Origin of the sequence: Agathobacter ruminis, assembly GCF_002735305.1 — a bacterium.
GTDB classification, from domain to species: Bacteria; Bacillota; Clostridia; order Lachnospirales; family Lachnospiraceae; genus Roseburia; species Roseburia ruminis.
On sequence record NZ_PDYG01000010.1, the window covers coordinates 1 to 44,955 of the forward strand.

At 41.7% G+C, this 44,955-nt stretch carries 41 protein-coding genes; 38 read left to right on the plus strand and 3 right to left on the minus strand.

From position 1 onward, the window contains the following. Positions 1-466 (minus strand): hypothetical protein (locus CSX02_RS03040; RefSeq protein ID WP_189281308.1); only part of this gene is annotated, 466 nt, incomplete at its 3' end. Between the two features lie 345 nt (positions 467-811). On the opposite strand from CSX02_RS03040, the gene CSX02_RS03045 reads away from it, so the two are divergent. From CSX02_RS03045 to CSX02_RS03085, 8 genes are all read left to right on the plus strand, one after another. Beyond that, positions 812-1,906: a ribonuclease III domain-containing protein gene (locus CSX02_RS03045; RefSeq protein WP_189281310.1), complete on the plus strand. Its 1,095-nt coding sequence runs from the start codon at positions 812-814 to the stop codon at positions 1,904-1,906. Positions 1,907-2,288: 382 nt separating this feature from the next. After that, a complete protein-coding gene (locus CSX02_RS03050; protein ID WP_099385584.1) occupies positions 2,289-3,209 on the plus strand; it encodes a Fic family protein in 921 nt (306 codons plus the stop codon). A gap of 94 nt (positions 3,210-3,303) precedes the next feature. Next, positions 3,304-3,609, plus strand: coding sequence for a type II toxin-antitoxin system RelB/DinJ family antitoxin (locus CSX02_RS03055; RefSeq protein WP_099385585.1), 306 nt, complete (start codon positions 3,304-3,306; stop codon positions 3,607-3,609). Continuing rightward, on the plus strand, positions 3,606-3,845 hold the full coding sequence (locus CSX02_RS03060) for a type II toxin-antitoxin system RelE/ParE family toxin (RefSeq protein WP_189281312.1): 240 nt from the start codon (positions 3,606-3,608) through the stop codon (positions 3,843-3,845). The genes CSX02_RS03055 and CSX02_RS03060 overlap by 4 nt, the downstream gene beginning before the upstream one ends. A gap of 208 nt (positions 3,846-4,053) precedes the next feature. Then, positions 4,054-4,293, plus strand: a complete 240-nt coding sequence (locus CSX02_RS03065) for a type II toxin-antitoxin system Phd/YefM family antitoxin (RefSeq protein ID WP_099385586.1) — start codon at positions 4,054-4,056, stop codon at positions 4,291-4,293. 548 nt (positions 4,294-4,841) lie between these two features. Then, the gene (locus CSX02_RS03075) at positions 4,842-5,150 is read left to right on the plus strand and encodes a helix-turn-helix domain-containing protein (protein WP_099385587.1); all 309 of its coding nucleotides are present in this window, start codon (positions 4,842-4,844) and stop codon (positions 5,148-5,150) included. A 67-nt stretch (positions 5,151-5,217) separates the two neighbouring features. Continuing rightward, positions 5,218-6,228: an Abi family protein gene (locus CSX02_RS03080; protein ID WP_099385588.1), complete on the plus strand. Its 1,011-nt coding sequence runs from the start codon at positions 5,218-5,220 to the stop codon at positions 6,226-6,228. Positions 6,229-6,567: 339 nt separating this feature from the next. Then, the gene (locus tag CSX02_RS03085; RefSeq protein WP_099385589.1) at positions 6,568-8,148 is read left to right on the plus strand and encodes a carboxylesterase/lipase family protein; all 1,581 of its coding nucleotides are present in this window, start codon (positions 6,568-6,570) and stop codon (positions 8,146-8,148) included. A 1-nt stretch (position 8,149) separates the two neighbouring features. Here CSX02_RS03085 and CSX02_RS03090 read toward each other — a convergent pair whose 3' ends face one another. Both CSX02_RS03090 and CSX02_RS03095 read right to left on the minus strand, forming a co-directional pair. Continuing rightward, complete coding sequence (locus CSX02_RS03090) at positions 8,150-9,418, minus strand: response regulator (protein WP_099385590.1); 1,269 nt, start codon at positions 9,416-9,418, stop codon at positions 8,150-8,152. Positions 9,419-9,432: 14 nt separating this feature from the next. Then, a complete protein-coding gene (locus tag CSX02_RS03095; RefSeq protein ID WP_189281314.1) occupies positions 9,433-11,070 on the minus strand; it encodes a sensor histidine kinase in 1,638 nt (545 codons plus the stop codon). 228 nt (positions 11,071-11,298) lie between these two features. Between CSX02_RS03095 and CSX02_RS03100 the strand changes: the two genes are divergently transcribed. From CSX02_RS03100 to CSX02_RS03245, 30 genes are all read left to right on the plus strand, one after another. Continuing rightward, a complete protein-coding gene (locus CSX02_RS03100) occupies positions 11,299-12,285 on the plus strand; it encodes an ABC transporter permease (protein WP_099385592.1) in 987 nt (328 codons plus the stop codon). 9 nt (positions 12,286-12,294) lie between these two features. Further along, entirely contained in the window at positions 12,295-13,179 is an 885-nt protein-coding gene (locus tag CSX02_RS03105) for a carbohydrate ABC transporter permease (protein WP_099385593.1), read from the plus strand. A gap of 35 nt (positions 13,180-13,214) precedes the next feature. Beyond that, on the plus strand, positions 13,215-14,846 hold the full coding sequence (locus tag CSX02_RS03110) for an extracellular solute-binding protein (RefSeq protein ID WP_099385594.1): 1,632 nt from the start codon (positions 13,215-13,217) through the stop codon (positions 14,844-14,846). Positions 14,847-14,951: 105 nt separating this feature from the next. Continuing rightward, the gene (locus tag CSX02_RS03115) at positions 14,952-16,658 is read left to right on the plus strand and encodes a glycoside hydrolase family 5 protein (protein WP_189281315.1); all 1,707 of its coding nucleotides are present in this window, start codon (positions 14,952-14,954) and stop codon (positions 16,656-16,658) included. Positions 16,659-16,673: 15 nt separating this feature from the next. Next, a complete protein-coding gene (locus CSX02_RS03120; protein WP_099385596.1) occupies positions 16,674-18,047 on the plus strand; it encodes an MATE family efflux transporter in 1,374 nt (457 codons plus the stop codon). Between the two features lie 138 nt (positions 18,048-18,185). Beyond that, on the plus strand, positions 18,186-18,518 hold the full coding sequence (locus CSX02_RS03125) for a helix-turn-helix transcriptional regulator (RefSeq protein ID WP_099385597.1): 333 nt from the start codon (positions 18,186-18,188) through the stop codon (positions 18,516-18,518). 10 nt (positions 18,519-18,528) lie between these two features. Continuing rightward, positions 18,529-19,347 (plus strand): ImmA/IrrE family metallo-endopeptidase, encoded by an 819-nt coding sequence (locus tag CSX02_RS03130; RefSeq protein ID WP_099385598.1) that lies wholly within the window; start codon positions 18,529-18,531, stop codon positions 19,345-19,347. Next, positions 19,344-20,000, plus strand: a complete 657-nt coding sequence (locus CSX02_RS03135) for a PIN domain-containing protein (RefSeq protein WP_242970403.1) — start codon at positions 19,344-19,346, stop codon at positions 19,998-20,000. Before CSX02_RS03130 ends, CSX02_RS03135 begins: the two co-directional genes overlap by 4 nt. A gap of 227 nt (positions 20,001-20,227) precedes the next feature. Then, the gene (locus CSX02_RS03140) at positions 20,228-21,391 is read left to right on the plus strand and encodes a PucR family transcriptional regulator (protein WP_099385599.1); all 1,164 of its coding nucleotides are present in this window, start codon (positions 20,228-20,230) and stop codon (positions 21,389-21,391) included. 157 nt (positions 21,392-21,548) lie between these two features. Continuing rightward, positions 21,549-22,871, plus strand: a complete 1,323-nt coding sequence (locus tag CSX02_RS03145) for an aminotransferase class III-fold pyridoxal phosphate-dependent enzyme (RefSeq protein WP_099385620.1) — start codon at positions 21,549-21,551, stop codon at positions 22,869-22,871. A 14-nt stretch (positions 22,872-22,885) separates the two neighbouring features. Beyond that, on the plus strand, positions 22,886-24,046 hold the full coding sequence (locus CSX02_RS03150; RefSeq protein ID WP_099385600.1) for an iron-containing alcohol dehydrogenase: 1,161 nt from the start codon (positions 22,886-22,888) through the stop codon (positions 24,044-24,046). Between the two features lie 150 nt (positions 24,047-24,196). Beyond that, positions 24,197-24,985 (plus strand): ABC transporter ATP-binding protein, encoded by a 789-nt coding sequence (locus tag CSX02_RS03155; protein ID WP_099385601.1) that lies wholly within the window; start codon positions 24,197-24,199, stop codon positions 24,983-24,985. Further along, positions 24,982-25,794: an ABC transporter permease gene (locus tag CSX02_RS03160; protein WP_099385602.1), complete on the plus strand. Its 813-nt coding sequence runs from the start codon at positions 24,982-24,984 to the stop codon at positions 25,792-25,794. Before CSX02_RS03155 ends, CSX02_RS03160 begins: the two co-directional genes overlap by 4 nt. Before the next feature lie 2 nt (positions 25,795-25,796). Next, positions 25,797-26,651, plus strand: a complete 855-nt coding sequence (locus tag CSX02_RS03165) for an ABC transporter permease (RefSeq protein WP_099385603.1) — start codon at positions 25,797-25,799, stop codon at positions 26,649-26,651. A 25-nt stretch (positions 26,652-26,676) separates the two neighbouring features. Beyond that, positions 26,677-27,795, plus strand: coding sequence for an ABC transporter substrate-binding protein (locus CSX02_RS03170; RefSeq protein WP_099385604.1), 1,119 nt, complete (start codon positions 26,677-26,679; stop codon positions 27,793-27,795). Positions 27,796-27,825: 30 nt separating this feature from the next. Beyond that, positions 27,826-29,193: a dihydropyrimidinase gene (gene hydA, locus CSX02_RS03175; RefSeq protein WP_099385605.1), complete on the plus strand. Its 1,368-nt coding sequence runs from the start codon at positions 27,826-27,828 to the stop codon at positions 29,191-29,193. 51 nt (positions 29,194-29,244) lie between these two features. Further along, the gene (gene preA, locus CSX02_RS03180; protein WP_099385606.1) at positions 29,245-30,741 is read left to right on the plus strand and encodes an NAD-dependent dihydropyrimidine dehydrogenase subunit PreA; all 1,497 of its coding nucleotides are present in this window, start codon (positions 29,245-29,247) and stop codon (positions 30,739-30,741) included. A 35-nt stretch (positions 30,742-30,776) separates the two neighbouring features. Then, positions 30,777-32,039: a Zn-dependent hydrolase gene (locus CSX02_RS03185; protein WP_099385607.1), complete on the plus strand. Its 1,263-nt coding sequence runs from the start codon at positions 30,777-30,779 to the stop codon at positions 32,037-32,039. A gap of 17 nt (positions 32,040-32,056) precedes the next feature. Beyond that, positions 32,057-32,683, plus strand: coding sequence for a cytidylate kinase-like family protein (locus CSX02_RS03190; RefSeq protein WP_099385608.1), 627 nt, complete (start codon positions 32,057-32,059; stop codon positions 32,681-32,683). Between the two features lie 210 nt (positions 32,684-32,893). Continuing rightward, on the plus strand, positions 32,894-34,033 hold the full coding sequence (locus CSX02_RS03195; RefSeq protein WP_143248126.1) for a hypothetical protein: 1,140 nt from the start codon (positions 32,894-32,896) through the stop codon (positions 34,031-34,033). 35 nt (positions 34,034-34,068) lie between these two features. Continuing rightward, on the plus strand, positions 34,069-34,371 hold the full coding sequence (locus CSX02_RS03200) for a hypothetical protein (RefSeq protein ID WP_330399410.1): 303 nt from the start codon (positions 34,069-34,071) through the stop codon (positions 34,369-34,371). 109 nt (positions 34,372-34,480) lie between these two features. Next, a complete protein-coding gene (locus CSX02_RS03205) occupies positions 34,481-35,101 on the plus strand; it encodes a flavin reductase (protein WP_099385610.1) in 621 nt (206 codons plus the stop codon). A 269-nt stretch (positions 35,102-35,370) separates the two neighbouring features. After that, the gene (locus tag CSX02_RS03210) at positions 35,371-36,141 is read left to right on the plus strand and encodes a hypothetical protein (protein ID WP_099385611.1); all 771 of its coding nucleotides are present in this window, start codon (positions 35,371-35,373) and stop codon (positions 36,139-36,141) included. Continuing rightward, on the plus strand, positions 36,131-36,850 hold the full coding sequence (locus CSX02_RS03215; protein WP_099385612.1) for a WxPxxD family membrane protein: 720 nt from the start codon (positions 36,131-36,133) through the stop codon (positions 36,848-36,850). Before CSX02_RS03210 ends, CSX02_RS03215 begins: the two co-directional genes overlap by 11 nt. After that, positions 36,837-37,529, plus strand: a complete 693-nt coding sequence (locus CSX02_RS03220; protein ID WP_099385613.1) for a DUF2705 family protein — start codon at positions 36,837-36,839, stop codon at positions 37,527-37,529. The genes CSX02_RS03215 and CSX02_RS03220 overlap by 14 nt, the downstream gene beginning before the upstream one ends. 10 nt (positions 37,530-37,539) lie before the next feature. After that, a complete protein-coding gene (locus CSX02_RS03225) occupies positions 37,540-38,169 on the plus strand; it encodes an ATP-binding cassette domain-containing protein (RefSeq protein ID WP_099385614.1) in 630 nt (209 codons plus the stop codon). 171 nt (positions 38,170-38,340) lie between these two features. After that, positions 38,341-39,603: a lipopolysaccharide biosynthesis protein gene (locus CSX02_RS03230; protein ID WP_143248127.1), complete on the plus strand. Its 1,263-nt coding sequence runs from the start codon at positions 38,341-38,343 to the stop codon at positions 39,601-39,603. 24 nt (positions 39,604-39,627) lie between these two features. Beyond that, positions 39,628-40,713, plus strand: a complete 1,086-nt coding sequence (locus CSX02_RS03235) for a GGDEF domain-containing protein (RefSeq protein ID WP_099385616.1) — start codon at positions 39,628-39,630, stop codon at positions 40,711-40,713. Positions 40,714-40,729: 16 nt separating this feature from the next. Beyond that, complete coding sequence (locus CSX02_RS03240) at positions 40,730-43,363, plus strand: fibronectin type III domain-containing protein (protein ID WP_099385617.1); 2,634 nt, start codon at positions 40,730-40,732, stop codon at positions 43,361-43,363. 378 nt (positions 43,364-43,741) lie between these two features. Continuing rightward, on the plus strand, positions 43,742-44,851 hold the full coding sequence (locus tag CSX02_RS03245; RefSeq protein ID WP_099385618.1) for an aldo/keto reductase: 1,110 nt from the start codon (positions 43,742-43,744) through the stop codon (positions 44,849-44,851). Positions 44,852-44,955 lie beyond the last annotated feature (104 nt).

The window sequence follows — 44,955 nt, forward strand, 5'->3', positions numbered from 1 at the left end:
TCGCAATCCTCGCTAGGGTGCGAGAGATTTTAATGGGACGCCTTTTTATTAGGCGCTTACCTAAATAGTATAATGTAATTGCGTGGGTTATACCCAAAACATCGCTCTTGGTAATTGCCATTTTTTCATAAACAGAATTAGGAATAGCATCTAACACAACACGTAATAAAATCAAGCGAAAGCCCGTAGACTTTGGTTGTATAGTATTGCTATCAAAAAACAATTGCTCCTTTCCCTTTTCTACGTCCCAAAATGGTTTTTCAAGAATCTTTATATATTGTTCAATATCAATCTTTTTTCCAGAATAATCTCTATATATTTTTGCCATAGTAGCTGATTTCATAATTGGCGAATAACTATAATATTTACCAAACTGATTAAAGCGTTCATATAGATTTTTTAATGAAATAAGCATTATTATGTCCCCCCTCAATTTTCTATATTTTATGCAAATATATTCTACCATTTTAAACATATATATTTCATCCCTTTTACATGTACGCCCATAGCAAGTGCATCTTGAAGTTTTTCCCAATATGGATTCGAAACAAGGCCTTGAATTTTAGGACTGTATTGACATTGTCATTTTGCGATAGTACTATATTGTTGTCATATAGTTGTGAGGCATAACAGTATAAATGGAAGACAATATCTCTTTTAATTTATCATTTTCTATGCAAGTGGGGAATGGTAAATGCTGAGAAATATAGAGTTTTATTTATTCTTTTATGGTCTGACGATTTAATAGATGTACCCATCTATAGACTATCAGGCTATAATTATGCCTTCTTTTTGTAAAGGAGGTATCTTTATGGATTCAAAAGATTTATCTGTAATCCAAAGCACCATTGCGTACAAATTTAGAAATGTTGATTTACTACAGCAGGCATTTATTCGTCGCTCCTATTCAAAGGAGAATGGAGGGGAAAATAATGAAGTCCTCGAATTTATCGGCGATAAGGTTCTTGATTTTATTGTGGTAAAGATTCTCTCAGAACGATTCGGTGTTATTACGAATTCTGAGTTTAGAGAATATCAATCGGAATATCAGGAGCATGAACTGACCGAACTCAAAAAACATTTGGTGGAGAAAAGAACACTAGCGGAACGAATTGATCAGCTTGATTTGGCACAGTATCTGATTATGGGACGAGGTGATTGGAAGAATCATATTGATGAATCACCGTCGGTGAAAGAGGATTTATTTGAGGCGATTCTTGGGGCGATTGCAATTGACTCAAACTACAATATCAAAGAGATGCAAGATGCTGTTGAAGAAATGCTAAATCCGGATTTATATATTTTCGAAGATGATATCAACTACATTGATGAAATTCAGCAATGGTCACTTCGAAAATGTGGAGAATTGCCAAAGCGAGAGTTTCGGGAGTGTGCGGGAGGACTTTGGGGGTGGGCTCCGGGGGTGTTGACGCAGGCACCGCCACCGCACGCAAAGTATGAGTGTTTTTTACAACTAAGCGATTTTGAAATGCCGGCGAGAGCATATGGCACCTCAAAAAAAGAAGCACATGAGACCGCTGCAAAATTACTATATGATGAATTAGAAAAAAGAGGAATTCTATTTACAATTCGAGATGAGATTGAGGAACCGACATTATCAATGGCTATCAATCAGTTAGAAACACTTGCACGTCGTGGATATTTTTCTTTGCCGGAGTACAAATTTGAGCAGCAATATGATGAAAATGGGAATCCGGTTTGGCGTGCAGAATGTTACATAGATGAAGTGGAATACTACTATTCGGCTACGGCAAATTCAAAGAAACAGGCCAAAAAAGAGGCTGCATATGACATGCTCCTATATGTTTTAGATTATTATGAAGCGAAAGCAAATGGGATGAAGGAAAATGAAGGAATGAGAGGATTTGATTTATGGGGAAACTAAAACTCACAATCGACGAACAGAATCATAATCCAAAGCATAAGGGATTTCTAAAAATATAATAAATGATTGACACCACATATATTTTTCTGTATTCTATTATTAGAACAAAAACCTGCGAGGTTTTTATCAGAAGTGGTGCTTGCACCAAGTCTGAATTTGTGAAAATCCATTACAATGTATAGATGTTTCTATATGTTGTAATGGATTTTTTAATTTGCAAGGGAGGTGTCTGAATGATCAAGCGTAGGAGTACCTTAAAGTATTATTTCAGTGTGGAAGGAGAGGGGGGGCATCTTTACTTTTTAGAGCTCAAAGCTCTAAAATCTGTACATTTGTCGACCTCTATGATAAAATAAGTAAAGATTAAAGGAGAGGCGAGCCAATGATTTCATACGAGGGTCTGGAAAGATCACTTAAAGATAAGGGTATCGGGAAGACAGAGTTGTCAACACAACTTGGTCTGTCTACCAGAACCGTAGCGAAGATAGGGAAATGCGAAAAGCTTTCCAAGCGCAGTATACAGAAGATAGCGGATTTTCTTGGTGTTGCTCCGGAACTTCTTATGAAGGAAGTATCCGACAATAAGATTCTTCAGGTGCTTCGGGAAGAAAAAGAGATGAAGCTTTCCGGGGGGCTGTATCATGAGCTGCAAGTAAGAATGACATATAATTCCAATCATATCGAGGGAAGTGTGCTTTCTGAGAATCAGACAAGACTGATTTTTGAGACCAACACTCTTGATGTAGGTGACGGGATTCCCGTAGATGATGTCCTGGAGACGGTTCATCACTTTCGGGCGATTGATTATGTAATCGATACCGCAGAAGAAGAACTAACAGAGGATATCATCAAGCATCTGCATTATATACTGAAGCATGATACAAAGGATTCGACGCTTAGCTGGTTTGCAGTAGGTGATTATAAAAAGCGTGCGAATGTTGTCGGTGGACGGGAGACATCAAAGCCATCGGATGTGCATAAACACATGAAGTCTCTTTTGGAAAAATACAATGCAAAGGAGAACGCTACAGTAGAAGATATCATAGAGCTGCACGCTGAGTTTGAGTATATCCATCCATTTCAGGATGGCAATGGCAGGGTAGGCAGACTTGTGGCTTTGAAGGAGTGTCTGCGGCATAATGTGATACCTTTTATCATTGAGGATGCAAAAAAGAATTACTACTACAGAGGTCTTTCAGAGTGGAGAAATGAAAAAGGGTGGCTTACAGATACTTGTCTGGACGGACAGGATACATTTGAAAGGCTGCTGGATATGTTGGAAATACCATATGAGCGTGATTAACGCTCGGTAACAAACGATAAGCGATAAAAATAGTAGACCTATCTTGAATTGTAACGCAAATTGCGTTACAATAAACAAAAAGGAGTTGATACGTATGGAGAAAACAGCAACACTCAATTTACGAGTTAATCCTGCAACGAAAAAATCAGCTGAAGATGTGCTTTCACGTCTTGGAATTCCTATGTCTACAGCTATTGATATGTATTTAAGACAGATTACTCTTACAGGAGGAATTCCTTTTAGAGTTTCATTACCTCAGGTACCGGAGGCTATTAATGCGGATCTTATGACGACTGCAGAGATTCATACAAAATTACAGGAAGGATTTGAGGATATTGAAGCTGGACGAGTACAGGATGCAAAGGCCGCATTTGCAGCTTTTAGAGAGAGTCACAGATGAGAGAATATCCTGTAAAAATTACTGAAAAAGCATTGGGTGATATGAATGGGATATATGAGTATATCGCAGTTAATTTGCAATCACCGGAAAATGCTATGGGGCAGTATAACAGAATAGCTGATCGTGTACTTGAACTTGGCTTCTTTCCAGAGAAATTTAGACTGGTAGATTTTGAGCCGGAACGCTCACAAGGACTTAGGCGAATGCTAGTAGATACACTGAAAGAAGACTATTAACTTCCGGTTGCACTTTGGTTGCAAAAACTTTGCATTCACTCTTTTTAAGAATCTTAAGCCGGATAGTATGACCGGCATCAATCACTCATTCGAGTAATTTTCGCATAAAACATTCTACAAATAGTAGGCCATTGAATGCATTGAAGAATATTGTCATTCATGATATCGTAAAGATGATAAAATTCTGATAAGCAAGGAGGCGGTATATATGATGCACATTAGACCAGTTTCTGATTTGAGAAATAAATTTACTGAGATTGAGAAGGTTGTTCAAAGTGGAGATCCTGTATATTTAACTAAAAATGGATATGGTGCAATGGTAGTACTTAGCCTTGACGCATATTCAAGAATGACTGAACCGGAAGAGTATATTATGGATGTTGCTGATGCATCAGCAGCTTCGACTGATTTGAGATTTACCCATGATGAAGTATTTGGTTCTATCTAAAAAGCAACGTGATTATCCGTATTATCGTATCTATGTAGGAAACTATATTATCTATTATGTAGTGATTCCTGAAGGAAAAGAACGAATTATGGAAGTGAGACGTTTTACGCATATGCTACATTAAAACCATTGGGGACGGGGGTTAGCGGTCAGTTGCCTGTCCCTTTTGGCTCGATGTAAGAGGTCCTATGGATTTTGTAAATAAAATTGCAAAAGTCATAGGACTTTTGCAATAATTATTGCGAAACAGACAGGAGTTTAAATTGCTTTATGTATAGAGTATAATCGTCAACTCCAATGTGAGCCACGGAGGGTGCGGACTTTTTCTTGGACTAAGCAGGTGCTGGAGAAGCTGATGGCGAATGTCTGGCTGGATATTGTGTTTACTAAAGTTACTATGAAACGTTTGTCTAGGTATCACCGATTATCGAAGGATTACCGGAGACAATCTAAAAACTGTGACACAGCATGACAAAACAGAATTGACATGGTGACCGTATTCCGTTATAATTTTGACATAATAGGAATGGCATGGAGGTAATTCTTTTATGAAGAAGATAAAAACACTCGAAGAGGCCTTGAAACGAATCGAGGAATTGGAAAAAGAAAATGCAGAGCTTAAGGAAGCAAATGAAGATCTGAAAGAGGAACTTGAATACTTCAAAAAAAGAAAAGCCTGTGGCAGACAAAGACACAATGCTAAATGGATGGCCATCTACAATGATTTTGTTGTTTGTCACGAACAGGGCATGACCATGGTGGAGATTGCAAAACGCAACGGAATCAGTGAGCGGAGTATCTATCGGTATAAGGCTTATTATGATGAGATGCAGAAAAAGAAGAAGGGGAAATCTTGACAATGTCATTAAGTATTTTAGTTGTGAATTAAATGGTAATATTACTAAATATAGGAGAAACCAAAACATGGAAAAGGAATTTTTATCCTACAATCAGCAGATGAAAAGATTGCGGGATAAATCTATTTTTTGCAAGGACACACATGATAAAACCTTACTCGTAAGAGCAGGGTATTTTAATTTAATTAATGGATACAAAGATCCTTTTATTTGCAAAATTGATTCTGATGGAAAACATATTTATTTGGACAATTGTGATATAGAACACTTTCAGAAATTAAAGTCTTTTGATGACGAACTTAGATGCATCTTACTCAAGTATATAACTAAAGTTGAAGAAGAAGTACGTGCATTAACGGGATATAAAATTGATCAATGCAACGGAAATGGAAAAATTCCTTGGTACGATGCAAAGGCTTTTTCAGATAAGAAAAAATTGCAAGACAAAATGAAGGCTATATCATCAGCTTATAAAGAATTAAGCGAAAGCAAATTAGATTATGTGGGATTTTACATGAATAATCATACTTCTATTCCTACATGGATTATGGTGAAAGTTGTTAATTTTGCGACTTTTATAGATATTTTGCGTGTGAGCAAAATACCAGTTTTGCACAGTTTATGCCACTTGTATGGAATATATGATAAAAATGGTTATTGCAACGTAAAGCTATTAATTGGAAGTTTGCATTGGCTTAGGAAAGTTCGCAATTCTTGTGCGCATAATGAACGAATATATAATTTGAAAGAAACTTTTTCAAAAGGAAAATATAATAACACCGGAAGAATCAAAGAAACATATTTATTACAATTAAATTCTTTATATGCAAAGTCTGATTCTGGAAAAAGAATTATTGATTTACTTGTGTATTTGAAATACTATCTTCCAACCAGAGAATACAAACATCTTATCAATACGATTACTCATTTAATGAATGATTTAAAGGAAGCTGTTCCACCTATTGCATTTGACAATATATGTAGAAGCATGGGAATATATGATTTTACAGATGTAGAAAAATTGAAAGCATTGCCAAAAGATGAAATTAAATATAACAGGTTTGATATTTTAACGTAATAGGCTTTATGATTTAGACTGAATTATTTACTGTATTCGGTATTTATATTTTTGTGTGTATTTTTCTTAAGTTCTTACTTGTATAATTGTCTTATTGTGTTATAATACATACATAGAGAGAGCCGAATTGATTTCGGTTGGAAGACATTAGCCATAAGGCTAATGTCTTCTTTGTATTTAAATAAATATATTTTGCGGCATGTACTTCTTCTAAAGAATTTTATAATCTTTGCACATTTATTTATAGAGTCACATCATGCAAAAAACCTATAATAGTTGCATGCAGAAACCACAATATATTTTGTGGCTGTCTGTAATTTATATCAGGGAGGTTTTTTCATGAGTGACTTTTTTTGTGGATTGGACAATCCAATCGTAGAGACAACCAAAGGAAAATTGCGCGGATTCTTATTTGATGGAGTTTACCATTTTCAGGGAATCCGTTATGCAAAGGCGAAACGCTTCGAGATGCCACAGCCGGTGGAGGCATGGGAAGGTGTCAGGGATGCGATGAGCTATGGCATGATTTGTCCGGTGCTGTCGGAGCCGATGCCGACGGGCGAGGTGATGACACCGCACCGTTTCTGGCCTTCTTCAGAGCACTGCCAATACTTAAATGTATGGAGCAGTTCACTGGATGAGACGGCGAAGAAGCCGGTCATGTTCTGGATCCATGGTGGCGGATATGCAGCAGGTTCATCGATTGAGCAGGAGTGTTATGACGGGTTCAATCTGGCAAAGCTTGATGATGTTGTTTTTGTATCGGTCAATCATAGACTGAATGCGTTTGGATATCTGGATGTTTCTGACTTTGGTGAGGAATATGCGAATTCTTATAATGTTGGTATGGCGGATCTGGTCGAGGCACTTCGCTGGGTGCGAGACAATATCGCGAAGTTTGGTGGTGACCCGGAGAATGTGACCATCCTGGGACAATCCGGTGGTGGCGGAAAGGTGACCGTATTGGGGCAGATTCCGGAAGCGGACGGATTGTTTGCAAAGGCGATTGTGATGTCCGGTGTGATTCCGGAGGGAGATTTCGGAACGGATGTAGTGCCGAAAGAACTGGTGGAAAAGGTTATGGATGAATTGCACATCGAAGACCATGACATCAAGAAACTGGCAAAGACACCGGTGCCGCAATACATTTGGGCGATGAACAGAGCGATTGCATTCTTTGGTAAGCAAGGCAAGCGTGTCAACTGGTCTCCGAAGCCGAACGATTATTACAAGTGCGATCCGGTGACAGAAGATTTCACTGCACATTCTTTGACGGTTCCAACTATGGTGGGCACCGTGATTGCAGAATTTGGTTTCCCGATGCAGGTGGGGGACAGAAAGAAACTTTCCGTGCAGGAGCGCGAAAAGTATGTCAAAGAATATTATGGAGAAGAAGGCGGACAGGCCATTCTTGATGCATTCAGAAAAGTTTATCCCGGCAAAAATGAAATCTATGCGACAGATCTCGAGTGCATGTTCCTGCCGGATACCGTGAAATATGTCAAGAAAAAGGCGGCAGAGGCAAGCGCACCGGTTTACAATTATATATTTGCTAAGGTGTTTGATTATGACATGGGCAGAGCTGCATGGCATTGCTCTGATATTCCATTTTTCCTGCACAATGCAGAGCGCATTCCGATTTGCCATCAGAGCAATTACCGGATGCTTGATCGTGTGATGTCCGGTGCATTTGTCAATTTTGCACGCACGGGCAATCCGAATGTGGAAGGATTGCCGGAGTGGAAACCTTGCGAAAAGGACAAGACATTTACCATGGTATTTGATGATACCTGCTATGTAAATGTCAATATGCAAGACGAACTTTTGCCATTGATTCAAAAGCACAAACCACCGTTTGAGTTTGATTTTGGAGCACCGGCAGATGACGAAGAGGAGTCAGGAAATGCCTGGGTATTTTGATTTATGATCGTTCCTGACTTGGTGTAATACCGTAGGTTTCACGATAGACTTTGCTGAAATAGGCAAAGCTATCGTAACCGCATTTGAAAGCAATCTCACTAATTTGATATTTTGTATTTTGGAGCAGGCCTTTGGCGTGCTCCATTTTTATTTTGGTCACGAGCTCTTTCACGGAGCAACACTCGGTGCGCTTAATGATATAGCTTACATGATCCGGCGGAATCATGAGATAATCGGCCAGATCAGTACGCGTAATTGCGTCACTGATATGATTCTCGATATATTCATGAATCAGTTTATTGTAATGCTGATAATTATCGGAACCGAGCGCCTCGCTGTACAAATCATCATTGTTGACCTCGATCATGCGGCAATCATCCTTGTGCGTGAGTGCATCTTTTTTTTCGATACCGATGATACCTTCCATGGTATTTTTGATGAAGCGTACTTCAGTTTTGGCAAAGAAGAGTCGCGTCGCGGCACCGATGTCGGACGGAATGCGCTTATGCAGTGCCTCGATTCCGCGGATGATTTCGTCTGTTCCCTCGGTAAAGAATACCGTGATGAAATATTTGTCATCCAGATAATATGAGATGGTAGTCGTATCAGTAGGAAAGAGTTCATGGAGCAAATGATTGTAATGCTTCAGAAAATCGGCAGCAGTCAGCGGAAGCTTCTTCCATTTGCGAATGTTGATCAGTGTGACGATGCATGGATTTTCCGCTTCGACATTGATCCCGAATTGCTTTAACTGCGTGATGCGTTTTTCAAGCTTGGCCGGATTGATAATCGATGCTTCAATAACTGGCCATTCCTCAAACAAAGTCTTGATGACAATATTTTGCGCAGCATAATTAAACTGGTCTGCGGCAAGCGGCACCGGAGATGTTTCACCGTTTGCTTTGATTTTTTGAATGGCATGTTCGATGGCATGGATGATATCTTCCTGCTTTGCCGGCTGGATGACATATTCGAGAACACCCAGCGAGATGGCTTTTTGCGCAAAGGTAAAATCGGCATGGGCAGTCAGAAGGATGCATTCATAATCATAGCCCTGTTCGCGTGCCCACTGCAAAAGCGAGATGCCATCTTCCCCCGGCATTTCGATGTCGGAGACGACGATATCGACTTTGTTGTCACTTAGAATCTCTCGCGCAGCATTGGCACTTTGTGCAGTAAAGATAGAAGAAAAACCCATCTCCAGCCAGGGAATGCCGGCCATCAGGGAGGAAAGAATATTTGGTTGGTCATCAATTAATAAAACATTCATAATATACCTCGGTATTATTTTTGCATCGAATCGATATGAATCGGGAAGCGCAGCCTTGATATGACAAAGCCGTCCCGATTCTCAAATTGCAACTGATAATGGTCACCGTAAATCAGCCACATGCGATATCGGACATTGGCAATTCCGACGCCGTTTTTGCGATAAATCGGATGATTTTCGCTCGGATCATTGAGCAGCGCCAGTGTCTCTTCATCAATGGTTCCGGTATTGGCAACTTCGGATACGACATAGACATCGCCATCTGTGTCCACCTCGAGCCGGGTCGTGACCTTGATAATCAGATCTTTTAATTCCGCGCCATGTTTAATGGCATTTTCCGTGAAGGTGAGAATCGAAAGCGGCAGGCACTTGGCATTTAAAACTTCCGATTCGATATCAAATTCCAATTCAATCTCATTATACAGGCAGCGACACAAATCGACATAACTTTGCACCGCTTCCAGTTCTTCGCGCACAGTGACAAAATTTTTGACATCTTGAAAATTATAGCGGAAGTAATCGGAGAGTGAGATGACGAGTGTCTGTATTTTTTTATAATCCTGCAGCTCTGCCAGCGAATTGATATTCTTCAGGCAGTTCAGATAAAAGTGCGGGCGAATCTGTAATTGCAGATATTGCAATTTGGCCTGTGCTGCATCCATTTGCTGCCTGTGACTTTCGTTTTCGGCATCGCGGATATCGTCGAGCATCTGATTGAAACCGGTATAGAACTGGTCGATTTCATAGATGTCGCTCTTGCGCGTAATCCGATAATGGTAGTCGCCGGCAGAAATCTGTCCAAAAGATTTTGACAGATAATTCAGCGGTGAAATCAGCAGATGCTGCAAATACAAAAACATGACAATCGAAAAAACAAACAGCCCGATGATCAGGACAAAAATAATAATCTGAAACAAATCAAAGTGGACCATGTCAAACAGATTCGGAGACTGATACACCAGATAAATCGGAAAATCATTTACTTTCGTGACAATCGGATGATTCGATATATTGCTGACATCATCGGCAGAATAGGTCGCTGTGAATTTGTCTTTTTCGACATTGGCAAATGATTGAAATATTTCATTTTGTGTCGGCGAAATCAAAATCGCCAGAGAACCATAGCGCTGCGTGACAATGAGCGCCAGATAGCTGGTGTCATCGAGCTGCACAATCTCGTATCGTTTCTGCAACCCGTTTGTGGTCGGGGTAAGCTGCTGCAGCAGTTTTTGGTTGTCCAGCTCGCTGCTTTTTTTGGCACCGGGATTGATGTCCGACTTGTAGAGATAATATCGTTCAATCTTGTAATTGTAGAGAAGAATTCCACGAAACATCGCATGATTTGTCAGATCGCGAAACAGATTCGAAGAGAATCCGATGCCGTAATGTGACGCCTTGTGCAAATCACTGCTGTTGGAAAAATACAAAAAATCACTTTGATGAACATGATGCATGGTCTGCGATTCGATATGATTGATTTGCTGGGCAATCGAGTCTGAGACGGATTTTTCTTTTTCCTGAATCGTTACGACATTGTGTTCGTAATTCCTGTAAATGGTATATCCAAACAGCCCGATACTCAAGAAAATCAGTGGCAGAATAATACTGAGCAAAAGCCTTTTGGTATAGGGCTCAAGGCGCTTTTGGTTCATAATAATCTCCTTATCATACATGTATATGAAACATATATAAGAAAATTATAAAAGGAACGATTCGAAGATTCAACCTTGCCGAAAAAAAATGATAATGTCTACCGAAAAATTTATAATCGCCCGAAACAGGACATAAAAAATCATAGAACTGCAAATCTAATTTATAGAGTGAGCCCGGGAAGATGACTACAATAGAATTATCGAATGAATCACACGAGGAGCAGTAAAATGAAAAAGAAACAAAAAACCAAAAAGACGCAATTTACCTCCGGTGGAGGTTACATTGAAAATGCAGGAATCAAAGGTTATCTGCATAACCAGCGCCTCGATATTAAGAGAAACAAACTGGTCTATGCGATGCTGGTCGTGATTCTGGCCTATTTCATTATCTTTAATTATCTGCCGATGGGCGGACTGGTGATGGCATTTGAAAAATATTCACCGGCGCGCGGCATCTTTGGCAGCAAATGGGTCGGCATGAAAAATTTCTATGCGTTTTTCCATGGAAAATATATTGGCAGACTGATTCGCAATACCATTTGTATCGGAGGCCTTGACCTGCTGGTCAACTTCCCGGCGCCAATCATTTTCGCATTGATTTTAAATGAATTTACGCGCAAGCATTTCAAGAAATTTGTCCAGACTGTCAGCTATATGCCATATTTCATTTCGGCGGTCATTGCCTGTGGCCTGGTAGTCAGCTTTGTGCAGGCCGGAGGTCCGATTTCGACCATCGTCGCAAATATTACACATACCGACCCGCAGAACTTGTTGATGAACAAAAAAGCATTCTGGCTCATCTATATTCTGATGAATATGTGGCAGGGCCTGGGGTATGGCTCCATCATCTATCTTTCTGCACTCAGCTCCATCGATCAGGAGATGTATGAAGCGGCGGATATGGATGGGGCAGGAAAATGGAAGCAGTGTCTGCATATTACGATTCCGAGTATCATGCCTATGATTATCATGATGCTGATTCTGCGAATGGGTGCAGTCTTCTCTGTTGGAGCGGACAAGATTTTGCTTCTGTATTCGCCGTCCACATACGAATACTCAGATGTCATCAACACCTATGTTTATCGTATGGGACTGGTCAATATGGACTTCGGTCTGTCGACCGCAGTCGGTTTATTCAATTCGATTATCGGAACGATTATGCTGGTGACCACAAACAAGATCGCCAAAAAAGTGTCCGGTACATCCATGTTCTAGGGGGATATTATGAAGTACAAAGTAAAAGCACCGCGCGTGATATTTATGATTTTTGCAGTGATACTGATGCTGGCAATCACTGTGGTATCGGTGATTCCATTATGGCATGTTCTGATGCTGTCGCTCAGCAATCCGACTGCGGTTACGACCAACAGAGGATTGGCGCTTGGAATTCTCGGCAATCTGGATTTGAATGCATATAAAATGCTTTTGGGATACAAGAAACTTTGGGCCGGTTACGGATATACGATTCTGTATATTGTTTTGTCCTGCGCCTTTACCGGCGTGTTGACGGTGATGGCCGGCTATATTTTTTCACGAAGAAGATTTCGCTATCGCAATTCATTTATGATGCTGATATCATTTACCATGCTGTTTAACGGTGGTATGATTCCGACATTCATGGTGATTCAAAAGCTTGGAATGATCGATACCATTTGGGCGATGGTAATTCCGGGATCGCTGAATGTATTCAACATTATTTTGATGCGTACTTCGATGGAAGGCATCTCGGATGCGCTCGAAGATGCAGCGCGCATCGACGGAGCGAATGACTTTACCATTATGTTTCGCATCATACTGCCGCTGTGCAAGGCAACTTTTGCAGTCATTATGCTCTTTACGGCAGTTTATAAGTGGAATGATTTCATGTCGGCATTGATTTATCTGCCGCGCAGAACGGATTTGTATCCGCTGCAGATGGCATTAAAGGAAATCTTATTCCGCACGACCAAGGACATTTCTACGGCGGCGGATGCGACATCCAACAGCGTATATGCGCAGAATATCAAGAATGCAGCGATTATTGTTTCGACGGTTCCGATTCTGTGTGTATATCCATTCGTACAGAAATACTTCGTCACCGGTATGACGGTCGGCGCAGTCAAGAGTTAAGTTAGCAATATGGCTAAGCCAAAGGAGGAAATATAATGAAAAGAAGAATGACACGAGTTGCAGCAGTGCTGATGTCTGTTGCAATGACAGCATCCTTATTCGGATGCGGGGGCAAAGAGGCAGGCACACAGTCTGCAGAAGGAAAGTATGGAGAGCCAATCAAAGAATTGACTTTGCCATTGACCGATGAAAAGGCAGAACTGACTGTCTGGGTTCAGTACAACGGAACCAATGTCAAGGATTTGAATGAAGTTGAGAGTGTCAAGAAGATGGAAGAGTTGACCGGCGTTCATATCAATTGGATCCCTGTCAATCAGGATGACATGCAGCAGAAATATGGCACACTGGTGGCTTCCGGTGATTTGCCTGACATCATTTATGCAGGTTCCATCGAATATCCGGGCGGTTTTGAAACCGGTGTGGAAGATGGCGTCATCCATCCGGATATGGATGCATTGATCAGAACCTATATGCCAAACTATATGGCGCTTTTGGAGTCTTCCGATGAGGCAATGCGCGAGGCCAAATCCGACAGCGGTAAATTTGTGGTAGCAAAAAATATTGTAGGAACCTTTGATACTGTTCAGTCCGAAGGTACCTATAATGGACTGGCTTATCGTCAGGATCTCCTCGAAAAACTCGGTATGGATGTACCGACCACCATCGATGGCTGGCATGATGTGCTGGTTGCAGCAAAGAAGGCCGGAATCAAGAATCCGTTTGTACTTGATCAGAATGGTGGATCGTCTATCGCTCTTTCATGGGGTGTTGGAACCGAGTCTCAGAACTATATGCAGTTGGACGGCGACAAGGTTGTATTGTCCCAGTCACTGGATGGATACGAAGGATACCTGAAGACCATGAGACAGTGGTACTCAGAAGGATTGATCAATCCAAACTTTACAACCTTCCATTTCTATCTGGATACCCCGGCCTCAGTTAACAACAACGAAGGCATGCTTTACAGTATGGTTCTTTCCGGATTATCCGGCAACAACTATGCACGCTTCCATATGATCGAGAATCAGGATGCATTTTTACAGCCAATCGTGGCACCGGCATTAAAAGAAGGCGATGAGCCAATCCAGGCATTTGCACGCCAGATTGCAAAGGATCCTGTTTATATCACGGCATCCTGCAAGAATCCGGAACTTGCAGCCAAATGGCTTGACTTCCAGTATTCCGAGCAGGGCATCCTGTTGAACTGGTATGGCATCGAGGGCAAGACCTACGACATGGTCGATGGCAAGCCGGTATTCAAGGAGGAAATCTACAATCAGGGAATGTCTGCCGCAGATTATCTCGCTTCTTATGCATTAAACGAAGGACAGTGCTGGCTCGGCAAGCATGACATCTCTGCAAACTGGCAGATGACCGCAGCCCAGGCCGGCGGTGAGAATCAGGAGCTGGCAGCAGTGGAGATCTGGAGCGCACCAAAGACAAATGTGTTCCTGCCAATGCAGATCACATTGACCGATGACGAATCTTCTGCAGTTACCAATACATTAACCGCACTTAAGACCATGATCGATGAATATACTATCGGCTATATCACCGGTCAGACAGATAAGGATTTCGAAACATTCCGGCAGGAACTCGAAGATGCGGGCATGCAGGAAGTCGTTGATACCTATCAGGCTGCGTATGACAGATTCCTCGAGAGATAAAGTGTCAAATAATCTGAGAATGGGCCGCGTTTTGTGGCCCTCTCTTTTTGAAAAATGGATAGCATGCTATCTATCATCCCAAAAATGGGACGGAAAGGAAATGATATGAGTAAGTTTAATAATGAATATGTAAAAGGTGTTCTTCGCACTGAGGGAACACGATTTGTAAATGAAGACGGACAGGAAATTATCCTGCACGGATATGGCACGGCCAACTGGATGAATGTGGAAGGATTTATGATCGGTGAACCACCGGTGGCTCGCGATATGTTCAAATATATTCTTTTCCCGGGAGAAGGGAAAGATCACAATCCGACCAGATGGTCGACAAGGCGCACGGTAGATCTGACCATTCGGGAACTTTGCGGACCGAAGTACCTTGAGACCTTCTGGGACCGCTGGGAAGAGAATCATTTGCAGGAGGCAGATATCGCATTGATGGCGGAACTCGGCTACAACTGTGTCCGCCTGGTATTGAATGCCAATGCCTTATTATATGAAGAGGAAGGTATCACTTTTAACGAAAAGTGTTTTAAGCGATTATCCAATGCGCTTGACTGGTGCGAAAAGCATAAAATTTATGCCATTCTCGATATGCATGGAGTAGTAGGTGGCAACAACGGAGCAACCGGTGATTCACTGTTTTGCGAATTCCCGAGTGTCTTCCTTGATGACGAATCGACCGAACGACAGATCATCCTCTGGGAAGAGATCGTGCGCAGATTTCATGATCGTTGGATTATTGCAGGTTACGATTTGATTAATGAGCCGGTATCTTCACCTATTCAGCACAAGTACATTCCACTGTTGGATCAGTACTATGCTGAGTGTATCGAGCGATTAAGAAAAATCGATCCGGTTCACATCATGTTTATTGAGCCATCTAAGTTTGCAAGAGATCCTGGATTCTTAACACATCCATTTGATCCGGACTACAACAACTGGGCGATTTCCATCCACCTGTACGGTGCTTCTCCGGAAATCAAGGATCTGTATCCATGGCTCTTGAAACGCGAAGAGTTCAATGTCCCACTCTGGCTGGGTGAATGCGGAAACAATCCGGATGCAAACGGAATATTCTACGAAATCTGTGCGCATTATGGCATTGCATACACACCATGGGCATGGAAAACAGCAGACAATGGCAAATTCCCGGTGGGTTCTGTCGGAGCTCCACTTCCGAAGGACTGGGATAAGATTTGTAACTTCCTGACAACCGGTGCGCGTCCGAGCTACAAGGAATCGCAACGCATCATGGACGAATATATCGAGAATCTCAAGCTTGAGCATTGTACCGTAAATCGCGACAATGCACGCATCAGCGCAAAGCATCCGAGCTGTACGATTTCAGGTGTCGGCTATGATATGTGGGATGAGGATGGCAGCAGACATTATGGCACCTGGGAACTTTCGAACTATCTGGATTTCCGTCTCGAGGATCATACCAAGCTGGTTTGGGCAACCGACAAGCGTTTGCCTTATCCGAAGTTTGCATGGTATGATGATCCAAATGAGTTGCGCTATGATCCGCTGACCGATTTGGCTTTGGAACTTGCTGAGAATGAGTTTGCCAATTATACGGTTCGTGAGGTTACAAAGGATTGCGCATTGACCATCGAAGGCATCGGTGAAGGCGAGGCCGAGGTGCTTTGCAACGGTGCAACAATCGGTACCATCAAATGGGAAAAGGGCGACATCTTAAATCCGGCAAAATCCTCCGTGATGACCATCGCGCCTACGGAAGAAGCCGTTGTAAAAATCCGTGTCATTCGCGGAACAATTACAGTAAAGAAATTAATTTTCGAAATGTAGAATGGAGTGCTTTGCATGCAATTATTGGTAAGGGATAAGCAATTCTATAAGACTTTGGCAGCGTTTGCGCTGCCAATTTCTCTGCAGTCGCTGATTACGGTTGGTGTCAACATGGCAGACAATGTCATGCTTGGTCAGCTCGGCGAGAACGAGATGAGTGCCGCAACGCTGGCAAATAATTTTATCAATATTTATCAGATTATGTGTATGGGACTTGGCATGGGAGCCTCTGTCCTTGTCAGTCGCTTCTTTGGAATGAAGCATCACGAGAATATGAAAAAAGCAGTCAATATCATGTACCGCATGGAGCTTGCATTTGCGCTGCTGTTTTCATTTGCCACGGCATTGTTCACACCGCAGATTATGTCATTATTTACAAAGGAGACGGATGTTATTTCTGCCGGTGTGGGTTATTTGCTCATCTCAATCCCGTGCTATTTCCTAAACGGATTCGCGCTTACGACCAGCCTGGTTTTGCGAAGCGTTGGGAAAGCAAATGTGCCGCTGATTTCCACGATTTGCTCCTTCTTTGTCAATATCTTTTTTAACTGGCTGTTCATCTTCGGTCATCTGGGAGCCCCGCGGATGGGCGTTAACGGCGCCGCCCTTGGAACGGTCATTGCGCGCGTGGTGGAATTTTCCATCACAATGGGATTCCTGTTTTTGCGCGACCAAAATATTGGTCTGAGACTTCCGGATTTGACGATGCATGTGCGTGATTTGCTTGGCGAATATGTCCGCATTTCCATCCCGGTCCTGATTTCCGATACCCTTTTGGGACTGGGAAACAGTGCAGTCGCTGTAATCATGGGACACATTGGAAGCAGCTTTGTAGCCGCAAATGCAATTACCACCATCACCATGCAGCTGGCTACCGTCATCATCCAGGGCATCAGCCAGGCGAGCTGCGCCATCACCGGAATTACCCTCGGCGAGGGCAACATCGAGAAGGCGCAGCGACAGGGAGTTACCTTTGCTACGCTGGGATTCCTCATTGGTGGATTGGGCTGCTTACTGATTACTGCACTAAAAGGAACCATCATCGGTTTCTATAAAATAGAACCTGAAACCAGAGACCTGGCGTATCAATTAATGGAAGCAGTCGCAATTGTCATCTGGTTTCAGGCCGCCAATAGCATCCTCACGAAAGGGACATTACGAGGCGGCGGAGACACCAAATTCCTGATGCTTTTTGATATCATCTTTTTGTGGGTGGCAAGTATTCCGCTTGGTGCATTGGCCGGCTTGGTCTGGCACTGGAGCGGGTTCTGGATCTTTATCATCCTCAAAATAGACCAGTTTCTGAAGTGCATTGTCTGCATTATCCGGCTCAGGAGCGGGAAGTGGATTAAAAAAATTTCACCTTTGGGGACGGGGGTTAGCGGATAGTCCTGTGTCCCCAAAGTTGTAGTACCCCGTCCCTAAAGGTGAAATTTTATCAATCAGGATGTTACAATTTTGTAACATCCTGATTGACATTTCTCATATACGTGATAGAATGTTAGTACAAGGAAATGGAGGGATACCATGAATGAATCATTGGGACGCCGAATCAAGGCATTAAGAAATGCAAACAATCTCACTCAAGAACAGGTTGCTGATCAAATTGGTATCAGCAGACAGAAGTATGCAAGAATTGAGAGTGGAGTTAATAGTATTACATTGGATATCCTATCTAAGGTTGCAGCAGTTTTTGGCGTGACGGTAGGAGATATCACAAGAGTACTTGATGAAAAAACTGTAGTACAGTACAGAATGGGGGAGGAGAACGGATCCTCTAAAAAAATCTTTGATATGCTTAATTTATTCTATGCAAATAAGCATATGTATACAAAGATTCAGCAGAAGGATACATTTTAGGGAGATATCAATGCAGGAGACAAGGAAACGTGAAATTCGCGTAAAAGCAGATGCCTTCAGAGCAAATTGTAAGCTCGGCAGGTACGGGATTATTGATTTGTTTAAAGAATGTGAAAGAAATGGTTATAAGTTATTAAGATATCCTATTAGAGAACATTCTGATCTTGGATTTGTGGTTCAGAAGGATAGAGACATCGTTATTTTTACAAATAGCTGTAGCAGATTATCGCGAGAATTATTTACACTTGCGCATGAGATAGGTCATGTGCTTTTACATTTGAACGATGCAGATTCATTTATTGATAATAGCGTAACCATTAATGGAAAAAGCACGGACGAAAGGGAGCAGGAAGCAAATTATTTTGCAGCTAGTTTATTAATGCCTGAGGATGACACCCGCAGATTTATCGATTTAGAAATTCCGGGTTTTCAGGAAAATGGCCTTTCGGCAATGGATATTGCTAGAATTATGTCTGAGTTTAATGTAAGTTTTGATATGGTGTTGAATCGTTTAGAAAGTATTGGTGTAATTGACACAAATCAAAAAATAAAACTTGATAATGAGAAAACTGAGATGAAGGTTGGTAATTTACTTCGTGGTGTTGGTGGAAATAGCAAACTAAATGTTGCGAGTGAAGTAATTGATATTCCATATGAGTATATTGAGTATACTATCTATAATTACAATCATAATGCGATTCCAAAGGAAACATTGGAGCGTGTACTCGCTTGTTACGGACTTAGCATAGATGATGTTAGTGATAAAATTGTTACTCATTTAGAGGCTGAAGACGATTTAGATGATTTGATTGGAGGGTTGGACGATTGAGAGCCTCTTTAGATACGAATGTAATTATACATTGTTATAAAGCTGGACTTCAAGAGGTTTTATTTGATTTCTTTGATGAAGGGGTATTTATATACGAGCAAATCCGCAATATTGAACTAGAAAATCATGGTCAGGGACTATTGGATAAAATTGATTTGGATATTGCGACAGGAAAGATTGAATTATATACAGATCAGATGTTAAAAGAATTACAGGTTTACAAGATTTTTGAGCATAATGTTTTGGAAAATAGAGATTTGTATGGTAGTGGTGATTTGGGGGAGGTATATGCAATATCATTGGCTCAAACTATAGGGGCTTATTCACTGGTGACAGATGATATAAAGCAAGGCGGCCCTTATATGTCATTGTTACAATTTGATGATGATATCATGCCCTTTACGTTTGTAGATGTTTTGATATTGAGGTATTTGGTAGGTGACGCGGATGAGCATACGACCGTTAGGGATTTTAATTTGATTAATAATTCGTCAAACTTAAATTGGTCGTTTAAAAGTCAGTTGAGTAAGTTTATTAAAAGATTTTTGAAAGACCCTTATAGGAGCGGAGATACAGAGTGGATAAAAAAATTAGCTGTTACTAATGGATTTAGTATGAAAGAAAAATTGACAGCATTAAGTAAATTACTGTGAGCCATTGAAAAAGGGAGTCGTTGATGTATTCGTCAACCGAAAAATCGGTCAAGGAGTATATAGAAGAATTAACGAGGCACAAGGAAATATAAATAGGGTAATTAAGAATTTACTTGACAGTGAATAGAATATCTTGTATTTTTATCACGTGAAACAAAGGCGTTTTTGCACAGAATGTGCGAAAACGCCTCTTTTTTTATAAAAGCACTCCGTGAGAGGAATATATTATGGCAATTGAATTATCCAGATTAATAGAAAAAGTTGCTCATATGGACATTACATTAGTAGCAGGAGAAAAGGGGCTTTCTAATTGTGTAACGTGGGTTCATATGGCAGAGACAGTTGAAGCTTCAGATTTTTTGGATGGAGGGCAGCTGGCTTTTACAACAGGAATAGGAATCGGATCGGAAGAAGAACTGTTAAGTTTGGTTAAATCTTTTTATGCAAAGAAAGTAGCCGGGATAATTATCAATATAGGACCTTTTATAGAAGCGATTCCGGAGGAAGTAAAAAATTTTTGTAATATGTATGATTTTCCTTTATTTGTGGTCCCTTGGAAGGTTCATTTGGCAGAAATTATGCGAATCTGTTGTTTTGCAATTACAAAGGATGAACAACGGATGATGGAGACATCAGCTGCATTTAAAAATGCAATTTTCTTTCCAAAACAAGAGGAATTATATGTGGTTCCGTTGTCACAACGTTCTTTTCGTGTGAATTGGAAATATAGTGTGACAGTACTGAAATTGAATACGACCGAACCAAATAAGGAAGCACGGTTGGAATCCTTATGTATGTCGATGGAGAATATGATTCGTCATAAGAACAAAAATTTTGCAATTTTTGTAAATGAAACAGAATTGATACTGGTGCTGGCAAATATAAAGGAGGAAGCTTTACTTGCTGAAGTGAAAGAAATTCAAAGGGATATCAACCGATTTTTGATGGAGGGTGAAAGTGTTTCAATGGGAGTTGGACGCTTGACGAAAAGTGTCAGATGCCTTTATAAAAGCTATAATCAGGCAAAGGCGATTCAAAGGCTGCAGGCCCGTGGCAAGATCGGAGCTGATAAAGTGTTTTATACCAAGCTTGGAATATATCGATTGCTAATGGGCATTGAAGATAAGGAAATTATCAAAGACTATTATCATCATATGCTACAGCCGTTAATAGACTATGATCGGGTAAATCAAACGGACCTATGCCAAACATTGCAATGCTATCTTAATAATGATGGGAGTGTAAAGGATACGGCAGAAGAATTGTTTGTTCATCGTAATACCGTGAATTATAAATTGAATAAGGTGGAAGAAATATTAGAAATAGAAATGTCGTCTCTGGCAGCGAGGACTGAGTTGATTATCGCATTTAAGCTGATGGATATTATGTAGAGAAATATTAGGAGGTATCAAGGAATTTGATATCTCTTTTTTATTGTGCCGACGCACAATATGATTTGTGTTTGGACTTATTGTCTTTGCCTTTGGAAAAAATATAATGACAATTATCAAAAGGATGAAAATTTTTAGAAAGGGTGAGGATATAAGTATGACAGGAAAAGAAATTAAAGAAATGCAAAAAAAATATGTACTTCAATCATGGAGCAAACAAGGAGCACTTAATCCGATACCGGTGGAGAGAGCGGAGGGTATCTATTATTATGATTTTGATGGAAATCGCTATACAGATATGGCTTCTCAGTTGGTTAATCTGAATCTTGGATATGGAAATGAGGATATTGCTCTGGCAATTAAGGAACAGGTCGATAAATATTGTTATATTGGTCCAAGTATTGCATCGGAACCGCGTGCAAAGCTGGCGAAGATGATTATTGATTTACTTCCGGAATCCTTTGGAAAAGTATTCTTTACAAATGCCGGAGCGGATGCAAACGAAAATGCCATTAAGATTGCTCGTATGTTCACCGGAAGAAAAAAGGTATTCAGCAGATACAGAAGTTATCACGGTTCATCTTTTGGCGCAGGAAATTTAACCGGCGAACCAAGACGATATCCATTGGAGCCGGGAATCCCGGGATTTGTAAAATTCTTTGACCCTTATATTTACAGAGAGCCAATTGAATTTGAATCAGAAGAGGCGGCAACCGGGTATTATCTTGCAAAACTGAGAGAGCAAATTATATATGAAGGTCCGGACAATGTGGCAGCAATTGTGATGGAAACCATTACGGGCTCTAATGGTGTGATTATTCCACCAAAGGGATATTTACCGGGAGTTCGAAAGATTTGTGACGAATTTGGAATTGTTATGATCTGTGACGAAGTAATGGCCGGATGGTGCAGAACAGGAAAAATGTTTGCGTTCGAAAACTTTGATGTAGTACCGGATATTGTAACCTTTGCAAAGGGAGTTACCTGCGGCTATGTACAGCTTGGAGGCGTAGCGATATCAAAAGAAATTGCAGCATATTTTGATGATCATGTCCTTTCATGTGGTCTGACTTATAGCGGACATCCGCTGGCATGCGCAGCAGGTGTTGCTTGCGTCAATTATTATACAAAAGCCGGGATTCCGGAGCACGTTGTAGAAGTTGGAGCGGTGTTGGCAGAACAACTCGATTCATTCAAGGAGTCACACCCATGTGTAGGAGATGTGCGTCATATTGGATTGTTCTCATGTGTGGAACTTGTAAAAGATAAGAAGACAAAGGAACCGTTAGTATCCTATGGTAGAGATCCTGAGGGAATTATGGGAAAGGTGATTGGCCTTTTGAAAGAACGAAAATTTATGACTTATTCGCATGAAAATATGGTATTCATTTGCCCTCCGTTGATTATTACGGAAGAGCAATTAAAGGAAGAACTGATGAAATTAGATGAGGTATTATCGATTGTGGATGAAACATTTTAAAAAAGAGGTATGATATGGCACATTTTGCAATTCCAACACATGTGGTGATAGGAAGTGAAGCATTGAAAGAAGCTTCGACATATTTGAAAGAATATGGAAACAAGGCGTTGATTGTAACCGGACCACATGTGTCAAAATCACCTATGATGCAGGAACTGAAGAAATGCTTGGAAAGCATAGAAATCGGTTATTTTGTTTTTGATGAAATCACAGGAGAACCGACAGATAAGATGATAGAAAAGGGTGTTGAGGCCTATCGTAAGAGCAACAGCCGATTTGTAATTGGAATCGGCGGCGGAAGTCCTCTTGATTCTGCGAAGGCCATTGCGGTGATGTCGGTGCAAAAGGACGGCTGCAGGATTTCTGATTATATGGGCGTTGAGATTACAGGTCCGATTCCAAAAATTGTAGCAATTCCAACGACATCAGGAACCGGATCTGAAGCAACAAAGTTTACTGTAATTACTGATACCGAAAGGAACATCAAAATGTTACTGAAAGGGAATTGCCTGATTCCTGATTTAGCAATCTTAAATTACGAGTACACAATGGATATGCCAAAGAGCGTGACTGCATCTACAGGATTGGATGCTTTGACTCATGCAATTGAGGCTTATACCTCGAAATTAGCAAATCCTTTGACTGATGTTTTTGGATTGTCTGCAGTAAAGCGTATTATGAAATATCTTCCGATTGCGTATAAAAACGGACATGATAGTGTGGCAAGGGAGCAGATGTCGATCGCTGCATTCGAAGCAGGTGTTTGCATAAATAATTCCAGTGTAACATTGGTTCATGGGATGAGTCGGCCAATTGGTGCACTGTTTCATGTTCCGCACGGGAAAAGTAATGCCATGCTTTTGGAATGTTGCCTCAGATTTGCGTTAGATGGAACATATTCAAGATTTTCGGATTTGGGCAGAGTATGTGGTTGCGCAACAGGGGATGATTCAGATCAGGTTGCAGCAGAAAAATTTATCGAGGCAGTTCGGCAAGTTTTGATAGCTTGTGAAATCCCTACACTGAGAGAGTATGGGATTCATCGGGACGATTTTATTGCCGCGATTCCGAAGATGGCAGAAGATGCGATTGCTTCGAAAAGTCCTTCAAACACCCGAAAGGAAGTAACAGAAAAAGATTGTGAAATGCTATATCATCAGCTGATCCGGATGTAATGTGCCAAAGCACAATGACTTTTGTGCCGAGGCAAATTGCATCGCAAAATCACAATCCGTATACTTGCATTATCAAAACACAGCAACGGCGCTGAAGAAGTAGCCATGCTGTGTTTTTTTATTAAATGAGAAAGAAAAGAGGAACCGGTTATGAGTGAAGCAAGAGAAGTAGAAATCAAAACAAGAAACCTGGGCGTGACATTTCAGGACAATGAAGGAAATGATGTTGCCGCATTGACCGGTGTAAATCTGGAAATTATGAAGGGTGAGTTTATTGCATTACTCGGACCTTCCGGTTGCGGAAAGACCACCCTGTTGCGTAGCATAGCTGATTTGCAAAAACCGACAGAGGGAGATGTTCATATCCAAGGAATGACACCAAAGGAAGTAAGGTTGCAAAAGAAGTTTGGATTCGTATTTCAACAGCCGGTATTGTTTGATTGGAGAACAGTAAAGAAAAATGTGGAACTCCCAATGGAAATCATGGGTTATTCAAAGGGAGAACGCTCTGATAGAGCGGATGAGATGTTAGAAATGGTTGGCTTAAAGGATTTTGCAAAGCATTATCCAAAGCAGTTGTCCGGAGGAATGCAGCAGAGAGCGAATATTGCAAGGGCTTTTGGATTAGATCCGGATATCTTGTTGATGGATGAGCCATTCTCGGCGTTGGACGAATTTACAAAAGAGAAATTGCATGAGGATCTCCTTCGAATCTGGAGAGCAACAAATAAGACCATTCTTTTCGTAACACATAATATTCAGGAAGGTGTTTTTCTCTCTGACCGAGTTTGTGTCTTATCTCCGCATCCGGGCCGATTGTCAGCAATCGTAGACATTGACTTGCAGCGTCCTCGTTCTTTGGAAGTGAAAGAGACCGCACATTTTAATGAGTTGGTGGCAAAGGTGCGGGGCAGTTTTGAAGGAGGCAGTGTCTCATGAAAAGAAAAATCAAAAGAATTGTCGAAAAACCATGGTTCTCCTCTATCATTTGGATTTTGATATTAATCGCATTATGGGAAGTAGGAGCTGTGGTGGTATCTAATACGAAGAGAGTTCCGGAAAACATTTTACCGCATTTGCATCAGATTTTAGGGGCCGCACTTTCAGGTAAAACCGTTACAGCGGACATGACAGCGACGCAGGCTGTGTTGTCCAGTGCCGGACTTACTTTATTTCGAGCCTTGTTAGGTTTCTTTCTTGGAGCAGTCATCGGTTTTTTGTTTGCTTTGTTGATGAAACTATCCGGTGTGATCGAAAAGATGCTTTTCCCGTATTTGATGTTGATTCAGTTGATTCCGGTTTTGGGATTGGCGCCGATTGTTTTGGCAATTACAGGTGATATTAATGTGAGTCGTGTGGTGATTGCATCGATTTTAAGCTTTTATCCGGTGGCAACCAATACTTTAGCCGGTTTTAAATCAGTTGAAAAAGAAAAATATGATTTGATGTTTATTTACGCAGCAAAACCATATTACATCTATACAAAAGTTTTAATTCCTGCTGCTTTACCGTACTTCTTCACAGGATTAAAGATCGCAGCTCCGATGGCGGTTACCGCATCTATTTTGGTGGATACGCTTCAGGGTGACGGCGGATTGGGTTGTCTGTTATCGCAATCATTAAAGCATGCAATGAGTATTTATGTATTTTGGTTAATCGTATTCTTCAGTGCTTTCGTCGGTATCATTATCAGCAAAATAATTGGTTGGATTGAATATGGAGTATCTCCATGGAAACGGAGGGCTTAAGTATGGAATATGAAGTAAAACTTAAGAAGGTTGGACGAAAAAAGACGCTGCGGCAACGAATAAAGGAAAATAAAAGTTGGCAAAACCTATCTACCTTTATTTGGCCATTGGTATTTGGATTGATCATGATAGGACTCTGGCAAAAAGAAGTATTGCACAGTTGGTTTCATACAGACACTTTTACACTGCCGCTGCTTAATAAAATTGGTGGAATCATGGGAGATATTCACGAAAAGCTTTTGGAGAATACCATTTCAACGGTACAGGTTGCTTTTTGGGGGCTTCTGATTGGAAGCTTATTGGGATATTTGATTGCGGTTTTCGTAGCAATATTTCCGAAAGTCGGGAAGGGCGGATTATCGGTGATAGGAGCTTTTGCTTCGGTTCCGGTGGTCGCTATGGCGCCGGTGTTTAATAACTGGACTAAGGATGTATCTACAGATGCAGGGTTCCGAAGTATGGTTTCAAAAATCATAGTGGTTACATTAATTTGTGCAGCGGATATGGGATTGAACGCATACAGAGGTCTTACAGAAATCAAACCCTATTCTGAAGATTTGATGGCAATCTATGCAGCGCCGAAGCGGGTTACGTTATGGAAGCTTCGTTTACCGAATTCAGTGCCATATGTGTTTACTGCTTTAAAGGTTTCGGTGCCGGCAAGCATTATGACAGCAATTGTTAGCGAATATTTCGCCGAATATATCACAGGTGTCGGAAGACAAATTAGAGAGAATATTGTGTTGGCGCAGTATTCTACAGCCTGGGCCTATATCGCAACCGCATGTTTGATCGGTGTGGTGGCTTATATCATCTTAATGGTGTTACAAAGCATTTGCTTAAAAAGATATCACTAGATGTACTTTGAAAGGAGAAAAAATTATGAAGGAAAGAACAAGACGACTGGTAACTACAACAGCAATTGCATCTGTGGCAATTGGATTGCTTTCAGGATGCGGCGGAAAGCAGGAAACGGGAAATTCAGAATCTGCCGGCGGAACCTCAACATCTGAATTGTCTGCAGCGGATATCATTAAGAAGGCAGCAGAGAGCGGACAGGTGGGAAACTGGGGACTTGGAAATGAATATGAGGTATTGGCGCTTCTATCAAAGTATGAACTTCCAACTTCGTATTTGAGCCAGGATTTTACAATGGATGGCTTTGATGATAATTCGATTTTGCTTGCATCTGCAATGACATATAACGAATTAGGTTTGGTAAAGAACAGTTATGATGGTGGATATGGTTATGGCGATAGCGTCGCATACATCGATATGAATGATGAAGGGGTAGCAATGCTTGAGGATAACATTTTCTGTACCAAGTCATTTGCAAAGGAAAATCCGGAAACGGTAGCAGCATTTTTGTATGCCTCATTAAAGGGATGGGAATATGCAGTGGAGCATCCGGAAGAAGCCGCTGAAATTTGCTATGAATATGGATCATCTGTTTCACCTGAGCATCAGGCATATATGGCAGAGGAGGTAGCGAAACTTGTTTCGACAGATATGAGTGGAGCTACAGTCACTGAAATTGGATTCATGGATGATTCGGCAATGGAGCAGACGCTTAATATTGCAAAGCAGTATGTCACATTAGACGATGCTACTGCAAATAAAGCATTTCAGTCATTGACACTCGATGATATCAGAGATGCAAGCTATTATGAGGCAGCAAAGGCTTCTGATGGAAAGTTTGATATCGAAAAGAAGTCCGTATCCATTCAGTTGAAGTGGTTACCTGATGCACAGTTTATGGGCTATTATGTGGCTCTTGATAAGGGCTATTATAAAGAAGTCGGATTTGAAAAAGTGGATATTGTATCCGGTGGTGGAGATATTGCAGAAACAACTGCGGTGAACAATGGAACAGTTGATTTCGGTGTGACATGGGAAACAAATCTTGCCTCTGCTGACGCAAGTGGTATGGATTTGGTAGAAATCGCACAGATTTTCCAGAGATCAGGATTGGTACTTGTGTATAAGCCGGAAAATTTCTAAGCGAACCTGTTTTAAGGAGAGGTGATCGATATGGATTTATTGATAAAAAATGGAACAATCGTAACATCCACCGGAAGTTTTCCGGCGGATGTCGCAGTCGAAGACGGGAAGATTGTCTCTATTGGTAAGGATTTAGGGACAGAAGCAAAGAAGGTTGTGGATGCAACCGGAAAGCTAGTTCTGCCGGGAGCTTTGGATGCACATACGCATTTGGCGATGCCATTTGGCGGAACCATTTCTGCAGACAGTTATTTATCCGGTACAAGAGCAGCTGTTTGCGGTGGTGTGACAACGATATTTGATTATCCGGTGCAGCATAAGGGTGAGACGATCTTAGGCCTTATCAATTCCAAGAAGGCAGTGTTGGAGGAAGAGGCATGCTGTGATTATGCATTTCATTGTTGTATTACCAATTTTAACGATGGCGAAATCTTAGACGAGATGGAGCAGGCGGTTGCAGATGGTATTACAAGTTTCAAATGCTTCCTGGTTTATAAGAAAGAAGGAATGATGGTTGATGATGGTATGCTGGCCACACTTCTGCTTCGAGCAAAGGAACTGGGCGCAATGATCAATGTGCATGCTGAAAATCCGGACCTGATTGATTTAAGAGTTGAACAATATTTAAAAGAAGGGAAGACGGATGCCTGGTATCACTACATGAGTCGGCCGGAATTTGTAGAGGCTGAAGCGGATAAGCGTGTAGTACATTGGGCGACACATCTGAATGCACCGGTGTATATCGTACATATGGCAGACAAAGAAGGCCTCGAAGCCTGCATTAAGGCTAAGGAGGAAGGACATGAATTATATGTAGAAACCTGCCCGCAGTATCTGGAATTCACTTGTGATGTGTACAAACGAGAGGATGGACGAAACTTTGTATGTTCGCCGCCAATGAAAGGACAGGAAAGTCAGGATGCTCTATGGCTGGCATTAAAGAGTGGATTTATTGACACCGTCGCAACGGATCATTGTCCGTTCCAAAGTTATGAAAAAGATTGGGGAAAAGATGATTTTACCAAGATTCCGAATGGCTGTGCAGGAGTGGAAAATCTTTATCCGTATATGCTTGATGCAGCCAATTCCGGAAAGATTCCATTTGAAAAAGTTGTGGAAGTCTGTGCAACAAATGTGGCAAAAATTTTCGGATGTGAGAATAAGGGCGAGATTGCTGTTGGTAAGGATGCAGATATTGTGATCTATGATAAGGATAAAGATTTTACAATCAGCGTCGACAATATGCATTCCGATTACGATCACACAATTTGGGAAGGAAAGAAACTTCACGGTTATCCGGTTCAGACTTATTTGCGCGGAGAACTTGTATATGACAATGGTGCATATGTTGGAAAACCAGGAACAGGAAAATATGTAAAGAGAATTCCCAAGAAGTAAAAATAAATGTGCAATTTGCAAGAATAAAGAGAAGTAAAGGAGGAGAGAAAAATGGCATGTGAAGCGAATAAATGTCTGTTATGTCATGATGCTCCCTGTTCAAAAGCTTGCGATAAGGGATTAGAGGTGGCAAGTATCATACGCTCCATTCGATTTGAGAACAAAACCGGAGCGATGAGAAAATTAGGAGAAACAGATGTATGTAAAGACTGTAGCGCACCATGTATGGATGCCTGCAGGAAAAGCGATATCGATGAAGCAATTAAGATTCCAACAATGTTTGCGCAGTTAAGAAATGAAAAGATTCTGGTGCCGGAGCAGAGTGTGGACTTGTCGATAGATTCTTGTGGTGTACATTTTGAAAATCCTTTTTTACTTTCTTCTTCTGTTGTAGGTAGCAATTACGAAATGGTTGCAAAAGCCTTTGAATTAGGTTGGGCAGGAGTGGCATTCAAGACGATAGGTTTATTTCAACCGAATGAAGTTTCGCCGAGATTTGGAGCTTTAGAGAAAGAAGATAATCCTTTTATTGGTTTTAAAAATATTGAGCAGATTTCGGATCATAGTTTGGAGGAAAATTTAGGTTTCCTAAAGCGGCTGAAAAAAGAATATCCGACCAAAGTGATTATCGCCTCGATTATGGGACAAAATGAAGAGGAATGGACAAAACTTGCGGGACTTATGGAAGCGGCCGGCGCTGATATGATTGAGTGTAATTTCTCTTGTCCGCAGATGGTGGGAGAAGGACTAGGAAGCGATGTGGGAACAAATCTGGAGTTGGTGGAGAAGTATACTGCGGCCACAAGGCGTGGTACAACGCTCCCGATATTGGCAAAGATGACCCCAAATATTACAAAGATGGAAGAACCGGCTGCAGTGGCGCTAAAAGCCGGGGCAGATGGACTTGCTGCCATTAATACGATTAAGAGCATTATGAATGTGGATTTGAAACATTTTGGATCAACGCCAAATGTGCAGGGAAAGTGTTCCGTAGGAGGATATTCAGGAAAAGCAGTTAAGCCAATTGCCCTTCGATTTATCAATGATATGAAAAAGGATGAGAGGACAAAGAATGCTCCAATTTCCGGAATGGGAGGAATAGAAAACTGGAAAGATGGTGCGGAATTCATTGCGATGGGGTGTGAAACCTTGCAGGTAACAACAGCAGTTATGCAATATGGTTATCGCATCATTGAGGATATGAAGGAGGGATTATCGGATTATTTAGTTCAGGCGAATATGTCAAGCGTGAAAGAGCTGGTTGGAGTTGCGCTTGGACATGTGGTTGATGCAGGGGATTTGGATCGGGATACAATCGAATATCCGCGCTTTGTGCACAAAAATTGTGTGGGTTGCGGAAGATGTTATATTTCCTGTTTCGATGGTGGCCATCAGGCAATTGTGATGGATGAGAAAACACATAAGCCTATGATGAATCCGAAAAAATGTGTAGGCTGTCACTTGTGTATGCTGGTATGTCCGACGGAATCTATTACACCATCAGGAATTCGAATTCCGAAGAAAAAGCAAGAAGAAATGGCATCATAAATGAATGAGAAACTAAGGAAAGAAGGTAATTAGATATGTACAAATGCAGTTTAGAGAGAATGACAGATAAAATCAAAACCTTTTCTACATACGGAGACGCAGGACATGGAGGAATCACCAGATATTCTCTGTCACCGGAAGCAATTCAGGCGAGAAATGAATTCATCAAGAGAATGGAGTCAATAGGAGCAATCATCGAGGTGGATGATGTGGCAAATATCTATGCAACTCTTCCGGGAACAGACCCGGACGCAAAGAGAATTGTAATGGCTTCCCACTGCGATTCGGTGAAAAATGGCGGAAATTACGATGGAATTCTAGGTGTTATGTCTGCTATGGAAGTTTTAGAAACAGTTGCGGAACAGGATATTCCGCATAAACATCCTTTGACAGCGATGATATGGACCAACGAAGAAGGCTCCTTATATCCACCTGCAATGATGTGTTCCGGAATTGTTTGTTATGATTATTTGCCGGAAGATATTCGTGTGAAATTTAAATATGAGGATATGATGAATTCCAAGAGTATTCTCGATCAGACCAGTACATTTGGTGATGCATTAAAGGCTTCCGGATTTATGGGGGACAAAAAATATCGTCTATCTCCGGACAACTATTTGTATATGTTTGAAACACATATTGAGCAGGGACCGATTTTAGAGGATGCCGGAAATGATGTGGGTGTTGTAGATTGTGTACTGGGTATGTTTAATTACAGATTACGGTTCTATGGTCAGACTACACATGCGGGAACTTTCCCTATGCCAAAGAGAAAAGATGCTTTTTTGGCAGCGTCTATGGCTCTGACTTATCTTCATGAGAAAATCGACAAGCTTGGGTATTCTGATTTGGTATATACAACCGGCGAGGTGGTTTGTCATCCGTGTGTTCATACTTGTGTACCGGATTTCTTTGATTTTTCATTTGATGCACGTCATGAGGATCCAAAGGTGCTTGAACAGGTGCTGGCAATTGTGAAAGGTTGTGCAGATAAGGTATGGGCAGGATGTACTTGCGAGGTGGAAAAGGCATGGAATCGTGATACGGTATACTGGGATAAGAAGTTGGTTTCTTATGTGAAAGAAGCAGCAGAAGAGTGTGGCGTATCGCATCAATATATCCATTCCGGAGCAGGACATGATGCACAGTTTGCATCATATATGCTTCCTACTACTATGATTTTTGTGCAGTCAAAAGATGGATTAAGCCATTGCGAGCCGGAGTATTCTTCTCCGGAACATTGTACGGAAGGCGCAACCGTAATGTTGAATGCAGTTTTAAAAGCAGATGCTGAGTAACGCAAAAAGGAGTGCCTATGAACTATATCATTACCATCGCCAGAGGATTCGGAAGTGGCGGAAAAGATATCGGAATGCGTTTGTCAAAAGAACTGGGCATTCCCTGTTACGATCGCCAGATTTTGACAATGGCGTCAGATCAAAGTGGAATTGATGAGAGCATCTTTGTAGAGAACGATGAAAAGTTACGAGGAAAATATATTGCGAACTTCCTTAGAAAAGTTCCGGTTACCGGTGTTGTTGAACCATGGGACAGAGCGTTCGTATCTGATGTTAATGTATTTAATGTGCAAGCGGATATTATTCGAACATTGGCATCTACAGAGAGCTGTATCATCATTGGAAAATGTGCAGATGATATTTTGCGCGATAGAAAAAATGTAATCAGTATTTATGTGGAAGCCCCGCGACATGCATGTGTGAAATCAATCACCGAGAAAATGCGCGTGTCGCCGGAGCGGGCAGCAAAACTCATTGTAAGCACAGATAAATATCGGGCAAATTATTACAGCTATTATACCGGAGGGAAGAAGTGGACAAACCCTACGAATTATGATTTGGTTCTCAATAGTGACCGAATTGGAAGAGAAAAATGCGTTCAAATCATAAAAGAATATATCAAAATTAAGTTCTCTCAAACTTAACTTTTTTACCTTTGGGGACGGGGGTTAGCGGATAGTCCTGTGTCCCCAAAGGTGTAGTACCCCGTCCCTAAAGGTATAACCCAAATAAGTATTTCCTATAATCAAAAAAATGGTTATAATGGTGATTGTCTTTAAACCCTTTTCGGAGTATTAATCGTCTTTATAGTATAAGGCAAGACTCAGATTTATGATTATAGGAGGAACCAGAAATTGAAAATGAACAAAATGATGAAACGGATAGTGACAGCATTCCTGGCATTGGCTATGATGATCACAATCATTCCGGCACAAAAAGTAGAGGCTGTTACGAACACAAGAATTAATGTAAACACGATGCAAAGTGTATCATTAAACCCAGAAGAAGAAGCGATGTACAGTTTTAAGGCACCGCAAGATGGATATTTTAGGATTGAAGCGACTTTGATTGAAAAACGATCAATGTGGAGCGCAGATTTTACGGTATTTGATGCTACCGGAAGACAAATCACGGAAACGCTTAGTGCCAAAGAACCGGGGCGGTCTTGTTCTACTGCTTTGTTTGCTTCAAAGGGCGGACAGGTTTTTAATATCAAGGTTGATTCACCGTTTGATCAAGTTGTCGTAGATTTTAAAGTAGTATACAATACTTCAGCTAACTGGGAAAATGAATTTAATAACTCAGCAAAAACTGCCTGCATCTTAAAAAATAATCAATACAAATATGGAAGCATTACATATGATGATGAATATGACTATTTCAAATTTGCAGTAGCAAAGACTTCTAAAGTAAAGATTACATTTGGACCAAATGAGGTTACCGGAAATGATAACAACTGGGATGTTGATATCATTAATACGAATAATGAAACCGTCAGTCTGTTTCATGGAACTAAGACCATCAAAGCCAAGACAGTTTATTTAAAGAAGGGCACCTATTATTTACGGGTTCATAGTAATTTTTTTAATGCCAAAAATGTGGAATATAAAATTAAATACCAGGCATCTGCATATACTGTAAAAGCACCTTCATTATCGAAAGTAACCGTAAAGGTATCAAATTCGATTTTTTCCAAGGGAAAAAGATATTTAAACAAAATTTCTTTGAAAACAAGTGGTTATGTCGATGGTTATACTGTTCAGGTTGCAAAGAAGAAGTCAATGGCCGGAAAGTATATCAGTACCAATGTATTCCGCAGTCCATACAATAATTATGTCACATCAAAGACAATCAGATTTTCGGATTATACGTACAAAAACGGATTAAAGAGCAAGAAGGCAACATACTATGTCCGTGTACGAGGAATTGTAAAAGATCCGTTTGGACATTTCATTTACGGAAAATACAGTAAAATCAAAAAAGTCACAAAATAAATTTCCTATGCAAAAAGTACTTACATTTTTAAAGGATGCAGGAACTTATTACCTTGCAACCGTGGATGGCGACCGGCCTGTCCAAAGATGTGGCCAAACAGATTTTCGCAAATCCGAAGGTTGAACTTTGTGCATTCAAGGATGGACAATGGATCCGCGTAGCGGGTGAACTGGTTGAGGACAATCGCCGTGAAGCGAAGCAGTCCATGCTGGATGACTATCCATCGCTACAGCAGATGTATTCTGCCGATGATGAGAACACATTAGTATTCTACTTCAAGAATGCGAAGGCGACTTTCTGCTCATTTACAGGTGCGCCTGAAACCGTTGAATTTTAGAAAAATTATAATTATGATGCATGAAATCCATTATGACAGTATAATTATTGTTGTAATGGATTTTTTGCATCTACATTGATTGTATAGCATAGTCAAAGGAGGAGGCACTATGGACAAAAAGGCAATGTATCAATTGAGCTATGGTTTGTTTGTGATTACTGCCAATCGCGATGGCAAAGACAATGGGTGCATCACAAACACAGCAATCCAGGTGACATCGGAACCAAATCGGATTTCGGTCGCCATCAACAAAGCAAATTATACGCATGACATGGTGCGCGATACCGGCGTGTTTACAGTCTCTGTCATCAGCGAAGATGCTGATTTTGCACTGTTTGAACATTTCGGATTTCAATCCGGCCGTGACGTGGACAAATTTGAAGACTTCGCGGATTGCAAGCGCGCGCAAAATGGCACGATGATCATTACAAAAGGTACAAATGCATTTATCTCTGCAAAAGTAGAGCAGATGGTTGATTTGGGCAGTCATACCTTGTTTATCGCAGAAGTAACTGACATGGAGATGCTTTCTGACGCAGCATCTGCCACTTATACCTATTATCAGCAAAATATCAAGCCAAAGCCACAGGAAGCACCAAAGGCACCGGAAGGCCAGCATGTTTGGCGCTGCAAAATCTGTGGATACGAGTATGTCGGAGAAACATTGCCGGATGACTATATTTGTCCGATTTGTAAGCACCCGGCATCAGATTTTGAACAAATCAGTTAATTTAAGATGACATGATCCCCCTTGAGCAGAGACCTGTTTGAGGGGGATTTTTTTGAATTCGCTATGCAAATTACAGATCAGGATGACTATGAAAAACGGGAAACGCAATTGCCCGCGTGACACGAGCGAACACAAAAAAAGGAGCAATCAAAAAACTCTTCTTGACAATAAAGTGGTGCTACATTATACTGTTTTTTGGTTAGAACACAAAGATGGGACCAATGTATCTTATACAGGTGTGTACCTGAATCGTTAGTTAGGAGTGTACCATGGAGCTTGAGATAGAAAAGACGAGAAGGGATTGGAAGAAAGTCCTGATCCTACTTGTTTTGATTCTGATTCCGTTGTTGGATGCGGGGATTCTGTATTTTGATGTATACAGTGATTACTGGTTTTATCCGGAGGATTATCCGAATGGACCGTCACATATGCATCGATTCATACCGACAGTGGCAGCTTTTTTGTCCGGTAACAGCCATGGACATTTGATGCAAATGATTTTCATTTTTTTGATGCCAATTTATATCATGATTATGAATGCGGACAGTTATTTGCAGGAAAAGAGCTGTGGCTATCTATCAACTTGTTACACGCGTATTTCCCGAAAAACATATTTAATGAATAAATGGAAGAGTGCATTTTCGATTTCCACCGGTGTTACACTGGTGGCGATTTTACTTAATCTGGTGGTTTGTTATGTGTTGTTTTGGGGTGGCACGTGGACCGGTGGTGGAAACGAAGAGGATGCACTTTATATTTATTTGATTTATGTGATTTCATTTTGTTTGATTGTTGGTCTGTATGGGGTTTATTGCTCATGCTTGTGCATGATTACAGGAAACAGAATGATTGCTTATGCACTGGCGGTTTTGCCATGGTTGGGAATGATTCATAGTCCTTGGAGCATTGTAAATGCGATGCAACCATATACTGAATATGGATATGAATATTTTGTCATTGCATGGTTGCAGATCCTAATACTGTGTGGACTGACCATCCTATTTACAAAACTGGTATGGGAGAAACGGGATGAGTTATAGAAAAATTGCCATGTGGGGCATGTATGTAGTCTTTTTGTTGATGTTTTGGGTGGTAATCAATTGGAATTGTTTTCCGATGTTTTTGCCGGGGGACATTGATGGACTGCAACAGATGACTTTTTCCGATCGCGGATATAATGCAACCGGGACGCATGCGATTACAATGATGATCTGGTATGTTCTGTTGCTTTATCTGGCAATTCCAAAAGTAGAATCGCAACAGTTGATTCGTATGTCCAGAAATCGATATCTCTTTCGTCAGGTTTATGGGAAGGCGCTTGGGATGACATTTCTTTTTACTTTGATCATGGAAAGTGTATTGTTGATTCCTGTGGTTGTGGTAAACGGTTGGGAACGCTTGAGCAAGATTTCGTTTTTTGAAGTAGCATTGCTGCAAGGTCTGTATGACTTGCTCTTCTATGCGCTGTTCGGATGTCTCTATGCCTGGCTTTTTACCCTCTTTGGAGTTGCGACAAAAGCAATTGCACTTACGGTATCCGCTTCTATATTGATGCGTTTTCTGGCAGACACGTTGCCGGTATGGATGCCAATTCACATTCGGGATGTGTTCATAAGATGGAACGAGCCAGGGCTTTCGGCCGGGAGCGAAATACAGCATGTGCTGCGCATCGTGATTTTGATTTTGGTATTGATTTGCTGTAATCTGGTCTGGTTCAAAAGAATGGATGTGCTGAATGACAAGAAATAAATATTGGCTGATTGCAGCCGCAATCCTGTTTCTCACTTGGAAAATGGCATCCGGATATGAGAGTGGATTGTTTTCAAATCTCTATCGAGGATTAGATTTTAACAGTCTAATCATATATTATGCCGAGCAAATTGCATTATATTTTTGCTACAGTCTGATTATTTTTGACTGTTTTAAAGAATATCTGGAACAGTACGCCATCTTCCTTGTGATACGAAGCAAAAAGCGTGTGCACCTGCTCTATCATTGTTGTGGAGTATTGCTGCTGCATCTACTTTTGGTGGAAGCGATGAAAATCGTCTTTTTCGTAGGAATCAATTGGATGAAATATCATCGTTTTGCCTTTGATTTCGTATTGCCGATGGCAGAATATATGCTTGGAATGTCAGTGTTTTTGATGTTTCAGATGTTGATGGAAATGATGATGGCTTCGGCGGTTGCGTTACTCATTTCGGCGGGCCTGTTTATTGTGAATCTGGCGATGGCAGATATGTTTTTTTCAAATGGTCAGCTTGAAATGGCGAAATGGATGCCGACAACAGGCATGTTTTTGGAAAGAAAAATACATTTTCAAAACCCGGGGTTTTCGCATATGCAATATTGCCTTTTAATGCTGTTACTATTGGTTGTGATGTGGGTGATTGCATATTTTTATTTGCGAAAAAAGGATTTTTGTTAGGAGAAAAAGCATGATTGCATTGAATAATATCAGCAAAAGAATCAAAAATAAAGACATCCTGGTTCAGGTGGCGTACGAGTTCGAACCGGGAAAAATATATGGTTTGTATGGTCGCAACGGATCCGGGAAGACGATGTTGTTGCGTGCCATCGCGGGTTTGATTTCGTTGGACGATGGTGAAATCACAATTGACGACAAGACTTTGCATAAAGATATGGATTTTCCGGAGAGCGTTGGCGTCATTATCGAGCATACCAACCTGTTGCCGCAATATGATGCATTTACCAATTTGAAATTGTTATCAAAAATCAAGAAGGTGGCGACCGAGGAAGATATCAGAAATGCCATTTTGGCAGTGGGGCTGGATCCTGACTGCAAGGATCGCGTCCGGACATATTCGCTTGGAATGAAGCAGCGCTTGGCAATTGCACAGGCCATTTTTGAAGATCCTGATATCCTGTTACTGGATGAGCCAACGAATGCGTTGGACGAGAAGAGCATAGACATGGTGCGCGGGATTCTACTGCAAAAGAAGGCGGAGGGAAAAACCATAATTCTGGCCAGCCATAACAAGGAGGACCTTGACATCCTTTCTGATGTGACAATCAAGATGGATGCGGGACAACTTGTTGTTGCGTAGCCTTGAGAACCGGGCAGATAGGTGTTGAAAAAATTTGTATTTTCGGTAAAATAAATATTGTTGGTATAGAAAAATATTCGAGGAAGCGTGCTTGCATGGATCCTCGATTTTTTTATTCATATCGAAACATATAAAAGCATAGAAAAATTATTTGATATAGATGGAGTGTTTATGAAAAACTGGTTTACAAAAAAAACAACACGATTCAGCGAATTCCTATGGAATATTCTGGGGTCCGGATTCTTTGCGGTGCAGGCGGCATTGATTCTGACGGTCATTTCCAGGAAATATGATATCGAAACTGCCGGAATGGTCACATTTGCGTATGCGTTTGCAGTATTGATTTATGCGGTTTCCCGTTGGGGCATGAGAAATTATCAGGCTTCCGACCTGGACGAAAAATTTTCTTTCCGCAATTATCTTGGTGCACGCGTGATTTCCTGCCTGATCGCAATCCTGATTACATTTGTTTTTCTTGCGATACAATTTGCAAGCGGCAATTATGCAATTGACAAATTACATATTATTTTGGGAATCGCAATTTTGAAAGTGATTGATGCATTTGAAGATGTGATTTTGGGCAGACTGCAGCAAAAGGATATTTTTATCGCTGCCGCTAAAATGATGGCAATCCACCAGATTGCGGTAACAGCGATGATTATGCTGCTGGCGTGGTTTGCAATTCCAATTCAATTTTTGTTTTATTTTGCAGATGCATTTGCAGTTTTGTTGATGCTGGGATTGATCTGGCTGACTCGCCCATTGCTCAGTGATACGCATGAAGCGATTTCCCGGCGCACGGTATTTACATTGTTAAAAGAGTGCATGCCGCTGAACATCGGCATCGCGCTTTCTGTTTATGTCAGCAACATTCCGAAATATGCGATTGATATGTATATGAGTGAGGAAGTGCAGGCAATTCTGGGATATATTATGCTTCCGGTGTTTGTCGTGACACTGGTCAGCCAGTTCCTGTACCAGCCGTTTATCCGTGAACTGGCTTATTTCTGGGAATCCGGACAACTGAGACGATTATACAAAAAGATGTTGACGCAAATCGCCTGGATCCTTGGCTGTACTGTGCTGGTTTTGGTCGGCTGCTGGGTGATTGGCCTGCAAATCCTGTCATGGATGTATCATGTCAATCTGCTGGACTATAAGATGATTTTTACCATCTTTCTTGGTGGGGGAGCGTTGTATGCACTGGCATTTTATTTGAATGTTTTGCTTACGATCACGCGTTGTCAACACAGCATCGCAATTGGCTATTTACTGGCCACTGCCGTAGCGTTGCTGTCGCAAAAGACGATGGCGGATCGATTTGGGGTATCCGGAATCGCCTGGCTGTACCTGGTGGTGAATGCGGTTATGTTTCTGGTATTTATTGTCACATTGTTGTGGACATTCCGGAAACGGTCGAAGCAGGTACAATAATTTTAGAGTAAAGAGGACAAAACGATGGATAGTGCAAAAATATTTGCAAACCATTTTATCATGCTTGCGGAGCTTGTTGGTTTGTGGAGCATGCTGGATATGGGCGTGCACATTAAACGCAAGACAGTGCGGACGATGAAGAGCATCATCCTGCTGATCGGGCTGGAGGCGATTCTTTGGTCGGTGGAAAAATGGACGCAAAGCTTTGAAACATTAAGCATTGCGCGTCCTATTTTGACATCAACCATTTATTTACTGTATCCGATTATTATGCTGGTAGTGATTCATTTGACAAAAATCGCAGATCGCTATGTGCGATGGCTTTCCATTCCCGTCATCATCAGCGCTCCGATTCTGTATACGTCGCAGTGGACGCACTTGATTTTCTGGATGACGGAGGATAATCTTTACCATAGCGTGGGGAATCCGTTAAAATATTATTCGTATTATCTGGTTGCAATCTATCTGCTGATTTTTCTGTTTTTGCTTTTGAAATATAATCAAAAAATCAGCCGGCGCGACCGAATGAGCATCTTGTGGTGTATCGCAATCGCGGTTCTGGGCGTGATGATTATGGTGATAGCGGATATGGATGTGGATTACAGTACGCTTTTTGCATCGGTATTGGTCTTGTATTATCTGTTCATTTACACAAAAACCGCAAAAGCGGATACGCTGACCGGCTTACTGAATCGACAGTGCTATTATGCGGATGAACAAAGAGAGCGCGACCGTATCACCTGCGTTGTCTCTGTGGACATGAATGATTTGAAAAAAATCAATGACAGTCAGGGACATGAGGCGGGAGACCTTGCATTAATGACGGTTTCAACGTGTCTGAGCAAGGGAATGGGACGCAAAAAGCATGTCTATCGCATTGGCGGAGATGAATTCGCAATTTTTTATCTGTACTGGGATGAAGATGATGTGAGAACGGACATTGCAACCATGCAGAAACTGCTGTCCAAAACCGACTATGTATGCGCATTTGGATACCAGATGGTGGAGGACGGTATGGAGTTGCGCGAGGCAATGCGGGAAGCGGATCGCAAAATGTATTTGAACAAATCGGAACTAAAGGGCACCACAGCCCCGAAACCTGAACAATAGACCGGAGGTTATCAGTTTGAAGAGATCGATTTTATCAAATCAATATAAAAAGGCGCTGGCGCTGCTTTTGTTACTTTCACTTTTGATATCCGGGTTGCTGCCGGATGCACAAGTGGCGGCTACAGATGCATTTGGCGAGAATCCTAAAACTGATCGTCCAACGACGATGGGCTTGGCACCGGCAGATAGTATGGATCATCGTTCAACAGTGACGGACCTGGCTTATGCGGATCGTTTGAATGCGTCGAACGAGATGACTGTCACAGACGAGATGACTGCCGCAGACGAGTTGACTGTCGCAGACGAGCTGACTGCCGCAGACGAGATGACTGCCGCAGACGAGATGACTGTCGAGGACGAGTTGACTGACACGGATCAGTCGGAAGACGTGGTTTCGCCTGAAGATTATGCGCGATATGAAGAGGAGGACCGCAAGGATTATCTTGCTGTCAAAAAGATTCGTGCTGCACGAGCAAAAGCCAACAAAACAGGCAATACTGCGGCATCATCGCTGCAGTCTGTGGAATGGGCCGACAAAAAGCTTGTGAATTCCATTGATGGAAAAGGCCTCACACATGAGAGCCAGCATTCTGCCAGCGCAAAGATTTTTGGCATCGATGTGTCCAAATGGAATGGGGATATCGATTGGAAAAAAGTAAAAAATGCGGGCGTTTCATTTGTAATCATTCGCGTGGGCAATCGCTTTTCTGCAAGCGGTAAACTGGCGGTGGACCCGTATTTTGAATCCTATATCAAGGGTGCTCATTCGGTTGGTTTGCCGGTCGGAATCTATTATTTTTCACAGGATATCAGCACTGCAGAGGCCAAGGCATCTGCCCAATTCGTTTTGAAGCAGATCAAAAAATATGCTTCCTATATCAGCTATCCGATTTTTTATGATATGGAAATGATAGACGGCGGCCGCCTGGACAAGGCGAATCTGTCCAAAAAGAAACGGACCGACATCTGGTGTACATTTTGCGACGCGGTCAAGGCTGCCGGATATATTCCGGGTGTCTATGCATCTTATTACAGTTATTATGATTACAATGATAATGCGGTAGATTCGGCCCATGTTTCGACCAGCCTGTTTGAGAAAAAGGGTTATTACATTTGGCTTGCGCGTTACAATACACGGACTTACAGCAGCAGACCATACAGCATGTGGCAATACAGTTCCACCGGCAAAGTGGATGGAATCAATAGCTATGTGGATTTGAATGTGGCATATGTTCGTGCTGAGCAAACGAAGGCGACGGCATCGTCTTTTAGCGTGAAGTGGGACAAACTGGATAAGGCAAAAGGCTATTATTATGCAGTTTTTGACAAAAAAGGAAACAAATTATATGGCGCGCATACGACAGGGCGTACCGCTACGATTACGAAGTTTAGCGACAAGAGTGCGCCAAAGACCGGACAGAAATATATTTTTAAAGTAAGAAAATATACATTGGATGCAAGCGGCAAGAAAGTTTATGGCAAGTATGTCATTTCCGCGCCGGTCTATACGACTCCGTGCGATATCAAAACCATTGCCTGCAAGGCCAAAAGTCAGACCGGAAATGGCGCAACCATTACCTGGAGTGCGGCAAAGGGGGCAACCGGATATGAGATTTATTGCAAAGAAGAAGGTCGGGCTGCGTACCGGAAACTGGCAATGACAGACCGCACATCCTATGTGATTCACGAACTGTCACCACAGAAAAAATATACTGTTAAAGTCATACCATTTGTGAATGTGACCGGCAATGATTTTTACGGAAATGAATCGGATACGGTTACCTTCTGTACATCGGTGGCAACGGTTACTCCGCTCAAGCAAGTGTCAACCTCAAAGAATCGCATTTGCATCGGTTGGACCTGGCCGAAGAACGTCCTCGGATTACAGGTGTTCCTGTATGATGCGGATGGAAAGCAGGTCACCGAGCCGGTGACCATCGAAGATCAGACCACTCAATCCTATGCCTATAGCGGATTGACGCCGGGCGCAAAGTACATTTGCAAAGTGCGCGCCTACGGCATGAATGCGGAAGGTACATTGGTTTATGGCCGGCCGGGCAGAATCGAAGTCAAAACACGACCGGAACAGACAACCGGACTGAAGCGCAAGACAAGCACTGCCAATTCCACCACAATTGTTTGGAAACCGGTGGCCGGCGCGGATGGATATCGCGTATATCAATGGAATGCGTCCAAGAAGTCATGGAAATATGTCAAGACGACAACGCAACCGAGCTATAGTGCAAAGAAACTGAAAATTGCCACAAAATATAAATATCGTGTCCGTGCGTTCGTGAAGTCCAATGGCATTTATGGCTTCGGCACTTATTCCGATGCCTACGAGACTGCAACCAAAGCACCGAAACCAAAGTCTCTCAAAATAAAATTCAAATCGGCCACTTCAGCCACCCTCAAATGGTCTAAAGTGACCGGAGCAACCGGCTATCGCATATTAATCTACGATCGCGCCGGCAAGCTCGTCGATACCCGCCTGACGAAAAAGACAAGCTGCAAAGTAACCGGGCTCAAGCGCGGCAAAACTTATCGGTTCCGCGTGCAGGCATATATTACTACCGGCTCGACCACTGTTTTTGGTTCTTCCCTTTGGGGACGGGGGTCAGCGGATAGTCGGGTGTCCCAAAAGGTATAGTACCCCGTCCCCAAAGGGAAGAAGGGTGTCCCCAAAGAATAAAAAATCACTCAAAAATGGCGCTTTTACGCGTTTCCCAAAATAATAATCATTATGGGCTTGCGAGAAAATATCCGATTGGGAAATTGAATTATTCAATAATGATCTGAAAGAAGCTGCAAACATACCTGTTTGCAGCTTTTTTGACGTGTTTTTTACACCTTAGGGACAGGTTACTCACCTTTGGGGACGGGGTACTATTACTTTGGGGACACCCGACTATCCGCTGACCCCCGTCCCCAAAGGTGAAAAAAATTTGTGAAGCCCTCGATTAATATGGAAACGGAAAATCTGCCATGTTATAATTAGCCAAGAGAGAGCATTTAGGAGGACTAAAATATGGAAAAAAAATTGTATAAAGATGGCATTGCATTGTCCCGTCTTGGTATGGGAAATATGCGTTTGCCAATTGGAGCGGGCGGAGACAGCGATATTGACTATGAAAAGGCGCAGGAAATCATTGACTATGGAATGAGCCACGGAATCAATTATTATGACACTGCTTATGTGTATCATCGTGGCGAATCAGAGCGCTTTGTCGGAAAAGCACTTGCGAAATATGATCGTTCCAGCTATTGTATTGCAACCAAATTTAGCTCATTCGCAAGCCGTGACTACAAGAAAATGTTTGAGGAGCAGTTGCAGAAACTGGACAAAGATTACATTGATTTTTATTTGCTTCATGCAGTGGAAAATGCCAATGTAGATTTTTATTTGACCAGCGGTTGCATCGAGTATTTCCTTGAGCAGCAGCAGAAAGGTAGAATCAAATATTTTGGTTTTTCTTCTCACGCAGATCCGGATCAGCTTGAGCGTATTGCAAACCATCATAAGTGGGATTTTGCACAGTTACAGATCAATTATTATGACTGGAAATATGGCACGGCAAAAGAAGAATATCAGATTTTAAAAGACAGAGAGATTCCGATTGTTGTTATGGAACCGGTGCGTGGCGGCAAACTTGCGGAATTAAGCCCTGAAGCAACCGCAATTCTGAAGGAGGCGCATCCGGATTGGAGCATCGCAGCATGGGCATTGCGCTTTGTACGCAGCCTTGATCAGGTACAGGTAATCCTTTCGGGCATGAGCAATATGGAACAAATTCAGGATAATGTAAATACATTTGATGATGAAACTCCATTGTCGGAAGCAGACAAAGAAGTACTGTTCCGCGCATTGGAAGTATTCCATGATCGCCTTGTGGTTCCTTGCACCGCGTGCCGTTATTGTACGCCGGATTGTCCAATGAATATCAACATTCCGGAATGGCTGACATTGTATAACACATACAAATGCGATGGGGCATGGGAAATTAAGGAAAAGGCAGCCGCAATCGAATCAGAGGGCAAACCTTCTGACTGTATTGCATGTGGCAGCTGCGTAGGACATTGCCCGCAGAATATTCAGACACCTGAGATTATGCAGGAGCTTGCAAGCGTGTTGGCGTAAGAAGCCTATGCATTGACAGAAATATATAGAGTGCTTAATCATATGATTTTATCTCAGTCGGGGTTACAATCTCCGACTGAGATAAACGCTCCGCGAGGATGCGC

Coding starts and splice junctions, on each gene's coding strand:
- CSX02_RS03055 (WP_099385585.1), top strand. CDS start 3,304: ATGGAGAAAACAGCAACACTCAATTTACGAGTTAATCCTGCAACGAAA.
- CSX02_RS03125 (WP_099385597.1), top strand. CDS start 18,186: ATGAATGAATCATTGGGACGCCGAATCAAGGCATTAAGAAATGCAAAC.
- CSX02_RS03140 (WP_099385599.1), top strand. CDS start 20,228: ATGGCAATTGAATTATCCAGATTAATAGAAAAAGTTGCTCATATGGAC.
- hydA (WP_099385605.1), top strand. CDS start 27,826: ATGGATTTATTGATAAAAAATGGAACAATCGTAACATCCACCGGAAGT.
- CSX02_RS03085 (WP_099385589.1), top strand. CDS start 6,568: ATGAGTGACTTTTTTTGTGGATTGGACAATCCAATCGTAGAGACAACC.
- CSX02_RS03065 (WP_099385586.1), top strand. CDS start 4,054: ATGATGCACATTAGACCAGTTTCTGATTTGAGAAATAAATTTACTGAG.
- CSX02_RS03050 (WP_099385584.1), top strand. CDS start 2,289: ATGATTTCATACGAGGGTCTGGAAAGATCACTTAAAGATAAGGGTATC.
- CSX02_RS03060 (WP_189281312.1), top strand. CDS start 3,606: ATGAGAGAATATCCTGTAAAAATTACTGAAAAAGCATTGGGTGATATG.
- CSX02_RS03100 (WP_099385592.1), top strand. CDS start 11,299: ATGAAAAAGAAACAAAAAACCAAAAAGACGCAATTTACCTCCGGTGGA.
- CSX02_RS03045 (WP_189281310.1), top strand. CDS start 812: ATGGATTCAAAAGATTTATCTGTAATCCAAAGCACCATTGCGTACAAA.
- CSX02_RS03080 (WP_099385588.1), top strand. CDS start 5,218: ATGGAAAAGGAATTTTTATCCTACAATCAGCAGATGAAAAGATTGCGG.
- preA (WP_099385606.1), top strand. CDS start 29,245: ATGGCATGTGAAGCGAATAAATGTCTGTTATGTCATGATGCTCCCTGT.
- CSX02_RS03200 (WP_330399410.1), top strand. CDS start 34,069: ATGCAGGAACTTATTACCTTGCAACCGTGGATGGCGACCGGCCTGTCC.
- CSX02_RS03185 (WP_099385607.1), top strand. CDS start 30,777: ATGTACAAATGCAGTTTAGAGAGAATGACAGATAAAATCAAAACCTTT.
- CSX02_RS03165 (WP_099385603.1), top strand. CDS start 25,797: ATGGAATATGAAGTAAAACTTAAGAAGGTTGGACGAAAAAAGACGCTG.
- CSX02_RS03160 (WP_099385602.1), top strand. CDS start 24,982: ATGAAAAGAAAAATCAAAAGAATTGTCGAAAAACCATGGTTCTCCTCT.
- CSX02_RS03235 (WP_099385616.1), top strand. CDS start 39,628: ATGGATAGTGCAAAAATATTTGCAAACCATTTTATCATGCTTGCGGAG.
- CSX02_RS03220 (WP_099385613.1), top strand. CDS start 36,837: ATGACAAGAAATAAATATTGGCTGATTGCAGCCGCAATCCTGTTTCTC.
- CSX02_RS03075 (WP_099385587.1), top strand. CDS start 4,842: ATGAAGAAGATAAAAACACTCGAAGAGGCCTTGAAACGAATCGAGGAA.
- CSX02_RS03095 (WP_189281314.1), bottom strand. CDS start 11,070: ATGAACCAAAAGCGCCTTGAGCCCTATACCAAAAGGCTTTTGCTCAGT.
- CSX02_RS03115 (WP_189281315.1), top strand. CDS start 14,952: ATGAGTAAGTTTAATAATGAATATGTAAAAGGTGTTCTTCGCACTGAG.
- CSX02_RS03230 (WP_143248127.1), top strand. CDS start 38,341: ATGAAAAACTGGTTTACAAAAAAAACAACACGATTCAGCGAATTCCTA.
- CSX02_RS03155 (WP_099385601.1), top strand. CDS start 24,197: ATGAGTGAAGCAAGAGAAGTAGAAATCAAAACAAGAAACCTGGGCGTG.
- CSX02_RS03105 (WP_099385593.1), top strand. CDS start 12,295: ATGAAGTACAAAGTAAAAGCACCGCGCGTGATATTTATGATTTTTGCA.
- CSX02_RS03130 (WP_099385598.1), top strand. CDS start 18,529: ATGCAGGAGACAAGGAAACGTGAAATTCGCGTAAAAGCAGATGCCTTC.
- CSX02_RS03205 (WP_099385610.1), top strand. CDS start 34,481: ATGGACAAAAAGGCAATGTATCAATTGAGCTATGGTTTGTTTGTGATT.
- CSX02_RS03190 (WP_099385608.1), top strand. CDS start 32,057: ATGAACTATATCATTACCATCGCCAGAGGATTCGGAAGTGGCGGAAAA.
- CSX02_RS03210 (WP_099385611.1), top strand. CDS start 35,371: ATGGAGCTTGAGATAGAAAAGACGAGAAGGGATTGGAAGAAAGTCCTG.
- CSX02_RS03145 (WP_099385620.1), top strand. CDS start 21,549: ATGACAGGAAAAGAAATTAAAGAAATGCAAAAAAAATATGTACTTCAA.
- CSX02_RS03170 (WP_099385604.1), top strand. CDS start 26,677: ATGAAGGAAAGAACAAGACGACTGGTAACTACAACAGCAATTGCATCT.
- CSX02_RS03090 (WP_099385590.1), bottom strand. CDS start 9,418: ATGAATGTTTTATTAATTGATGACCAACCAAATATTCTTTCCTCCCTG.
- CSX02_RS03215 (WP_099385612.1), top strand. CDS start 36,131: ATGAGTTATAGAAAAATTGCCATGTGGGGCATGTATGTAGTCTTTTTG.
- CSX02_RS03245 (WP_099385618.1), top strand. CDS start 43,742: ATGGAAAAAAAATTGTATAAAGATGGCATTGCATTGTCCCGTCTTGGT.
- CSX02_RS03150 (WP_099385600.1), top strand. CDS start 22,886: ATGGCACATTTTGCAATTCCAACACATGTGGTGATAGGAAGTGAAGCA.
- CSX02_RS03120 (WP_099385596.1), top strand. CDS start 16,674: ATGCAATTATTGGTAAGGGATAAGCAATTCTATAAGACTTTGGCAGCG.
- CSX02_RS03225 (WP_099385614.1), top strand. CDS start 37,540: ATGATTGCATTGAATAATATCAGCAAAAGAATCAAAAATAAAGACATC.
- CSX02_RS03110 (WP_099385594.1), top strand. CDS start 13,215: ATGAAAAGAAGAATGACACGAGTTGCAGCAGTGCTGATGTCTGTTGCA.